The following is a 57283-nucleotide window of genomic DNA, read 5'->3' on the forward strand; positions in this document are numbered from 1 at the left end:
GCCGCAGCCCAGCGGGCAGCGATGGCGGAACAAGCGCGCGTCGCCCAGGAAGAGGCGGCAGCCGAGCAAGCACGCATCGCCGAACAAGAAGCCGCAGCCCAGCAAGCGGCAGCCGCCGAACAAGCGGCTGCCGCCCAGCGAGCGGCCATCGCCGAGCAGGAAGCCGCCGCGCGGGAAGCGGCAGCCGCCGAACAGGCCCGCATCGCCGAGCAGGAAGCGGCAGCCGAGCAGGCGCGCGTGGCTCAGCTCGCCGCCGCGGCCCAGCAAGCAGCCGCCGAACAAGCGCGGATCGCCCAGCAAAAGGCCGCAGCCGAGGCAGCGGCCGCCGAACAAGCGGCTGCCGCCCAGCGAGCGGCCATCGCCGAGCAAGAGGCCGCCGCGCGGGAAGCGGCGGCAGCCGAACAAGCACGCATCGCCGAACAAGAGGCCGCAGCCCGGCAAGCAGCAGCCGCAGCCGAACAAGCACGCATCGCCGAGCAAGCAGCCGCAGCCGAAAAAGCGGAGGCCATCCGGACGGCAGCCGCCGAACAAGCACGCACCGCCCAACAAGAAGCCGCCGCACGAGAAGCCGCAGCCGCCGAACAAGCACGCACCGCCGAGCGAGCCGCCCTCGCTCAGCGAGAGGCCGCCGCTGTCGAGCAGGAGGCCGCGGCCCAGCAAGCGGCTACTGGCCAGCAGCAGTCCCCTGCCGAGCAAGTGCCCGTGTCCGAGCGTCCTGTCCCGGCACAGCAGGCGGCGGTCAGCCAGTCGGATGACGTCGGGGCGCCTGAGCAGGCGGTCGAGCGGCCCGCCGAGCAGGCGGAGGGGCCGCGGCAGGACTCCGAAGGTGTCACCGCGGAGATCGCGACCGGGTTGGACTTCACGCCGCGGCAGTTCCAGATCGATGTGCAGGAGTGGGAGAAGGCGCTCGCGCCGTACACGCCGTTCCGGACGCCGGACCTGATCGCCCCGGTCCTCGGGGTGCGGGAGCCCGACGTGGGCGAGCAGACGCTGCGGATGTCGCCGATCTCGTTGGGGGCGACGGAGGCTGGGCGGCAGGAGGCGGCGGCGCTGGCCGACGCTGAGGAGGCCCGGGTCGCGGCGGAGGAGCAGCGGGTCGCCGAGGAGCAGGCGGCGGCGGAGCAGCCCGCGGCGCAGGCGTCCGAGGCGCCGCCGTTCATCCAGGCGGCGCCGCAGCAGCCTGCTGTCGCCGGACCGGTGACACCGGAGCTGCCGCAGATCATCGAGGGGGTCGTCACCGGGCAGGGGGCCCCACAGCACCCGTACGGGACGCGGCAGCCGGACCAGGGGCAGCCGTTCCCCGACGCCGCGTCGTTCGGCCAGCCCGCCGAGGAGCAGGACAAGGCCAAGCCGGCCGGGCGCCAGGGGGCCTCGCACCGCAAGAAGGAACGCGGCTTCCGGCAGTGGCTTGCCGTGGCGATGGGCAAGCAGCGCGGCACCTTCTCCTTGTCCGGCAAGGCCGGGCAGCCGGACGCGGCCGAGGACGAGTCGGTGACCAACTCGACCAGCAACGCCATGCGGGCGACGCAGGTGAGCAGCTTCTTCACCTCGGCCAAGCAGGCCAGGCCGCAGGACGGCGCCGCGCCTGCCCGGCCCAGTTGGGCCCAGGAGCCCGCCGAGCCCGCCTTCGACCCGAGCGAGGCGCAGCCGTTCACCAGCCAGCCGGGCCAGGACGCCGTCCACCCCCTGCCCGGCCCCTCCCCGTTCGAGCCGGGGCAGCGGGCGGCGTGGCAGAACGTCGGCCAGGCGGTGGCCGCCCAGGGGTCGGCCTGGCCCCCGGCAGGCAACGGCGTGGCGGGTCGGCCGGTCCCCGACCGGAGCACGCCCACCCCGGACCCCGGGCACGCGCCCAGCCCGAACGGGACGCGGGACGCAGCGAGCCAGCCGACCACCGCGGAGGACTCAGCCGGCACGGTCCAGCAGGACGCTGGCTGGACCACCGCGCACCAGGGCACACTCCCCCAGACAGCCGAGCAGGTCGCCCCGACGCACGCGGGCGACGACGCCGCCCCGCAGGCGGTGGAGCAGCCCGTGGCGAGCCGGCAGAGCCCCGCGCCCGGCTTGGGGGAGAACGGGCAGCCGTGGCTCGGGGGGCGGGTGGCGGCGGTCCGGCCGTGGCTGACCGAGCCCGCACCGCTGCCGCTGCCGCCGTTGTCCGAGCGACGTGGCGGTGGGGCGGGACGGCTGCCGATCCGACAGCCCTCAGCCCAGCGGCAGGCCAGCAGGCAGGCGGCCAAGGTCCAGGCAGAGCAGGGCGACGTCTCGCTGTTCAACGAGCCGGTCGAACAGCCGCAGCCCACCCAAGAACCCCAGCAGCCCACGCCACCCGCCCAGCCCATGCCCATCCGGCAGCCATCAGCGCAGCGGCAAGCAGCCAGGCTCCAGGCAACGCGAGGCAACGGCCCGCTGCCCAACGAGCCGACCGAACAAGCAGACCCCCACCAGCCCACGCCACCCGCCCAACCCGTACCCATCCGGCAGCCATCAGCACAGCGGCAAGCGAGCAGGCAGGCGGCCAAGGCCCGAGCGGAGCAAGCCCCGCAGGAGCCCCAGCAGGCGCGGCAGGTCGCGCCGCCCGCCCAGTTGCCGCCCACGGTGCGGCACGTGCAGCCGGTGCCGGTCATCCAGCTCGGCGAGTCGGCGCTGTTCGACATGGACGCCAAGCCGCCGCTGGTGCTCAAGGCGGACGACAACGCGGCGCCGTTGCCGGTGCGGCAGCGGATGACGGTCCCGCTGACGCTGCCGCCCGCCGCCAAGAAGAAGAAAGAGGAGCCGGAGCTCAAGTCCGAGCTGCCGCCGCTCGAGGAGGGGCCCGCGCGCCCGTGGCACCCGTGGCGGGCGGGCGGGGTGCGCATCCCGTTCAAGCAGTCCCTTGCCGACAGTCCGACCGCGCTCGGTGGGGGCGGCGAGCAGGCCCCCGAGGAGAAGCGGCAGCTCGAGAAGCCCAAGGGCAAGGCCACCCCGCCCGGGCGCCTGGTCCGCCCGCCCCGCGCGGGCGACGGCCGCAGCCGCCCCTGGCACCCGCGCCAGGGCGAGCTGGACATCACGCGCCAGCCGGACAAGCCCACCGACTCCACTGCGGACGTCCCTGGACCACCGCGGCCCGAGCCGGAGCAGGCAGCCGTCTCGCTGTTCAGCGAGCCGGTCGAGCAGGTCACGCCCGAGCAGGAACCCGACGTCCCCCTCTTCGGCGAGCCAGTCGAGCAGGCGCCTGCCGAGCAGAGCGCCGACCCCGCCGACACCCCCGCCGATGACGTGCTCACCGAGCCGGACGACCCGTTGGCCGACGAGCTCGACGAGCTGGCGGAGGAGTCCGGCGCCCGCGCGGAGAACGTCGTGTCGGGGCCGGGCAAGGCCCAGGGCGTGCAGTCCGGCACGATGCTCGAGGTCGTCGCGCTCGGGTTGCCGGTGGCCGGGTTCCTGCCGCTGTGGCACGACGACGGCCGGGCCACCTACTGGCGGGTCGAGTCGCCCCGGCAGCTCCTCGACCGGTTGGGCCAGGGCATCGTGTCCCGCACCGAGATCGACACCCAGCGCTTCCGCGAGGTCGCCGCGGTCGACATGGTCAGCGGCACGATGCTGCTGATGGACCGCTTCCGCAACGCCGAGGGCGGGGTCGCGGGCGAGTCGGTAAAGCTGCACCAGGCCACCGAGGAGCAGGCGCGCGCGGCGGCGACGGCGGAGGCGCGGGCCGAGCTGTACGCGTGGCTGGGTGAGACGGTGCGCGCCGCGTCCGACCGCGGGGAGTTCATCGCGGTGGAGACCGGCGGCTGGGAGGTGCCGCTGCGCCCGTGCGTGCTGATCATGGTGCGCCCCGGCCCGGACGGCCAGTCGTTCTCGGTGGTGGAGGCCTCCCCGGTGCCCGAGGGCGCGCCGATCTGGGTCGACCGGCAGCCGGTGGCGACCAAGGGCCAGGTGCTCGCCTCGCCGGTGACCGACGTGGCGCTGCGCGCGGCGGGCCCGCTGACCGGGTTCGCCGTCGACGCCTGGGGGATGCACCCGTTCCAACTCGGCCTGTCATTCGGTCCGAACCCGACGCTGGCGGCCGACCGGACCGGGTAGGGTCTCCCGCGCACGATGGGGGACGGACCGGGGGGTCGGCATGACTACAGCGGACGGCACAGGCACGCCCGGGGGCGAGGGCGTGTCGGTGAAGCGGATGACCAAGCAGGTCGGTCGCGCGCTGGTGCGCGCGGCCGGACCGGACTGGACGCACATCCGCGCCGAGTACCGCTCGGCGGGCAGGCACATCGAGGTCGACCTGATCATCGCCGGGGCGGACGGCGCGCCCCGGCTGGTGCGCCCGCCCGCGGAGGTCGTCGAGGGCCTGGGGCGGATCCGGCGGGCCATGTACCGACCGGGCGAGGGCACCTGGCTCAGCGCGATCTACGAGATCTCCCCGGACGGCTCCTACACCTGGGAGTGCGAGCCGAACCTGGAGCCGGTGTGGCGGCGCGTGCCGCCGCCCATCGGCTTCCAGGACGAGCTGCGCGAGCACCCGCGCGACGAGGCGAACACCCCCGACTGGCTGCGCGCCCGCGCGGGCCTGCCGCCCCGCCCGGTCGAGCCCGTGCCGGACACGCCCACACCGCCGCGCCCGATGAGCGCCCAGACGCCCGGACCGGGTCCCGCGCCCCACCAGGCAGGCGCGCGGCGCCCGACGGCCCCGCCACCCCCCGGCACCCCACCACCAGGCTTCCCGCCGCCCGCGCCCGGCACCCCGCCGTCGGGCTTCCCGCCGCGCCCGGCCGGGCCCCGGCACCGGGGGCGCACCCCGATCCCGCCCCGGCGCGGACCAGAACCGTGGGGGCCGCCCGCCCAGGGCCGTCAGGCCTGAGCGGGTTCCAGCAGCGCCACGCACTCCACGTGGTGGGTCATCGGGAAGGTGTCGAAGGCCCGCAGCCCGGTCAGGGCGTACCCGTGCCCGGCGAACAGCGCCACGTCGCGGGCCAGCGCGGCCGGGTCGCAGGCGACGTAGACGACCCGGCGCGGGGCGCGGGCGGCGATGGCGTCGACCACCGGGCGGCCCGCGCCCTTGCGCGGCGGGTCGAGGACGACCACGTCCGGGTCTGGCAGTGACGCCGACTCGACGACGTGCTCGACCCGGCCCGCGAACGTGCGCACCCAGGGCATGTCGACCAGGTTGTCGGCGCTGTCCTCGGCGGCCCGCCGCGACGACTCGACGGCGATCACCTCGCCCCCGGGCCCGACCGCGCGCCCGAGCACCGAGGCGAACAGGCCGACGCCGGAGTACAGGTCCCAGGCCACCGCGCCCTCGGCCGGGGCGGCCCACTGCCCCGCGACCTCCGCGAGCAGGTCCGCGGCGTCCGGGTGCACCTGCCAGAACCCGCGCGCGTCCAGCGTCCACTCCCGACGGGCGGCGCGCTCCACCGCGACCGGGCCGCCCAGCACCCGGGTGCCGCGCTTGCCGACGACCTCGCTGGCGTGCGTGCGGCCGGTGGCGTCGATGGCGACCTCGACCGACGAGCCCGGCGTCCAGGAGCGCTCCACCAGCACGTCGACCGTGCCGGGGGCGGCGATGACGCACTCGCGCACCGGGATGACCGAGTGGCTGCGGTGCCGGTGGAAGCCGACCCGGCCCGCGCGGTCGACGGCCAGCCGGACCCGGGTGCGCCAGTGCTCCAGGCCGCCCGCCAGCTCCTCGACCTCGACGTCCCAGTCGAGCCCGGCCAGGCGCTGGAGCTGCTCGGCGACCACGACCGCCTTGAGCCTGCGCTGCTCGGCGGCCGAGGCGTGCTGCCAGTCGCAGCCGCCGCAGCCGCCGGGGGCGGCCAGCTCGCACGGGGCGTCGACCCGCTCGGGCGAGGCGGTGAGCACCCGCACGGCGTCGCCGCGGCAGAACGAGCCGCCCTTGTCCTCGGTGATCTCCACGACGACGCGCTCGCCGGGCAGCGCGTGCCGGACGAAGACCACCCGCCCGTCGGCGCGGGCGACGCAGTGCCCGCCGTGGGCGACGGCGCCGACCTCGACCTCGATGCGTCGTCCGACCCAGTTCTCGCTCACTTGCCCTGCTCCTTGCCCTCTGCGGTGAGGCCCCGGCGCACCGCGCCGGGGGCCACGACGTCGCGCTCGGCGACCTTCTGCGACGACGCGAGCTGCCACGGGACGCTGGTGACCATCACGCCCGGCTGGAACAGCAGCCTGCCCTTGAGCCGCAGCGCGCTCTGGTTGTGCAGGACCTGCTCCCACCACCGGCCGACGACGTACTCCGGGATGAACACGGTGACCACGTCGCGCGGGTTGTCGGTGCGGATGCGACGGACGTAGTCCAGCACCGGCTTGGTGATCTCGCGGTAGGGCGACTCGATGACCTTGAGCGGCACCCGGAAGCCCTCCTTGTCCCAGGCCGAGACCAGCCGCTTGGTGTCGACGTTGTCGACGTTGACGGTGATCGCCTCCAGCACGTCCGGGCGGGTGGCCTTGGCGTAGGCCAGCGCGCGCCGGGTCGGCAGGTGCAGCTTGGAGACCAGGACGATGGAGTGCACGCGCGAGGGCAGCACGAACTTGCGGTCGCGCTCCCCCTCGGCGCGGGCGAGCTCGGCGGCGACCCGGTCGTAGTGGCGGCGGATGCCGGTCATCAGCAGGTAGATCACCGCCATCGCGGCAATGGCGATCCACGCGCCGAGCAGGAACTTCGTGATCAGCACGACCACGAGGACCGAGCCGGTCATCGCCAGGCCGAGCACGTTGATGGCCTGGGAGCGGCGCATGCGGCGGCGCTCGGCCTCGTCGGTCTCGTCGGCCAGCAACCGGTTCCAGTGCCGGATCATGCCGGTCTGGCTCAGGGTGAAGGAGACGAACACGCCCACGATGTAGAGCTGGATGAGCTTGGTGACCTCGGCGTCGAACGCGACGACCAGCACGATCGCGAACCCGGCCAGGCCGATGATGCCGTTGGAGAAGGCCAGCCGGTCGCCGCGGGTGTGCAGCTGGCGGGGCAGGTAGCGGTCCTGGGCGAGGATGGAGCCCAGGACCGGGAAGCCGTTGAACGCGGTGTTGGCGGCCAGCACCAGGATCAGCGCGGTGACGACGGTGATGAAGAAGAACCCGATCGGGAAGCCTGCGAACACCGCCTCGGCGATCTGGGCGACCATCGTCTTCTGCTCGTAGTCCGCCGGGGCGCCGACGAGCTGGTGTTCGGGGTCCTCGGCGATGCGCACGCCGGTCAACTGGGCCAGCACGATCAGGCCCATCAACATGACGACGGCGAACCCGCCCATGAGCAGCAGCGTGCTGGCGGCGTTCTTGGACTTGGGCTTGCGGAACGCGGGCACCCCGTTGGAGATCGCCTCGACGCCGGTCAGCGCGGCGCAGCCGGAGGAGAACGCGCGCAGCACCAGGAACACCAGGGCCAGGCCCGCCAGCTCGCCGTGCTCGGTGCGCACGTCGAACCCGGCGGACTCGGCGGGCATGTCCTCGCCCAGGACGACGCCGCGGAACAGGCCGAACGCGATCATGAGCACGATCCCGGCCATGAACGCGTAGGTCGGGATGGCGAAGGCGGCCCCGGACTCGCGGACGCCGCGCAGGTTGACCGCGGTGAGCAGCACGATCGCGCCGACGGCGAACACGGCCTTGTGCTCGCCCACGAACGGGATGGCCGAGCCGATGTTGGCCATCGCCGCGGCGATCGACACCGCCACCGTGAGCACGTAGTCGACCAGCAGGGCGCTGGCCACGGTCAGCCCGGCCTGCTTGCCCAGGTTGACCGTGGCGACCTCGTAGTCGCCGCCGCCGGAGGGGTAGGCGCGCACGTTCTGCCGGTAGCTGGCGACGACGGTGAGCATGACGACCACGACCACGACGCCCACCCACGGGGCCATCGTGTAGGCGGACAGCCCGGCCACCGACAGGACCAGGAAGATCTCCTCCGGCGCGTAGGCCACCGACGACATCGCGTCCGAGGCGAACACCGGGAGCGCGATGCGCTTGGGCAGCAGCGTGTGCGCCAGCCGGTCGCTGCGGAACGGCCTGCCGACCACGAGGCGCTTGGCCGCGGTGGAGAACTTGGACACGGGGGCACAGCGTAGGCGGTCCCGTCACCGTTTCGGCCCAGCGGCCGGTAGGTTCGTCGCGAGTCCCGCAGGCGGGGGTCATCGACAAGGGAGGGTGCGCGTGCACGTGGTGATCATGGGCTGCGGTCGGGTCGGGGCCTCGATGGCCACCGCCCTCGAACGGCTGGACCACACCGTGGCCGTCATCGACAAGGACGCCCAGGCGTTCCGCAGGCTGGGGCCGGAGTTCCACGGGCAGCAGGTGGTCGGTCCCGGGTTCGACCGCCAGGTCATGGTGGAGGCCGGGATCGAGCGGGCGGCGGCGTTCGCCGCGGTGTCCAACGGCGACAACTCCAACATCATCTCCGCCAGGGTGGCGCGGGAGACCTTCGGCGTTGAGCACGTCGTGGCCCGCATCTACGACCCCAAGCGCGCCGAGGTCTACGAGCGGCTCGGCATCCCCACCGTGGCCACCGTGCCGTGGACGACCGACCGGCTGCTGCGCACCCTGCTGCCCGACGGCGTCGCCTCGGCGTGGCGCGACCCGACGGGCAAGGTGGCGCTGCTGCAGGTGCCCCTCGACGAAGGCTGGGTCGGGCGCACGGTCAAGGACTTCCAGCAGGCCACGGGCTCGCGGGTGGCGTTCATCATCCGGTTCGGCACCGGGGTGCTGCCGGAGACCAAGACGGTCATCCAGGCCGACGACCAGGTGTACGTGGCCGCGCTGTCCGGCACGGTCAGCGACGTGACCGCGGCCGCGGCGCAGGCGCCGGAGGAGGGGTAGGCATGCGGGTCGCGATCGCCGGGGCCGGGGCCGTCGGCCGGTCCATCGCCGCGGAGCTGCTGGCCGGTGAGCACCACGTCATGCTCATCGAGCGGGAGGCGCGGCAGTTCGAGCCGCACACCGTCGAGCAGGCCGAGTGGGTGCTGGCCGACGCCTGCGAGCTGGCCTCGCTGGAGGACGCCGGGCTGCAGTTGTGCGACTGCGTCATCGCCGCGACCGGCGACGACAAGGTCAACCTGGTGGTGTCGCTGCTGGCCAAGACGGTGTTCGCGGTGAAGCGGGTGGTGGCGCGGGTCAACCACCCGGACAACGAGTGGCTGTTCAACTCCGCGTGGGGTGTGGACGTGGCGGTGTCGACCCCGCGCGTGCTGGCCGCGATGGTGGAGGAGGCGGTGAGCGTCGGCGGGCTGGTGCAACTGCTGACCCTGCGCCAGGGCCAGGCCAACCTGGTGGAGATGACGCTGCCGGAGGACACCCGGTGGGCGGGCCGCCCGGTGGCCGACATCCACCTGCCGCGCGACGCCGCGCTGGTCACCATCCTGCGCGGCGGGCGGGTCATCGTGCCGCAGCCCGACGACCCGCTCGAGGGCGGCGACGAGCTGCTGTTCGTGGCCTCGGCGAACGTCGAGGGCGAGATCCGCAAAGCCTTCGACGCGCCTTAGCCGCACGGGCTCTCCCGGGTCTTCCGGGGGAGACCCCACCCCTGCGGGGCGGGCTCAGGCGGCGCGCAGCGTGGCCTGCCCGGCTGGGGTCGGCCAGCGCACGCCCCAGGCCCAGCCCGCCTTCTCGAACAGCCGGATCACCCGGGCGGAGATGTCGACCTGGCCACGACTCACCGGGACCTGCGGTCACGCCGGGTCGGCGTACTTCTCCCGCAGTCGGTCCTCGACCTCGGCGTCGGTCTCGCGCTGCTCGACCTCCTGTGCGGTGTGCCGGATCTGCGCCCGGCGCACCGCCCACACCGTCACCGCCAGCGCGATGGCGAACAGGGGGTATCCCATGGCCAGGCGGGCGAACGCCAGCCAGCCGGTGAGGTCCTCGTCGTAGAGCCACTTCTGCACGACGTAGCGGGCCGCGAACACCGCGACGAAGGTCAGCGTGGCGATGTCGTAGCCCAGCCGGGCCTTGCGGTCGCGCCGCCAGCCCCGGCCGTGCCCGTTGAGGGTGGACCAGATGACGCCGACCAGCGGCCACCGGACCAGCACCGAGGCCAGGAACACCCCGCCGTAGAGCAGGCTGGTCCAGATGCCGAAGAGGAAGAACCCCTTGGCCGAGCCGGTGCGGTAGGCGATGAACGCCGCGATGGCCACGCCGAAGAAGCCGGAGAAGGCGGGCTGCAACGGCTCCTTGCGCACGAGCCGCAGCACGGTGATGCCCACCGCGACACCGATCGCGGCCCAGATGCCGACGGTCAGCCCGAAGAAGGTGTTGGCCAGCACGAACACCACGACCGGCACCGAGGAGTAGATCAGGCCGCCGATGCCGCCCATCTGCTCGAGCAGCGTCGGGGCGCGCTCCTCGTCGACGGGGTCCTGCCCCGGGGGTGTCTGGCTGGACTCGTCCGGGGGTGTCTGGCTGGACTTGTCCGGGTCCGCCTCGGGGGCCGGTCGGGTCATGTCACCGATTTCGTCAGGGAGCCGTCTGCAGCTCGTAGTACGGGTTGTAGAGCACCTTGCGGCCGTTGCGGACCGCGAGCCTGCCCTGCGCCTTGACCGTGCGACCGGGCTCGATGCCCGCGATCCGGCGGCGCCCCAACCAGACTAATGTCACGCCCTCGGTCCCGTCGAACAGCTCCGCCTCCAGCGTGGCGGCCGCGTCCAGCGGGCACAGCTCCACGCTGCGCAGGCGGCCGTAGACCGTCACCACCTCACCGGAGCTGCAATCGCACGCTCGGCGGGCCCCCTGGGCCGCGGCGTGCTCGGACAGGTCGTCCGCGTCGAGCTCGGCCACGTCCGTGGTGAGCTTCTTGACCAGACGGTGCCAGTACCCGTCCCCTTTGGCCGTCGACAGGCCCATGTCGCACCGCTCCTGGTAGTGGGGACCGGCCCCGACACCGATCCATGCACAATCAGCGTAACCGTGCCCAGAGCCGCGCAATAGGGGGTCGCAACGTGGATGTGACACAGCCGCGCACCGGCGGTCACACGGCCGTGCTGCTGCCCGGCACCGGCTCCGACGACCGGTTCGTCCGGGCCGTGTTCGAACGCCCGCTGGCGATCGTCGGCGTGCGGCTCGTGGCGCCCCGCCCCCAGCCCGGTCCCGACCTGCTCACGGCCCATCTGGCGGCCCTGGACGAGGCCGCGGCGCACGGCCCGGTCCTGGTCGGCGGGATCTCGCTGGGCGCGCACCTGGCGGCCGAGTGGGCGGGCCGCAACCCCGACCGGTGCGCCGGTCTGCTGCTGGCACTGCCGGGCTGGACGGGTGAGCCCGACGAGGCCCCGGCGGCGGTCGCCGCCACCCACGGCGCGGCGGACGTGCGGGCGCGGGGTGTCGAGGCCGCGCTGGAGACCGCCGTGGCGGGGGTGGCGCCGTGGCTGGCCGAGGAGCTGACCCGCGCGTGGACCGGCTACGGCCCCGCGCTGGCCGACTCGATGCTGGCCGCCGCGGGCCACGCCGCGCCGACGGCCGAGGAGCTGGCCCGGCTGGACGTGCCCGCCGGGGTCGCCACCTGCCTCGACGACCCGGTGCACCCGACCGAGGTGGCCAGGCGGTGGGCGCGGGCGCTGCCGAGGGCGGCGCTGACGACCACGCGCCTGGACATCATGGGGGCCGACCGCGAGGCGCTCGGGCGCGCCGCGGTGCTCGGACTGCTGCGCGCCCGCTCCGGGCAGACCTTCCAGCCCGGCTAGCCGGGCTGGCCCGGCTGCTGCTCGCCCTGCTGGGCGGCGGCGATGTGCTCGACGATGGCCTGCGGCAGGTCGATCTGCAGCGGGGTGCGCACCGGCATCGGCTGCCCGCCGCGGACCACGACGGTGTTGCGGATCAGCTCGCGCAGGCCCATCGCGGAGTTGTCCGCGAGCTGCGGCGGGCCAGCGACCACGCCGCGCAGCATCCAGCGCGGGCCGTCGACGCCGATGAACCGCAACTGCACCTCACCGAGCGAGGCCGAGAGCTCCTGGCCCCAGTCGCCGACGACGCTGCGGACCGTGGCCCCGTCGGCGCGCAGCTGCTCGGCGAGTTCGCCGCACACCTCCTTCCACAGCCCGCCCGACTTCGGCGCGGCGTAGCCGTTGAGGGTGAGCTGGCCGAGCTGGGTCAGGATGTGCACCGCGCGCACCGGCCCGGCCGGGTCCATCTCGACCTGCAACTGGGCGCCGTCGGGCACCGGGATTCGCAGTGAGCCCAGGTCGAGCCGGGCGAACTGGTCGTCGGGGGCGTCAGCCTCGTCGTAGGGACCCGTCTCGCCGTCGTCGTCGGCGTCCACGGTGTCCACGTCGTCGAGGACCTCGTCCCGACGCGCCGCGCCCGAACCGTGCCCCACGGCGCCCTTGCGGCGACCGAACAGTGCCACTGCTCCTCCGTCCCGACTTCCCTCGTGCGCGGCGGACCGGCCGATCTGCCGGTCCCCCAGTCATGCAAGCTAGTCCTGCTGTCCAGTGAGCACAGCGTGCCCGCCGGTCGACCCGTGCCCGCCGGCTCCGCGCTCGGTGTCGTCGAGCGCCTCGACCACGCGGAACACCGCCTGCTCGACCCGCTGCACCACCAACTGCGCTATCCGGTCCCCGCGCCGCAGTGCGATCGGCTCCACCGGGTCGTGGTTGACCAGGCAGACCAGCACCTCGCCGCGGAAGCCGGAGTCGATCGTGCCCGGCGCGTTGACGATGCCCAGCCCGGTGCGGGCGGCCAGGCCGGAGCGCGGGTGCACGAACCCGGCGTACCCCGCGGGCAGCGCGAGCGCCACCCCGGTGCCCACGACCGCCCTGGCACCCGGTTGGAGCACCACGTCGGTCGTCGTCGCCAGGTCCGCCCCCGCATCACCCGGACGGGCGTACGCGGGCAGCGGGACCCCGGGATCGAGGTGGACGAGCGGGACCTCCACGACGGACACGAGCGGCGAGACTACCCTGGTGCCGTGACCGACTCCTCGGGCGGCACGCGCCCAGAAGCGACCTCCCCGCCCGCCTACGCCGAGCGGCTGCACGTCACCTGGTACTGGTGGCCGCTGCCCCTGCTGGCAGGCGCCCTCCTCGCCGCGGAGATCCACATGGGCTACCCCGGCGTGCGGGCGTGGCTGCCCTACGTGATCGTGCTGCCGCTGGTGCTGGTGATGCTGTGGCGCGCCGGGCGGACGCCGGTGCGGGTGCGCGACGGCAAGCTGCTCGTCGCCGAGGCGAACCTGCCGCTGGAGCACGTCGGCGAGGTCGAGGTGTTCGGCAAGGACGACAAGCGCCAGGTCCTCGGCAGGCGGCTGGACCCGGCGGCGTTCGTCGCGCACCGCGGTTGGGTGGGCCCGGTGGTGCGGGTGCGCGTGGAGGACCCCGCGGACCCGACCCCGTACTGGCTGTTCTCCACCCGGCACCCCGAGCGGCTGGCCGCGGCGCTGCGGGCCCGCAGCACGGCGTGAACGGCCAGGGAGCCGGGCGCCTCGGGTGAGGCGCCCGGCTCCCTGGCCGTGCTGGTCCTGATCGTCCGCGGCGGGGTCTCGGCGGTTCGCCGAGCCTGGCTCAGGCGCAGTCGCGGCAGATGTAGGTGCCGCCGCTGTCCTCCGCCAGTCTGCTGCGGTGGTGCACCAGGAAGCACTTCGAGCAGGTGAACTCGTCAGCCTGCTTGGGGACGACGCGGACAGTCAGGTCCTCGCCGGAGAGCGCGGACAGGTCCGCGCCCGGCAGCTCGAAGCTCTCCGCTGTGTCGGTCTCGTCGACGTCCACGACGCCGGACTGGTTCTCGTTGCGGCGCGCCTTAAGCTCCTCGAGGGAGTCCTCGGCGAGGTCGTCGGCCTCGCTGCGCCGTGGTGCGTCGTAGTCGGTCGCCATCTAGTTCACCCCTGCGGTCCTTCAGGATGTGGGTCGTGCCGCTGGTCAACGATCCACAGCCCCAGTTTGTGCCCGCCCATTCGCGTGACGGAGGTCTCGCCGGCGACGGTGGGGTCCGGTGCCCGGAACAGACGTCCGGGAACAGCGAAGATGATCCCGGCCGAGCCCCGCCGCCACCGGAGCGGCCAGAGGGTAGCCCATGGGGTCCGTGGGTGCGCACACCCCGCCCAGTGGCGTGTCCGAGCCGTGTCCGTGCTGTGTCCCGGCGCCCACGATCGGGGAGGGCCCCTTGTCGGACCTGCCTCGACGTGGTGCGATCGAGCGGGCAACAGGTCACCATGCGCGCTCGGGCGGTCGCGTTCGGCGATCAGGGCTGGTGAGCAACACCCCTTCGCCCGGGTGCCACGCATCCGCCTGGAGCGAATAGGCTGACCACAACGACAGCCGAACCGGGTCGAGGCCCGGTTCCGATGCCCTCGGGGGTGGGCCGTGGGGCCGATGGGAGGGTCGTCAGTGGCTGTCGGTGAGCGCAGCGCGGGGAACTCGGCGGACCAGCCGTACCGCAGGCGCAGGCCGTTGCCCGCCTTGATCTTCCTGGCCGTGCTCAGCGTGCTGGCCGCGGTGGTGTGGGTCATCGTCCTGCGGGGCCAGGACGACCCCAACGCGGCCAAGCGCTGCCAGCCCCCGCCCACCTCGCCCGCCCCGCCCGCCGACGGGCAGGCCGTCCCGACGCTCGGGCAGACGCTCACCCCGGAGTCCCTGGACAAGGTCTCCCCGGCCGCGCCCTCGGGGGTGCTGGCCAGGGTGGTCAACGCCAGCGGCCAGCGCCGCCAGGCGGGCGCGGTCACCGAGGCGCTGCGCGAGCTGGGCTTCACCCAGGTCACCGACCCGGCCAACGACCTCATCTACTCCGGCGGGACGCTCACCTGCCGCGCGCAGATCCGGTTCGGGCAGCAGGGCGCGGCCGCGGCCCGAACGCTCAGCATCATCGAGCCGTGCGCCGAACTGGTCCGCGACGAGCGCCAGGACGCCACCGTCGACCTGGCCATCGGGCAGCGCTACACCTACCTGCGGCCCAACGCCGACGCGCGCCGCATCCTCGAGCAGCTCATCGACTGGGCGCAGAACGGCCCGGTCCAGGGCGGTCTGCAGAACGCCGACGGCACCGGTCCCGCGCTCGACCCGGCCCTCGTCGCGGCGGCCAGGTCCACCCGCTGCTGACCGGTCAGTCGTACTCGCCGACACCGCACTCGACCAGCGCCGCGCGCAACCCGTCCGCGATCGAGGGCGCGGCGGCGAAGACGATGTCCGCGCCCATCTCGTCGGCCTCGCCGGGCAGCACGACCCTGGCCCCGGCCTCGCGGGCGATCAGCGCCCCGGCCGCCCAGTCCCACCGGTTGAGGCCGCGCTCGGCGTAGCCGTCGACCCACCCGGCCGCGACCGCGCACAGGTCCAGCGCCGCCGACCCGCCCCGGCGCACGTCCCGGACGCGGCCCAGCAGCCGGGCCACGACCTGGGCGTGCTCGGTGCGGCGGCGCCGGTCGTAGGCGAACCCGGTGGCGAACAGCGTGGTCTCCAGCGACACCGGCGAGTTCACCGACAGCCGCTCGCCGTCGAGGAAGGCCCCCTGCCCGAGCGCCGCCCGCCACCGCCGCCCGCTCAGCGGCTCCACGACCGCGCCCGCCAGCGAGACGCCGTCGCGCTGCACGGCGACGGACACGGCGTAGAAGGGGTGGCCGTAGAGGTAGTTGACCGTGCCGTCGATCGGGTCGACGACCCAGGTCAGGCCCGCGCCCTCGACACCGCCCGCTTCCTCCCCCAGCACCGGCTCGCCGGGCCGCAGCTCGGCCAGCCGGTCGCGGATGAGCTGCTCGGCGGCCCGGTCCCCGGCGGTGACGACGTCGGTGACCGTCGACTTGGTGTCGACGTCGCGGATGGCCGTCTCCCGGGTGTCCTGGGCGAGCCGGGCGGCGAGCACGGCGACCTGCTCCGCGGTGGCGGCGAGGTCGGCCGGGGTGCTCAGGTCGGGATCTGTTTCCGTCGTGCCCACCCGTCCATCCGACCACAGCGCGGCGGCGGCGGCTAATGTCACGGGCCAACGCCTCACTGAATCGAATTGGAAAGGACCGGGGATGGGTGCAGCCCGCGGCTTCGGAGTGGACATCGGCGGTTCCGGCATCAAGGGGTGCCCGGTGGACCTCGATGCGGGAAAGCTCGTCGGCGAGCGCATCCGCGTCCCCACCCCGCAGCCGTCGACGCCGGAGGCGGTGGCCGACGTGGTCGCCGAGATCGTCCGCGGCTTCGACTGGACCGGCCCGGTCGGGGTCACCCTGCCCGCGGTGATCAAGCGCGGGGTGGCGCACTCGGCGGCCAACATCGACAAGAGCTGGATCGGGACCGACGCGGCCGCGCTGTTCGCCACCCGGCTCGGCCTGCCGCTGGACCAGGTCACCGTGCTCAACGACGCCGACGCGGCCGGGGTCGCCGAGATCCGCTACGGGCGCCCCGACGACCAGACCGGCGTGGTGGTGCTGCTGACCTTCGGCACCGGCATCGGCAGCGCGCTGTTCCTCGACGGCAGGCTCGTGCCCAACACCGAATTCGGCCACCTGGAGATCGACGGCCACGACGCCGAGACCCGGGCCGCGGCCTCCGCCAAGGAGGACGAGGACCTGAGCTGGGACCAGTGGGCCAAGCGGGTGACCCGCTACATCTCCGGCCTGGAGGACCTGATCTGGCCGGACCTGGTCATCGCGGGCGGCGGGGTCAGCAAGAAGGCCGACAAGTGGCTGCCGCTGCTGGAGGTGCGGACCAAGGTCGTCGCGGCGGAACTGCGCAACGACGCCGGGATCGTGGGCGCCGCCCTCGCCGCCTCGCGCGGCGAGGGGCCGTGACGCGCCCGCCCCGGATGACCCCGTCTCGGACACCTGAGCAGGTGCACGAGCACATTTCGGGCTTGGCGCGTCCTCGCGACACGCCGCCCGTCGCTACAATGGAACAGGCCCGCGGCTTTCCAGCCCTCCGGGCACTCCCCGAACTCCGGCAGCGACCAGGCGTTTTCCGCTTCCGGCCGCAGCCGTGATGGACAGTTGTGAAAGGGCGTACGTGGCAGCCGCACGAACCGCAACCCGACGCTCCACCGCGTCGGCGAGCGCCGCCAAGACGACCAAGGACGCGCAGGCAGACTCCGACGAGCTGACCGGCACGGCCAAGCCGACGGCGCGCAAGGCCGCCGGGGCCAAGCCCCGCGCGCCGAAGAAGACCGCCGCCAAGGCGGGCACGAAGAAGTCGGACGGCCCCGACGGCGAGGAGCCGTCCGACGACGACACCCCGGACAACCCGGACCTGTCCGACCTCGAGGAGGTCGAGGTCGACCCGATCGACGAGACCGTCGACGAGCCCGAGGAGAAGGCCTCCGAGAAGGAGGCGACGACCCCGGCGGGCAAGGACGGCGACTTCGTCTGGGACGAGGAGGAGTCGGAGGCGCTGCGGCAGGCCCGCAAGGACGCCGAGCTCACCGCCTCCGCCGACTCGGTCCGCGCCTACCTCAAGCAGATCGGCAAGGTCGCCCTCCTCAACGCCGAGGAGGAGGTGGAGCTGGCCAAGCGCATCGAGGCCGGGCTCTACGCCGCCGAGCGCGTGCGCAAGTCCGAGGAGGAGAGCGAGAAGCTCCAGCCGCAGATGCGCCGCGACCTCCGGTGGATCGTGCGCGACGGCGAGCGGGCCAAGAACCACCTGCTCGAGGCCAACCTGCGCCTGGTGGTGTCGCTGGCCAAGCGCTACACCGGCCGCGGCATGGCGTTCCTGGACCTGATCCAGGAGGGCAACCTGGGCCTGATCCGCGCGGTGGAGAAGTTCGACTACACCAAGGGCTACAAGTTCTCCACCTACGCGACGTGGTGGATCCGCCAGGCGATCACCCGCGCGATGGCCGACCAGGCCCGCACCATCCGCATCCCGGTGCACATGGTCGAGGTCATCAACAAGCTCGGCCGCATCCAGCGCGAGCTGCTCCAGGACCTGGGCCGCGAGCCCACGCCGGAGGAGCTGGCCAAGGAGATGGACATCACCCCGGAGAAGGTGCTGGAGATCCAGCAGTACGCCCGGGAGCCCATCTCGCTGGACCAGACCATCGGCGACGAGGGCGACAGCCAGCTCGGTGACTTCATCGAGGACTCCGAGGCCGTGGTGGCCGTGGACGCGGTGTCGTTCACGCTGCTGCAGGACCAGCTCCAGTCGGTCCTGGCCACCCTGTCCGAGCGCGAGGCGGGCGTCGTGCGCCTGCGCTTCGGCCTCACCGACGGCCAGCCCCGCACCCTCGACGAGATCGGCCAGGTCTACGGCGTCACGCGCGAGCGCATCCGCCAGATCGAGTCGAAGACCATGTCGAAGCTGCGCCACCCGTCGCGCTCCCAGGTCCTGCGCGACTACCTGGAATAGACCGCGAGCACCCGCCGAGGGGCCGTTCCCGACACTCGTCCGGGGCGGCCCCTCGCGGCTGTCCGGGGCGGTCGGTGACAGAGCCCGCCCCACCCCGGCACCCTGCGTGGCCGCAAAACCATGTGAATCTTATTCAGGTTCACTCCCGACCCCCCGCCCCGAAGCACCCGTTCGGCCGATCAAGTCCAGATCGTGGTCGCCGGGCCCGTTCGCCCATGGTGAACGAGGTCTCAGGACACCTGCGGTTCAGCCGCCGTTTGGCGGACATATCCCCAGCTCCAGGCCTATTTCCGCTCGTCAGTGGGGGTATGGGTCGAGTGACCGGTGATAAATCCTCGCTCGGGAACACTGCCGGGCCGCCGAACGTCTGTAAGAGTAGGAAGTGCGACCACGGCGGAGTTTCCGCCTCCGTGACCGCAGCCGAAGAGGGTGCCGGAATCAACCGGCGCCGGGACGGAGGGAGAACTCCCATGACGACGACTACGACGCTCACCCGCCCCGAGCTGACCGCTGCCGACCGCTGCGACCGCTGCGGGGCCGCCGCACAGGTTCGCGCCGTACTTTCCTCCGGAGGAGAGCTCCTGTTCTGCGGCCACCACGCCCGCGCCCACGAGACCCGCCTGCGCGAGCTGGAGGCCGAGCTCCAGAAGGGCTGACGGTCGAGCGCTGACCGAGACCTGCCGAGGGCCGGCACCCACCAGGGTGCCGGCCCTCGGCCCGTCGCTACCGCCCTCGACTGGGCCGTTCCCGACCTCAACCGCCATGTCGCGGCGTACTCGGCGCAGGCGTCGGCCCCGACCGAGCGGACCGCGAGCGCAGATCCCGTGCGCGACGCTTCACACGCCCCTGGGCTGGACGTTGCTGCGGGGCATGGCAGAGCTGGCCCAGGAGGTAGACGGGGGCTGGTTCGAGTGGCAGGGGCTGTCCGCGCGGACGGGGGAACGTCGGGGACTCCTCGCTGCTCTACGAGCGAAGCGGACCTGACGAGCGGCCCGTCTTCCGAATGACGCCCGAGGTGGCCGCCAGAGTGGTCGCCGAAGCCGACCGGCGCTGAGACCGCGGCTCAGACGGAGTCGAGGACGGGTTCGAAGGCCAGTTCGGCGGCCCCGATCAGTTTGACGTCGGAGCCCATGGTGGAGGCCATGACGCGGGTGCCGCCCACGGCGCGGCTGACGAGGGAGCGGCGGGAGACCTCGGCGCCCAGGTCGGCGATCAGGGGCGGGGGCAGGGCGGTGAACAGGTCGCCCAAGACCACCAGTTCGGGACCGAACACGTTGACGATGTTGACCAGGCCGACCGTCAGGAACTCGCGGAACTCGCCCAGCACGTCGGCGATCTGGCGGGGGGTGGTCAGGGCGCGCAGCTCGGCGACCACGGCGCCGCGCGGGGTGCCCTCGGGCAGGCGCAGGGCGCGGCACAGGGCCAGTTCGCCCACCTCGGTCTCCCAGCAGCCCCGGCTGCCGCAGTAGCAGGGGCGGCCGCGGTGGTCGACCACCATGTGGCCGAGTTCGCCCAGGTAGCCCGCCGTGCCGCGCAGGGTGACGCCGTCGGAGATGACGCCGCCGCCGACGCCGATGTCGGCGGAGATGTAGACGGCGTCGAGGGAGCCGCGGGCGGCGCCGCGCAGGTGTTCGGCGAGGGCGGCGATCTCGGCGTCGTTGGCGACGCGGACCGGGACGCCGAGGGCGGCGCTGAGCCGCTCCCCCAGCGGCAGGCGCGACCACCGCAGGTTGGGCGCCTCGTGCACGAAGCCGTCGGAGCGGCGGACGACGCCGGGGACCGACACGCCGACGCCGATCGTGGGCACGCCCAGGTCGGCGGCGAGGACCTGGGTGGACTCGATGACGTGGGTGATGACCTCGTCCGGCTCGCTGGCCCGGCCGTGCAGGTTCCAGCTGTTGCGGCCCAGCATCTCCCCGCCCAGGCCGACAACGGCGATGGCGACCTGGTCGACGCGGATGTCGACGGCCACGACCACCGCGGCGTGGGCCTGGGGCAGCACCAGCAACGACGGGCGCCCCGCGCCCGAGCGGGCGCGGGGCAGCCGTTCCTCGACCACACCGGACTCGGCGAGGCCGTCGACGAGGGCCTTGATGGTGCTGCGGTTGAGCCCCAGCTCCGTAGCCAGCGCGGCCCGGGTGGTCGGGCCCGCGACGTGCAGGCGCCGCAGCAGGGCGGTGCGGTTGTGCCTGCGCACCTCGTCGGGTCGGGCGCCCGCCGTGGGTGTGCTGGTCACCTGTCCGCCTTCCTGGGCTCGGGCCGCAGGGCCTAGCGGGAGGAAACCGCCGCGCGCCTGCGGGAGAGCGCGTCGACGGTGGCCGCGAGCAGCAGCACCAGGCCAGTGACGATGTTGACCACCGCGGCGGGTTGCTTGAGCAGGCCGAGACCATTCTCCACCACCGCCAGCACCAATCCGCCGACGACGGCGTGGAACACCTTGCCACGTCCGCCGAACAGGGACGTGCCGCCGATGACGGCCGCGCCGACGGCGAACAGCAGCGTGTTGAGCCCACCGGCCTGCGGGTCGACGGAGCCGACCTTCGAGGAGTACACGATCGCGCCCAGGGCCGCCAGCGATGAGGCGACGACGAACACGCTGGCCCGGATCTTGGACACGTTGATGCCCGCCCGGCGCGCGGCCTCGGCGTTGCCGCCCACGGCGTAGACGTGGCGGCCGTAGCGGGTGCGGTTGAGCGCGTAGGTGCCGATGACCAGCACGACGAGCACGATCGGGACCACGTAGGGCACGCCCCGGATGGTCACGAAGTCGTTGGAGGAGCGGTTGAGCGTCAGCGCCCAGGTCGCCAGCGCGGAGATCACCGTGACCCCCGCGACCTTGCCCAGCACCAGCGGCGTGGGCATGGTCACCAGCCCGCGCTTGAGCCGGGAGAAGTGCTCGCCCAGCACCACGAGGGCGTACCCGCCCGCGGCGACCAGGAACAGCAGCCAGCTCCCCAGCACCGACAGGTTGCCGTTGGCCACGGCGAACAGCGTGGGCTCGGTGCCGATGCCCAGCACGCCGCCCTCGCCGATGAACTGCAGGATGACGCCCTGCCAGGTGATGAACAGCGCCAGGGTCACCACGAACGACGGCATGCCGATCTTGGAGACCAGGAAGCCGGTGACCACGCCGATGGCGGTGCCGACCGACACGGCCAGCAGCATCTCGATCCAGGCGTTGGGCGCCACGCCCAGCATGGCGATCGCGATGGCGATGGCGGCCATCACCGCGCCGACCCAGATGCGCATGTACAGCGCCAGGCCCGCGGCGACCACCAGGCCGAGCACGAAGACGTAGAACACGGTGGAGCCCATGCCGCCGAGCAGGTTGCCCGAGCGCACGTAGTGCATGGCCATCACCGCGGCGCAGACGCCGGACGCGGTGCCCGCGGACAGGTCGATCTCGCCCAGCAGCAGGACGAACACCAGGCCCATCGCAATGATCATCTTGCCCGCGCCCTGGGCCAGCAGGTTGGCGGTGTTGTCCAGAGTCAGGAAGCTGTCCGACAGCAGCCAGAACACGATGACCAGCGCGCCGAGGCCGAACAGGGCGGGCAGCGAGCCGAGCTCGCCGCCGCGCAGCCGGGCGAGGTAGTCGCGCACGGCCTCGCCGCTGGACTGGCTGGTGGTGTCGATGCCGAAGTCGGAGATGGCGCCGCCGGGGTCCTTGGCGGTCGGTGTGTCAGTCATGGGGATGCCTCAAGGTTCGCGGCGGCGGTCAGACGGTGGCGGACTCGGGGCGGGCCAGGCCCAGGTCCCCGGAGCGGCCCGCGGTGATCAGCTCGACGACCTGGGCGTGGGTGACGTCCCTGGTCGGGACCTGGGCGACCATGCGGCCCAGGTACAGCGTGGCGATGCGGTCGGCCACCTCGAACACGTCGGCCATGTTGTGGCTGATGAGCACCACGCCCAGGCCCTGCTCGGCCAGCCTGCGCACCAGGTCGAGCACCTGGCGGGTCTGTGCGACGCCGAGGGCGGCGGTCGGCTCGTCGAGGAGCACGACCTTGCTCTCCCACAGCACCGACTTGGCGATGGCCACGGTCTGGCGCTGACCGCCGGACAGCGACGCGACGGGGGTGCGCACCGACTTGACCGTGCGCACCGACAGCGACGCGAGGGTGTCGCGGGCGGCCTTCTCCATGCTGGCCTCGTCGAGCAGCCACCCGCTGCCGCGCTCGCGGCCGAGGAACATGTTCTGCACGATGTCGAGGTTGTCGGCCAGCGCGAGGTCCTGGTAGACGACCTCGATGCCCAGGTCCGCGGCGTCGCGCGGGCCGTTGATGCTGACCGGCCCGCCGTTGAACGCCACCCGGCCGGAGTCCGTCGGGTGGATGCCCGCGATGCACTTGACCAGGGTCGACTTGCCCGCGCCGTTGTCGCCGACGAGCGCGGTGACCTCGCCCGCGCGGACGGTCAGGTCCACGTCGTGCAGGACGTGGACCGGGCCGAAGCTCTTGTTGAGCCCGGTGATCTCGAGAATGGGGTCGCTCATCGCACGCTCCTGCGGCTGCGGCCGCACCCGGCGCGGCGCGAGGGGGAGCGCGCCGCGCCAGGTGCGGGGGTCTGTGCTGGTTAGCTGATGCCGAGCTCGGCGCAGGTCGCGGCCAGGTCGCCACCGCAGATGTCGGCGGCCTTGACGTAACCCGCGGTCACGACGTCCTTGACGGTGTCCTTGGTGGTCAGCTTCGGCTCGAGCAGCACGGACTTGACCTGGCGGTCGCCCTCGGGGTCCTCGCTGGTCTGCTTGGCCAGCGCGTCGGCGGCCGCGGTGTCGCCCTTGGCCAGCAGCGCGGCCAGCTCGGCGGTGTTCTCGGCCTCTTCCTTGATCGGCTTGAACACGGTCATGTACTGGTCGCCGCGCAGCACGGCCATCAGGCCGTCGACGGTCGCGTCCTGGCCGGTGACCGGCACGGTGCCCGCGAGGCCGTTCTTGCGCAGCACGGTGATGACCGCGCCCGCGAGCCCGTCGTTGGCGGCGACGACGCCGTCGACCTTGCCGCCGTTGCCGGTCAGGATCTGCTCGAAGGTGGTGCCGCCCTTCTGGTTGTCCCAGTTGTCGATCTTCTGGGACTGCACCAGCTTGAGCGCGCCGCTGTCGTAGAGCGGCTTGAGGACCTTCTGCTGGCCCTCGTAGAACAGGGTGGCGTTGTTGTCGGTCGGGGCGCCCTCGATCTCGATGACCTGCGCGCCCGGCTTGTCCTTGAGCGCGTCCGCGAGCCCCTGGCCCTGCAGCTCGCCGACCTTCACGTTGTCGAACGACACGTAGTAGTCGGAGCTGCCGCCGAGGTTGAGGCGGTCGTAGTCGATGGTGGGGATGCCGCGGGCCTTGGCCTTGGCGGCCACCGTGGTGCCGACCTCGGAGTTGATCGAGGCGATCACCAGGACCTTGACGCCCTGGCTGATCATGCCGTCGGCCAGGGTGGAGAACTTCTGCACGTCGCCCTGGGCGTTCTGGATGTCGGGGTCGAGGCCCTTGGCCCGCATGGCCGCGTCGAGCATGGGCTTGTCGAAGCCCTCCCAGCGCGCGGAGGTCGCGGTCTCCGGCAGGATCACGCCCACCGGGATGCCCCCGCCGCCGCTCGCGGTGTCGGAGCCCCCCTCGTTGGACGGGGCGGCCTGGTTCGCGCCGCACGCCGACAGGGCCAGGGCAGTGCCCAGTCCTGCGGCGACAAGTGCCAGAGTCTTGCTGCGCATCTCGTGTCCCTTTCGATGCCGCTGACCGTTCCGCCGGGCCCAGGCGGTGAACCGTCGTGAAGTTAAATGTTGTGCGGCACAACATATGCCCCCGACCGCCGTGGCGGAAGCCGGGCTTACTCGATTCAGACGCCATGTGCCGGACACGGTTTGCTAACGGTGGCGAAATCTAACGGCAATGAACCCGTCCGGTCGCACGCACCGCGTCCGACCGGACGCTCTCCGACACCCCCGGTCGCGGACCGCACGAAGGAGGAACGAGGCCATGCTCGACGAGATCGAGTCCCCCAGCGCCTACGGCGTCGTCACGTGGCGCACCGCCGCCGAGGGCGGGCGTGTGAGCGGACCCCCGACCGCACCGGTCTACGCGGCGACCTGCGCCTTCGTCGTCGACGGCGAAGTCGAGGAAGTCCAGTTGAGCATCTTGCTGCAACCGGTGGCCGACAACGGCCGGGTAGCGGTGGGCTTCATGGCCACCGAGCTCGCCCGGCCCAAGCTGCGGGTCGGCGGCCGGGTCCAGGTGCTGGAAGGGCCCAAGGTGGTCGGCGACGTGATCCTGACCGAGATCACGGCGACCGACCAGCCCGGCTAGTCGGGGACCACCGAGACCGGCGAACACCTGGGCCGGCGCTGTGCCCTCGCGGGTGGAACCGCCTCAGCGGTGAGGTCGGGTCACCAGGAGCGCAGGGTCGCGATCCGCTCTTCCAACTGCTCGACGGTGGCCATCGCCGTGGGCGGGCCGCCGCAGGTGCGGCGGAGGTCGCCGTGGATCATGCCGTGGGGTTTGCCGGTGCGGTGGTGGGCCATGCCGACCAGGGCGTTGAGTTCCTTGCGCAGGGTGGCCAGGCGTTCCTGGACGGACTGGGGGCGGGCCTGCGGGGGCTCCTTGGGCTTCGCGGCCGCCTCCGCGGCGCGGCGGGAGCGCTCGGCGAGCTGGCCGTCCTGGCGCTGCTTGAGCAGGGTGCGGACCTGGTCGGGCTCGAGCAGGCCGGGCAGTCCGAGGTACTCCTGCTCCTCGTCGGACCCGGCGAAGGCCGCCGTGCCGAAGGACGAGCCGTCGTAGATGACCTGGTCGAGTTCGGCGGAGGCGCCCAGGGAGGTGAAGGACTTCTCGTCCTCGCCGAGTTCGTCCTTGGTGCGGTTGGCCTCGGCCAGCAGGCCGTCCTCCCAGCCGTCGTTCTCGCGGTGGGGCTTGCCGAGGACGTGGTCGCGCTCGGCCTCGAGCTGGCTGGCCAGCTCCAGCAGGACCGGCACCGAGGGCAGGAAGACGCTGGCGGTCTCCCCCGGGCGGCGGGCGCGCACGTAGCGGCCGATGGCCTGGGCGAAGAACAGCGGGGTGGAGGCGCTGGTGGCGTAGACGCCGACAGCCAACCTGGGGACGTCGACGCCCTCGGAGACCATGCGGACCGCGACGAGCCAGCGGGTGTCGCCGTCGGCGAACTCCTGGATGCGCGCCGAGGCCTTGGGGTCGTCGGAGAGCACCAGGGCCGGTTCCTCGCCGGTCATGGTGTGCAGGATCTTGGCGTAGGCCTTGGCCGTGACGTGGTCGGAGGCGATGACCAGGCCGCCCGCGTCGGGCACCCCGCCCTGGCGCTTCTGGGTGAGCCGGGTGTTGGCCGCGCCGAGCACCGAGGGGATCCACTCCCCCGCCGGGTCCAGCGCGGTGCGCCACGCCCGGGAGGTCTGCTCGGCGGTCAGCGGCTCGCCGAGGCGGGCGGTGAACTCCTCGCCCGCGCTGGTGCGCCAGCTCGCCTCGCCGGAGTAGGCCAGGAAGATGACCGGCCGGACGACGCCGTCCTTGAGCGCGTCGGAGTAGCCGTAGACGTGGTCGGCTCGCGACTTGAGGAAACCGGTGCCGTCCGGCTCGTACTCGACGAACGGGATGGGCGAGTCGTCGCTGCGGAAGGGGGTCCCGGTCAGCGCCAGCCTGCGCACCGCGGGGGTGAAGGCCTCGCGGATGCCCTCGCCCCAGCTCTTGGCGTCGCCGCCGTGGTGGATCTCGTCGAGGATGACCAGCGTCTTGCGCTGCTCGGTGCGCACCCGGTGCAGCGACGGGTGCGCGGCGACCTGGGCGTAGGTGACCGCGACGCCGAGGTAGTCCGACGAGGTCTGGCCCATCGAGTTGGTGAAGTTCGGGTCGATCGGGATGCCCGCGGCGGCCGCGGCGCCCGCCCACTGGTGCTTGAGGTGCTCGGTCGGGGCGACGATGGTGACCCGCTCGACCGTGCGGTCGGCGAGCAGCTCGGCGGCCACCCGCAGGCCGAACACGGTCTTGCCCGCGCCCGGGGTCGCGACGGCGAGGAAGTCCTTCGGTTGGCGCGTCAGGTACATCGTCAGCGCCCGCCGCTGCCAGGCCCGCAGCGGGCGGGAAGGTGGCTGGGCACGCGCTGCGTCGATCTCAGATTCCGGTTCCACTTCGGCCCGGGTCACGGGGTGCCCCAGCTCCTTCCAAGTCTCCGGCACGCGAACGCCCTCGGCTGCGCCGGTCGCGGGCGGCGGCGCCCGCCCCGGGTCGAGGGCGTTCGCGACAATACCCGCCGCCGCGCGGTGGTCGCCGCGTGACGCGACACGCACGTAACAATCGGGCGGGTGTCCAGCCGATCGGTCGCGCATGGACCATGCTGTGGACGCGATGAACCCGCTGCCTGGACCCCGGCCCGGCCGCGACGGCTCGCCCGGGGAGCGCGCGGCGCGCCGGGGGCCGTGGCGGCTGTTCAAGTGCACGCTGTCCAAGGCGTGGGGCGGGAACCTGTTCTCGGAGGCCGCCGAGTCGGCGTTCTGGCAGGTGCTCTCGCTGCCGCCGCTGCTGCTGGGTCTGCTGGGCAGCCTGGGCTACGTCGCGGAGTGGGTGGGCCGCGACGTCGTCGGCACGGTGCAGGCCAACATCATCAACATCTCCCGCACCGCGTTCAGCTCGAACGTGGTGACCCAGATCATCGAGCCCACGGTCAAGGACATCCTCACCGTCGGCCGCGGCGAGATCGTCTCCATCGGCTTCCTGATCTCGCTGTGGGCGGGCTCGTCGGCGATGTCGTCGTTCGTCGACGCCATCACCGTGGCCCACGACCAGTACGGGGTGCGCAACGAGGTGTGGCAGCGGATCTTCTCGCTGCTGATCTACATGGCCAGCCTGGTGCTGCTCGTGGTGGGCCTGCCGGTGCTGACGCTGGGCCCGGACCTGCTGCCGAACCTGTTCCCCGAGGACTGGCGGCCCACCGTCGTCGACTGGCTCAGCACCACCTACTACCCGGCGATCGCGGTGCTCATCGTGCTGGCGCTGGCGACGCTGTACAAGCTGGCGCTGCCGCGCAAGCTGCCGTGGCACCGCGGCCTGCCCGGGGCGCTGCTGGCGATGATCGTGTTCGTCTTCTCCAGCATCGGCCTGCGCCTCTACATCACCGGGATCACCTCGACCGGCTACACCTACGGCGCGCTGGCGACCCCGATCGCGTTCCTGCTGTTCGCCTACTTCATCGGGCTGGCCGTGGTGGTCGGGGCGTACTTCAACGCCGCCATCCAGGAGCTCTACCCGGCGAAGCTGACCCGCAGGGAGCGGCGTCGGTGGCGGCGGCTGGAGCTGGAGCGCGCCGCGGAGCGCATCCGCGCGGACGAGCAGGCGCAGGCCTGGACCGACGACGAGCAGGCCGAGGCCCCTGCGGACGGGCGGGCGGCCGCCGACACCCCCGAGGTGACCGCCGAGCTGCCCGCGGTGCGCGAGCGGGCCTCAGACCGCGACCAGGATCACCCGGACATCCGCTCGTAGACCTTCTTGCAGTCCGGGCAGACCGGGGAGCCGGGCTTGGGCGACTTGGTCACCGGGAAGACCTCGCCGCACAGGGCGACCACCATGTTCCCCATGACCGCGCTCTCGGCGATCTTGTCCTTGCGGACGTAGTGGAACACCTCCGGCGTGTCGTCGCTGGTGGTCTCGGTGCCTTCGGGCCGAGTGTCGGGCCGTACCTGGGTGGGAGCGCTCATGACCCAATGATGCACCAGGCAGTCCGGCCAAACGTGCCCGATCCCCCGACTGGCCGCCCGGGGGTCCTCGACCGGTCCGATGCAGGATGGGGCGGTGAACCACGAGCACATCGCCCTGTCCGACGAGGTCGCCGACGCGCTGAGCGCTGGTCTCGGCGTGGTCGCGCTGGAGAGCACCCTCCTGGCGCACGGCCTGCCCGCCTCGGTGAGCCTGGACGTCGCCCACCGCCTGGAATCGGTCGTGCGCGCCCAGGGCGCGGTCCCGGCCACGATCGCCGTGCTGGGCGGACGGGCCAGGGTCGGCCTCGACGCCGACCAGCTCGCCCGGGTGTGCGCCGACGACGCGGGCCTGGTCAAGCTGTCGCGGCGGGACCTGGCGCCCGCGCTGGCCCTGGGCCGCGACGGGGCCACCACCGTGGCCGGGACCGCGACGCTGGCCGCGCAGGCGGGCGTCGGCGTGTTCGCCACCGGCGGCCTGGGCGGGGTGCACCTGGCCGAGCCGGGCGCCCAGGCCTGGGACGTGTCCGCCGACCTGGACGTGCTCGCCTCGACGCCGGTCGCGGTGGTCTGCTCCGGGGTGAAGTCGGTGCTCGACATCGCCGCGACCGTGGAGGTGCTGGAGACCCGCTCGATCCCGGTCCTGGGCTTCGGCACCGACTCGTTCCCCAGCTTCTACCTGCGCGAGTCCGCGTTCGGGGTGCCCTGGCGGGTCGACTCGGCCGCAGCGGCCGCCGCGGTGGTCGCCGCGCACCGCGACCACGTGCCCGGCGGCTCGGGGGTGCTGGTGGTCAACCCGGTGCCTGCCGAGCACGAGCTGGACCGGGACCTGCACGACCGGCTGCTCGCCGACGGCATGGCGCTGCTGCGCGAGCGCGGGGTGCGCGGCAAGGACGTCACCCCGGTGCTGCTCGACCACTTCCACACCAGCAGCGGCGGTGCGAGCCTGACGACCAACATCGAACTGGTCGTCAGCAACGCCCTGGTCGCGGCCCAGATCGCGGTCGAGCTGGCGCGGCCCCGGTAGAGCCTGGCCGCGAAGTCGTCGACGCCGGGCTCGCGCACCGACAGGTCGCGCGGCGGTGATGGTGCGCCGCGAGCCGCGGCGGGCGTGCCGCACGCCGCGTTCGACGGGAAGTCCACATCGGACACAACAGCGCGTTCCCGCGGAACCGGCCCAGCCACCGCCACTCCCCGCGACTCCGTTTCCTACCCTGGCGCCATGCGCGAGCGCCAGCACACCAGCCACCCGCGGACCGTCGTGGTGGTGGGCGACGCGGCGCTCGACGTCGTCGCCCGGCACGAGGGGGCGCTGGCGCACGGGGACGACACCCCCGCCAGCGTGCTGACCGCGGTGGGCGGGGCGGGGGCGAACACCGCCACGTGGCTGGTCCACCTCGGCGTTCCGACCACGCTCGTCACCCGCGTCGGCGCGGACCCGGCGGCCGGTCTGCTGCGCGGCGGGCTCGCGAACCGGGGCGTGGCCTGCGCGCTCACCACCGACCCCGGCGCCGCGACCGGCTGCGTGGTCGTCCTGGTCGACTCGACCGGCCAGCGCACGATGCTGCCCGACCGCGGCGCCAACGCGCGGTTGCGCGCCGAGGACCTCCCCGATCTCGGCCCGGCCACCCACCTGCACCTGTCCGGCTACGTCCTGCTCGACGACCGCTCCCGCCAGGCGGGCCTGGCCGCGTTGCGCCGGGCCGCGGCGGCGGGCCTCACCACGTCGGTCGACCCGCAGTCCGCCGCCCTGCTGGACGGGCGGACCGACGACTTCCTCACCTGGGTGGAGGGCGTGGACCTGTTGCTGCCCAACGCCACCGAGTTGGAGGCCCTGGGCGTCGACCGCGCCCTGCGCTCAGTCGAGGCCATCGCCTCGACCGACGGTCGCGACGGTGCGACCTGGCGCGACGGGACCACCGAGGTCAGCGTCCCGGCGGGCGCGGGCGGGCCGGACACGACCGGGGCGGGAGACGCGTTCAACGCGGGCCTGCTGGCCGCCTGGCTGGGCGGGGCCGGGCCGGTGGACGCGCTGCGCGCGGGCGTCGCGGCGGGGACCTCCGCGACGCTGGCGGTGGGTGCTAGCCCTCGATGACCTGGCGGTTCTTGGCCTCGATCTCCAGGACCTCGCGCTCGTAGCGGCTCATCTTGTTCGCCCTGCGCGGCGGCCGGTCGTTGGCGATGAGCACGGCGATCCACGGCAGCGGGACCGACAGCGCGACGAAGCCCAGCGCCAGCCACCAGGTGTCGTGGAAGATCCCGGCGAGGACGAGGCAGGGGATGCGCATGCTCATCATGACCATGTACTTGCGCTTGCGAGCGGCGAACTGCTCCTCGTACGACAGCTCGGCCTCAGTGATCAGGACCGGGGTGTCGTCCCTGGAAGTGCCCTTCACGACACCACCTCCTCGCTCATCGTCCCACCGGCCATGGTCGCACCGAACACCCCATCTTGCGCCATCCGGGTGGACCTGCGCCGGGGACCTGAAGGCGATTCGGGTCACGCCGGTATGAACGGGGTATGACGGGGACGCGGCGGCACGCGGTGCTCGACGGGTTGCGCTACCGGGCGGCGGGGGCGAACCTCGCCCGCCACCTCGGCCCGGACCCGGTCCGGGTGCTCGACCTGGCGGGCGGGTCGGGCGGCGACGCGCTGCCGCTGGCCGCGGGCGGGCACTGGGTGACCGTCGTCGACCCGGCGGGCGCGCTGCTGGACCGGTTGCTGCGCCGGGCCTACGGGCTGGCCGGGCGGGTCGACGTGGTGCAGGCGCGGGCCGAGGACGTGCCCGCGCTGTTCCCCGCCGCGGAGTTCGACGTCGTGCTCTGCCACGGGCTGCTCCAGCACGTCGAGGGCGCCCCGGCCAGGGTGGACCTGCTGCGCGCGGCGACCGCGCCGCTGGCCCCTGGCGGGTTGCTGTCGGTGATCGCGCCCGCGCCGCACGACTCGGCGCTGGCCGCGCACCCCGGGTGCACCGCGGAGCGGGTGCTCGACCACCTCCGCGTGGCGGGCCTCACCGCGCCGTCGCGGTACCGCATCCCGGCCGAGGAGGGCGCGCCCGGGTTCTTCCAGGTGATCGGCGCGCTGGCCTGAGATCATGCGCGGGTGTCCACCGAGCCCCCAGTCCTGACCGACGACTTCTGCCACCGCCTCGCCGAGTCCCTGCTCGAGGCCGACTACGACGGCGACGGGGTGGTGGCGGCGCTCGGCGAGCAGGCGCACGCCGCCCTGGGCCGCAACGAGCCGGAGCCCGCCCGCCGCGCCACCCGCGGCGGCTCCCCGGTCGAGACGCTCGTCCGGCTGTTCCTCGTCGGCGACGCCGAGCCCGCCGCCGCCGTCCAGCGGGCGCTGGGCCGCCTCGACCTGGCCGAGGTCGCCGCCACCGGCCTGCTGCGCCTCGACGGCGACCGGGTGCGCGCCGGGCTGGACCTGCGTCCGCACGCCGACGAGGCGGGGTCCTGGTGGGTGCTGGCCGACCTGGACTCAGACCAGCTCGGCGGGCCGGTCGGGGCGGACCACGTGCTCGGCATCGGGCACGCGTCGCTGAGCCTGGCCCGCGCCACCACCCGCCGCCCGGTGGGCACCGTGCTCGACCTGGGCACCGGCTGCGGGGTGCAGGCGCTGCACGCGAGCAGGCACGCGGGGGCGATCACCGCCACCGACCTGTCCTCGCGGGCTCTGGCGCTGGCCTCGGCGACCTTCCGGCTCAACGGGCTGAAGGTGCAGACGCTGCGCGGCTCCTGGTTCGAGCCGGTCGAGGGCCGCGCGTTCGACCAGGTCGTGTGCAACCCGCCGTTCGTGGTCGGGCCGCCGCGGGTGGACTACGTCTACCGCGACTCCGGGCTCGCGGGCGACGACGCCAGCGCGCTGGTCGTGCGCGGGGTGCCGAAGGTGCTCAACCCCGGCGGCGTGGGGCAGTTCCTGGCCTCCTGGCTGCACAAGCGCGGCGAGGACTGGGGCGACCGGGTCACCTCCTGGCTGCCCGACGAGGGCGTCGACGCCTGGTTCGTCCAGCGCGACGTCGCCGAGCCCGCGCTCTACGTCGGCACCTGGCTGCGCGACGCCGGGATCGACCCGCGCTCGGCGGAAGGGGCGGCGAAGGCCTCGGCGTGGCTGGACTGGTTCGACGACAACGACGTCACCGGGATCGGTTTCGGCTTCGTCACCCTGCGCGCCACCGGCAGCGACACCGAGGTGGCCTGCGAGGACCTGCGCCACGCCTACGACGACCCGCTGGGCGAGGAGGCGGGCCGCTGGCTGGACCGGGTCGCCTGGCTGCGTGCGCACGCGGCGCCGGAGGCGCTGCTGTCGGCGGTGTTCACCACCGCGCCGACGGTCGTGCTCGAGCGCGTCGCCGAGCCGGGTCCCGAGGGCTGGCGGGAGCTGGTGCGCAGGCTGCACCGCACCGACGGGCCGGGCTGGCAGCAGGAGACCGACGAGCTGGTGACCTCGCTGCTGGCGGGCTGCCAGGGGGTGCTGCCGCTGGGCGAGCTGCTGGCGCTGCTGGCGGCGGGTCAGGGCCTGCCCGCGGACGCGGTGGTGCGCGCGGCGGTCCCCGTGGTGGCCGACCTGGTCGCGCACGGGATGCTGCTGCCCGCGGAGCTGGTGTGAGGGCGGTGGTCGCCCGGGTCGCCAGCGCGTCGGTGACCGTCGGCGACGAGGTCGTCGGGGCCATCGACGAGCCGGGGCTGCTGGTGCTGCTGGGGGTGCACGTCGAGGACAGTGCGGGCAAAACCGCTGTGATGGCGCGAAAACTTCACGAACTGCGCCTGCTCCGCGACGAGGAGTCCTGCGCGACGACGGGCGCCCCACTGTTGATGGTGAGCCAATTCACATTGTACGGGGACGTCAGGAAGGGCCGCAGGCCGTCGTGGACGGCGGCGGCCCGACCCGAGGTCGCCGAGCCGCTCGTCGACGCCGTGGTGGCCGATCTGCGGGCCAGGGGCGCCCGGGTGGAGACCGGTCGCTTCGGCGCGGAGATGGCCGTGGCGAGCGTCAACGACGGCCCATTCACCGTGGTGCTGGACATCTGAGGTCCGCGCGTCCCCCTCGACCGTCTCGCGTGGACGGTCGAGGGGGACGCGGATCGCGGGCGGCACGTGTAGCGGGCACCGAACCGGGTACTCCGGGGTTCTCAGCCAAAGCTCAGGTAAACCTGAGCAACCGCCCAGGTCCCAGTGGCGTCATCCATGTGGGGAAGCGGGAACGAATCCAGCTCTCGCCACGTTTTGACTCACAGAACCACCGCGACAGGGGGAGGGAGCACCATGACGGTCCCGCAGCAGCGAGAGCCCGAGCAGCTCGCCTACGAAGCCGACCTCGACGCCCAAGGACCCGCCGCCGACCTCGTCCGGGTGTACCTCAACGGAATCGGCCGCACGGCGCTGCTCACCGCGGCGCAGGAGGTCGAGCTCGCCAGGCGGATCGAGGCCGGGGTGTTCGCCCAGCACATGCTCGACACCGCCGCGGGCACCTCGCCCGCGCGCCGGGCCGAGCTGCGGGCGCTGGTCGCCGACGGCCACACGGCCAAGAACCACCTGCTCGAGGCCAACCTGCGCCTGGTGGTGTCGCTGGCCAAGCGCTACACCGGCCGGGGCATGCCGCTGCTGGACCTGATCCAGGAGGGCAACCTGGGCCTGATCCGCGCGGTGGAGAAGTTCGACTACGCCAAGGGCTTCAAGTTCTCCACCTACGCGACGTGGTGGATCCGCCAGGCCATCACCCGCGGCATGGCCGACCAGGGCCGCACCATCCGGCTGCCCGTCCACCTCGTCGAGCAGGTGAACAAGCTGGCCAGGATCAAGCGCGACCTGCACCAGTCGCTGGGCCGCGAGGCCACGATGGAGGAACTGGCCGCCGAGGCCGGGCTGACCACCGGGAAGGTCTCCGACCTGCTCGACCACGCCCGCGACCCGGTGAGCCTGGACATGCCGGTCGGCAGTGACGAGGACGCCCCGCTGGGCGACTTCATCGAGGACGGCGAGGCCACCGACGCCGAGTCGGCGGTCATCGCGGGCCTGCTGCAGGACGACATGCGCCGCGTGCTGGCCACCCTCGACGACCGCGAGCAGCACGTCATCCGCCTGCGCTACGGCCTCGACGACGGCCAGCCCCGCACCCTCGACCAGATCGGCAAGCGCTTCGGCCTCAGCCGCGAGCGCGTCCGCCAGATCGAGCGCGAGGTCATGTCCAAGCTCCGCCAGGGCGAGCGCGCCGAGAAGCTCCGCGCCTACGCCAGCTAAGACGTTCGACGAACAACGCAGGTCAAGCCGGTCCCCCGGGACCGGCTTGACCCATGAGCGGAACTTTCTGCCCCCGGGGGGCAACCTTCCACCCCACACCCCCGTCTTGGAATATGAGTCGCTTGAACCTGCCCGTTGACATGTGACGCCTGTCACGGCAGCGTAGGCGCACAGACTTGGTGGCCCCGGGCAATCCCCGGACGCCACCCGCGACGGGAGGTCGGGACAGCCGGGGGCTGCCCCGGCCTTCCGGCATTCGGCACCCTGTTCGCGCTTCGCGCTCCCTTGGGGGTGCCGGGTCGGTCCTTCTTCTGGGGGGCGACCCCCCAGACCCCCACGGTGCTTGCTCCTCGCCTGGGCGGACGCTGGGCGCGATGGATGATGACCAGCAGACCAGGGTCCATCGTTGGGTGAGGTAAGGCTGGGGGTGTGGTGCGGGTTACCGGGGGGGCGGGATCACACGTAGGGCGCCGCAGGTGGGGGGTAGGTTCCTTGCACCGAATTGACGCGTGTGCAAGGGAGCCCGCTTCGTGACCGCCACCACGAGCTTTGAGTACAGCGATGTCCTGCCCCTGGCGCCCGACAACACGACCGAGTACCGGCTGGTCTCGCCGGACGGGGTCAGCGTTGTCGAGGCGGCCGGGCGGAGGTTCCTGCAGGTCGAGCCGGAAGCGCTGACCCTGCTCGCCAAGGAGGCGATCAAGGACATCCAGCACCTGCTGCGCACCAGCCACCTGACCCAGCTGCGGGCGATCGTCGACGACCCCGAGGCCAGCGGCAACGACCGGTTCGTCGCCATGGACCTGCTGCGCAACGCGTGCATCGCCGCGGGCGGCGTGCTGCCGATGTGCCAGGACACCGGCACCGCCATCGTCATGGGCAAACGCACCGAGAGCGTGCTGACCGGCGGGACCGACGAACAGGCCCTGTCCAGGGGCATCTTCGAGGCCTACCAGGAGCTGAACCTGCGCTACTCGCAGATGGCCCCGGTGACCTTCTGGGACGAGAAGAACACCGGCACCAACCTGCCCGCGCAGATCGACATCCACACCAAGCCGGGCACCGCGCCCAGCTACGAGTTCCTGTTCATGGCCAAGGGCGGCGGGTCGGCCAACAAGACCTTCCTCTACCAGGAGACCAAGGCCGTCCTGAACCCCGCGCGGCTGGCCAAGTTCCTCGACGAGAAGCTGCGCGGCCTCGGCACCGCCGCCTGCCCGCCCTACCACCTCGCCATCGTCGTCGGCGGGCTCTCCGCCGAGCAGAACCTCAAGGTCGCCAAGCTGGCCAGCGCCCGCTACCTGGACACCCTGCCCACCGAGGGCTCCGCGCTCGGCCACGCCTTCCGCGACGTGGACCTGGAGCAGCAGGTGCTGGAGATGACCCGCCAGTTCGGGATCGGCGCCCAGTTCGGCGGCAAGTACTTCTGCCACGACGTCCGGGTCATCCGCCTGCCCCGGCACGGCGCGAGCTGCCCGGTGGGCGTGGCGGTGTCCTGCTCGGCCGACCGCCAGGCCAAGGCGAAGATCACCCCGGACGGCGTCTTCCTGGAGCAGTTGGAGCGCGACCCGGCCCGGTTCCTGCCCGAGGTCACCGGCGAGGACCTGTCCGACGAGGTGGTCCAGGTCGACCTGACCCGGCCGATGTCGGAGATCCGCGAGCTGCTGACCACCCTGCCGGTGAAGACCCGGCTGTCGCTGACCGGCCCGCTGGTGGTGGCCCGCGACATCGCGCACGCCAAGATCAAGGAGCGGCTCGACGCGGGCGAGGGCATGCCGCAGTACCTCAAGGACCACCCGGTGTACTACGCCGGACCGGCCAAGACCCCCGAGGGCTACGCGTCCGGGTCGTTCGGGCCGACCACCGCGGGCCGGATGGACTCCTACGTCGAGCAGTTCCAGGCCGAGGGCGGGTCGATGGTCATGCTCGCCAAGGGCAACCGCTCCAAGCAGGTGACCGACGCGTGCAACACCCACGGCGGGTTCTACCTCGGCTCCATCGGCGGCCCGGCCGCGCGGCTGGCGCAGGACTGCATCCGCAAGGTCGACGTGCTGGAGTACGCGGAACTGGGCATGGAGGCGGTGTGGAAGATCGAGGTGGAGGACTTCCCCGCGTTCATCGTCGTCGACGACAAGGGCAACGACTTCTTCGCCGGGACCTCCGCGCCGACGCTGCAGATCTCCTTCCGCAAGTGAGGTCCGCCGCCTTGTCCTAACTGGACTGACGAGAGCACCGAACGGGGGCCGCGCCTTGACGGGCACGGCCCCCGTGGTGTCTGATCTTCGTCGTCGCGTGTCCCAGGGGCGCTCCGCTCGGGGCATGGAGGCACATATCGCTGAGGATCTCTCTCATGCCAATCCAGTTCAACCACACCGTGGTCGCGTGCGTCGACCGCGAGAAGTCAGCGGCGTTCTTCGTCGACTTGTTCAACCTGCCGGAGCCGGTCGAGTTCGGGCCGTTCCTGGCCGTGCACCTGGCCAACAACTGCTCGCTGGACTTCGCCCAGCAGCCAGCCGACCAGGGCGAGGTCGCGCCGCAGCACTACGCGTTCCTGGTCTCCGAGGACGAGTTCGACCACGTGCACCAGCGCATCCAGGAACTCGGCCTGGACCACTGGGCCGACCCGCGCCAGCACGGGGTCAACCAGATCAACCACAACGACGGCGGCAGGGGCGTGTACTTCCTCGACCCGTCCGGCCACTACCTCGAGGCCATCACCGTCCCCTACGGCGGCTGGTAAGCCCTAGAGAACGGCCGACAGCACCAGGGTTCGGGCGCCGAGGTCGGACGAGAGCGGCACGACCACCACCCGCTGGGTGAGGACCTGCGCGCAGATCGGCCCGTCCACGGCCCCGCCCTGGGGCGCCGCCATCGGCGCCAGCCGCACCCGCACGCTCGTCTCGTCGGTGGACTCCACGATGCCCTCAACGCCGGAGCACGCGTCGCGGGCCAGCCCGAGCACCCGCACGCTGAGGCCGTCCGGGGCGACGTGGGCGCGCCGCGGGTAGTCGGCGGGCAGGGCGCTCGTGTCGAGGCGGTCGGCGGGGAGTTCCCGGTAGCCCTCGGGCACCGTGCCGACCGTCGGCCCCGGCGGCCACGAGGGCGGCACGATCACGGGCATACCGGGCTGCGGCTTGTCGGGCGGCACGAGGGTGGCCCCCGGCGGCGGGCCGACGGGTTCCATGGTCGCGTACAGGCGCTGCTGCGGGGCCGGGGCGCTCTCGGCGGTCTCACCCGCCGCGCACCCGCCCAGCAGGACCAGGACCGCACCGACCAGCATCGCTCTCATAACCCCAGGACGGACCGCGGGTGCGGGTGGTTGCACGCGAAGGCGCCCCCGATCGGCGGGGCATGCCGACCAGGGGCGCCGGACTGGGTCAGGCCTGGCGCTTCTCGCTGGTCAGGGCGACCTCGCGGGCACCGAGCGGCTGATCCAGCTCCAGGGTCAGCTTCGGGTAGCGCAGGTCCATGGTGCACATCTGCTTGTCCGCGGGCGTGGTCTCCACCAGCTTCACCGCGACCTGGCTGTCGGACTGCTCGGTCACCTCCGCGCTCGCCTTGCCGCAGCCGCCCTCCTGGGCGACGACGCCGAGCGTGGTGCCGTCGTCGACCGTCCAGACCATGACGGGGTACCCCTCCGCCAGGCCCGCCGGGTCGATCTGGGCCTCGGGGACCTCGGCGCCGCCCTCCGGGGGCGTCCTGGCGGGCTGGCGGTCGGGTTGGTCACCGGGCTCCTGCGTCGCGGTGGCGGGCGGGGGCGCCGCGGCGTAGCCGTCCTGTGTGTCCTGCGCGCCGCCGCAAGCGGACAGGGCCGCGAACAGAACGCCCGCGCCGACAAGGGTGTTGAGGGAGTTGAGGCGATTCATGACCAGTGGACGGGCCGGGCCCCGCGCCGGGTTGCACGCGATCGCTAGACGACCGCTATCTCCTTGCCCTTCAACGGCCGCGAACAGGCAGAACACAGCAGCAGGACGGAGAAGGCGTGGTCGCCGCCGCGGTGGTGGAAGACCACGGCCGGGCCCTCCGGGGCGATGAACCAGCGCTGCCCCCACTCGATCGCGGCCATCACCACGGGGAAGAACGCCCGCCCCTTGTCGGTGAGCCGGTACTGGTGTCGGTCGGCGCGGTCGGCGTCACCGAAGGCCTCCAGCACGCCGAGCCGGTTGAAGGTGCGCAGCCGGTCGGCGATGACCGTCGCGGGGGCGCCCAGGCGCCGCTGGAACTCCGAGAACCGGTGCGCGCCCAGGTAGGCCGCGCCGAGCATGGCCGCCGACCAGCGGTTGCCGATCAGCGCCCGGCTCTCCGGGTAGAAGCCGGGCCCGAGGTTGGACGACCCGCTCGACCGCCTGCGCATGGTGGTGTTGGGCGCCGAGCGCGGCCACGAGCCGCTGGGCCCGAACGACCCGGTGACCTCGCGCGGGGAGACCGCCTCGCCGCAGGTGCGGCAGGCCATCAGCGGGGAGAACAGGTTCCCGCAGGTCAGGTGGCGCATGGCGGGCAGGTTCTCCGGGTGCCCCTCGGCCCAGCGCACCTCCCAGGCCCAGATCGCGACCATCATCGGCCACATCGCCGCGCCGCGCGGGGTCAGGTGGTACTCGTGCCGCACGGGGTTGCGGTCGTACTCGACCGGGGTGAGGATGCCCAGCTCCGCCAGCCTGCGCAGCCGCGAGGTCAGCACGGCGGTGGAGATGGGCAGGATCTCCTGCCAGTGCTGGAAGCGGCGGACGCCGTCCTGCAGGGCGTGGCGCAGGATCACCAGGGTCCACTCGTCGGCGGCGACCCCGATCGCGAAGGCGATGGCGTTGTCGCCGCCCGCGCCGAGTCTGCTGGGCCGGTCGGGCGGGTGGATCACCGGCGGCGCGCGCCCGGTCCGGCGAGGCCGACCGCGGCGGCCGGGTCCTGCGCGGTGCGCCAGCCGGGCAGGTCGGCCCCGGGGGCCCACGTGCTGTGCGTGCCGCTGGAGACGCGCTCCGGCAGCCGGACCCGGGCAACCGGGCCGTCGGTGACGCGGGTGGCGTCGAAGACCAGGCACTCGGACCGGTCCTCGGTCATGTCGGTGGTCATGGTGATCAGGTAGCCGTCGTCCTCGCTCCGCGCCCCCACCCTGGGGGCGACCGCGGTCTCGCTGCCGTACACGCCGTCGCCGTAGCGGTAGCGCTCCTCGGCCCCGGTGAGCAGGTCGTGCTTGACCAACCCGTCGAACAGGAACCAGCCGGGCCTGCCCGTGGAGGCGTAGGTGTAGCGGTAGGGACGGCCCGCGTGACCACCGTTGATCATACCGAACTCGGTGATCGAGTCGGTGAGCCGCTCCTCCTTGGTCTCCCCGGTGGCCAGGTTCAGCCGCCAGCGGTGCAGGCGGGTCTGCACACCGTCCAGCGAGAGCATGCGGAACATCTTCGCGTGGGCGGGGTCGTCCGGGAAGGCCGCGCTGCCCCGGCCCTCCGGGTCGGACTGGAAGAAGCCGTCGAGGACGATCTCGTCGCCGTCCTCGTAGGCGTTGACGAAGTGCAGCACGAACGTCGACTCGGCCTCGAACCAGCGGATCTCCCGGCCGTCGCCGCGCTTGGGCAGCACCCCGATGCGCAGCGGCAGGTCGGGGTGGAAGCGGGCCGAGTGCGCGCCCTTGGCCAGCATCTCCGGCCGCCAGAACAGCGGCGGGTCGTTGAGGATGGCGTAGTTCTCGGTGAACGCCATGTCGTGCGGCAGCCGGGGGCCGGGCAGCTCGACGCCGGTGTAGTGCGCGAGCTTGTCGTCCGGGCCGATGACGCCGTAGTGCAGGTACGGGGCGTCTTTTCCGTAGTTGAAGAACAGCAGGTCGCCGTTGGGGTCGACCTTGGGGTGCGCGGACACGCCCGCGCTGGGGAACGCCCCGCCCCAGGTCGACTTGCCCAGGGTCTCGAGGGTGAGCGGGTCGAGCCGGTAGAGCTCGCCGCACTGGTAGAAGCTGGTGAGCGCGACCCCGGCGTGCACGACGACGTCGGTGCTGGACGCGTCCTTCATCCGCCCGCGCGCGCCCCAGCCGTCGCGGCGGCGGGCGACCTCGGGGCGCTCGGCGATGCCCGCCCACAGCGAGCCGCCCGCCTCCTGCTCGGCGAGGAAGCCGTCGGTGCGCACGAACCGGTTGCGGTAGAAGGCCTTGCCGTCGCGGAAGCCGACGACGTGCACCATCCCGTCGCCGTCGAAGGGGTGGTAGTTGGCGAGCGCGGGGTGCACCGGGTTCTCGGTGTTGCGCAGGTAGACACCGTCCAGGTCGGCGGGGATGTCACCGACGACCTCGCACTCGGGCACGGCCCGCTCCACCGTCTGCGGCCGCCACGGGCCGCTGCGGTAGGGGTGCTCGTCGTCGTCGGGCAGCGTGCTGAGCGCCCGTCCCAGGATCTCCACGTCCATGCCGCGCAACTCCCCCTCGTCAGCGGATCTGTCCGAAAGTCGAGGCTACAACTAGCAGAGTCACCAGGCCAGACCCCATTTTTGCCGTCCCGCACCCGTAAAGCACCGCTCGGGGCACAGCCCTGACGACCGGGCCGCCCCCGTGCCCCAGGTCTCATCAAATGGGATGCCGACGGTGTCCGCGCTCACATCCGCTCAGCGTCACAGCCGCGTTACCTGGCTCCCGTGACAAGTTCTCAAAGGATCACAGAAATGCCTTGCCAACGGGTTGCCAGGTTAGGGAATTACCGACTAGCTTCATTTTCAGTAGCCCGGACTTCCGGTAACTACCTGATTTCACCTGACTGTTCATCTCAACGACGAGGAGGAACTGCCAGTGACGACCACTATGGCGGGAAAGAAGAAGCGCGCCCTCGCAGGTGGCGGAGTCATCGCCGCCCTGACTGCCATCGCCCTGTTCCTGTTCGGTTCAGGCAGCGCGCTCGCCGCGGAGAAGACACTGACCTTCTCCGGTGAGTTCCCGCTGATCGGCGTGCAGCAGGTCTCCACCGCGATCAACGTGGAGATCCCCGCGAGCGCCACCCCCGGCGAGTCCGTGCAGGTGCCGTTCAGCATCAACGTCGACGCGGGCGCCTCCGCCACCGACGGCCTCCGCCTGGTCGGGGCCACCACGGTGTCGGGCTCCATCGCCGCCGCCGCGACGGTGACCCTGTCCGACGGCCAGACCGTCGACATCCCGATCGAGCTGCCGATCACCGAGACCCCGGTCCCGGCCGAGGGCTCGCTGACCTTCCCGGCCGAGGGCACGGTCGACTTCACGGTGCCGACCGGTGTCGCCGCCGGTGACGCCACCGTCGCGGTGGCCGCCACCGCGACCTCGCACATCGTGACCGACTCCAGCCTGGGCGAGTTCGACGTGAACCTGACCCAGGACGAGGGCCAGGACGCGGTTCTGGGCACCACCACCATCGGCTGACCTCCCGGGTTGTCGAGGGACACGGGAACAGCTTGGTTGAGAGTGTGAAGTAATTCCGCGTCAGCGGGGGACATGGGAAACCATGTCCCCCGCTTTCGTCGTCTTGGAGCTGGACAACAAGATGCCGCCAGGATTTCGGCGGCGCCCATTCACCCCCGCCCACCCCATTGCCCCGGTCGCACGACCGGGGCTTTACCGCTCTGTTATCAGCCTGGGGGCGATTGTGCCGGGCGGTTGTCGCGAATGGCGAGCAGCCTGCGCGGCCCGGTGTCGTGCCGGGACGGCGACTCCCCCACGGTGGCCCGCCCGCCGGTCACGAACGCCCCGGCCGCCGAGACCAGGATCGGCTCCAGCGTCGCCGCGCGCAGCTCGGGGACGTCGTCGGCCAGCGCCGCCACCCGCAGCACCAGCCGCTCCAGCGCGCCGAGGTCGGCGGGCTCGCGACCGCCGTACCCGGCCAGCAGCGGGGCCGAGCGCGGCGCGCGCACCAGCGACGCGGCGTCGACGTCGGTCAGCGGCACCGCCCGGTGCGCCCGGTCGCCGAGCAGGTCGGAGACCACACCCGCCAGGCCGAAGGACACCAGCGTGCCGAACGACGGGTCGTCCTGCAGGCCGATGGAGCAGGAGAACCCCTTGGGGGCCATGCCCTGCACGAACACCCCGTCCTCGCCGGAGACCGACAGCAGGTCGGCGTAGGCGCGGCGCACCGCGTCGTCTGTGCTCAGGTCCAGCCGCACCCCGACCAGGTCGGCCCGGTGCCGGAACGCCCGGTTGCTCGTCTTGAGCACCACCGGCCCGCCCAGCTCCCGCGCCGCGGCGACGGCGGCCTCGGCGTCGTGCACCACCCGGAACGGCAGCACCTCGACGCCGTAGCACCCCAGCAGCTCCACCACCTGGTCGTCGGTGAGGTCCACCGGCCCCGCGGCCCCGTCCAGCGCCCGCTCGACCACCGCCCGGGCCCCGGCCCGGTCGATCCCCTCCGGGCGGACGAACTGCCCCGCGGGCGACAAGCGCCAGCGCGCGTACCCGGTGGCCCGCGCCAGCGCCAGCACCGCCCGCTCCGGGCTCGGGTAGGACGGCACCGACCCGCGGCCCGGCGTGCCCGTCGGCCCCGGCACGGCCAGCTCGGCCGGGATCCCCTCGGCGGCGAGGAAGGTGCTGACTATCGGCTTGCTGCCCGCCTCCGCCAGACCGGCGACGGCCTCGCGCAGCGCCCGCGCGTAGGCGGTCCCGGGGATCGCGACCGGCGGCACGAACACCACCACCAGCGCGTCCACGTCCGAGCGGCGCAGCGCCTCGGCCACCGCCCCGGCGAACACATCGGGCCCGGCCTGGGCCCCCACGTCCACCGGGTCGCCCGCCAGCGTCAGCCCCTGCCCGAGCGCGGCGTCGGCGGCCAGCAGGCCGATCGCCGAGGAGTTGCCCACGACCGCGACCCGGTCGCCCGGCGGGAGGGGCTGGTGGGCCAGCAGCAGCGCGGTGTCGAAGAGCTGCGCGATCGAGTCGACCCGGATCACCCCGGCCTGCTCGAACAGCGCCTGCACACTCGCCTCGTCGACAGCGACGCCGGTGGCGGCCAGCGCGGGCAGCACCCCGCGCGCCCTGGACTTCACCGCGACGACCGGCTTGGTCCGGCTCAGCCGCCTGGCCAGCCGGGCGAACTTGCGCGGGTTGCCGAAGGTCTCCAGGTAGAGCAGCACGACGTCGGTGTTGGGGTCGGTCTGCCAGAACTGCAGCAGGTCGTTGCCGGACACGTCGGCCCGGTTTCCCGCGGAGACGAAGGTCGACAGGCCCAGGCCGCGCGCGGCGGCGTCGGCGAGGATGGCCGTGCCCAGCGCGCCGGACTGGCAGAAGAACCCGGTGCGCCCGGCGCCGGGCAGCGTCGGGGCCAGCGTGGCGTTGAGCCGCACGGCCGGGTCCAGGTTGACCACGCCCAGCGCGTTGGGCCCGACCAGCCGCATCCCGTGCGCCCGCGCCTCCTCGGCCAGCCGCCGCTCCGCTCCGCGCCCGTCCGGCCCGGTCTCGCCGAACCCGGAGGTGACGACCATCAGCGTCTTGACACCCTTGGCCAGGCAGCCGTCCATGACCTCGTCCAGGCTGGCCGCGGGCACGGTCACCACAGCCAGGTCGACCGGGTCGGGGATGTCGAGCACCGACGGGTAGGCCCGCACCCCGCGCACCGACCGGTGCTCGGCGTTGACCGGGTACACCGGCCCGGCGAAGTCGGCGGCCAGCAGGTTGCCCAGCACCGTCCACCCGATCTTGGTGCGGTCGGTCGACGCCCCGATCACCGCCACCGAGGTCGGGTGCAGCAGGTTGTGCACGCTGCGCGCCTCGGCCGCCTGCTCGCGCGCGTGCGCGACCTCGACGGAGGCCTCGGTGGGGTCGATGTCGAACTCCAGGTGCAGCACGCCCTCGTCGAAGGCGCGGCTGACCTGGTAACCGGCGTCGCGGAACACCCGCACCATCTGCGCGTTGTCCGAGAGCACCTCGGCCTCGAACCGCCCCACCCCGCACTCGCGGGCCGCCGCGGCCAGGTGCTCGAGCAGGATGGACCCCAGCCCGCGGCCCTGGTGGTCGTCCTCGACCACGAACGCCACCTCGGCCGAGCGCCCGTCCGGCATCCCCTCGTACCGGCCGACGGCGATGATCTCGTCGCCGAGCAGCGCGATGAACGCCACCCGCCGCTCGTGGTCGACGGTGCTGAACCGGCGCAGGTCGCGGTCCGGGATGCGCGGGTAGGGGCCGAAGTAGCGCAGGTACCGGGTCCGCTGCGACAACCTGCCGTGGAAGGCGCGCAGGACATCAGCGTCACTGGGCAGGATGGGTCGCAGGTGGACGGTCCCGCCGTCGGACAGGACGACGTCGGCCTCCCAGTGCCGGGGGTAGTCGAAGGGGTCCGGCCCATCCCCCGGCGCGGCTGTCCCGGTCGTGCCGTCCGTGTCGGACATGTGCGCTCCCGCGGTCTCTCGCTGGTCGGTGGGCTCGTCGTCGATCCCGGTCCTGCCCGCCCCTCAGTCCCTCGGGTCGTCGGGGTCCAAGCCGTGCAACGGGAACAGCGCCCGCCGCGCGTCCCGGATGGCCGCGTCGACCGGGGTCTCCAGGACCCCGTCCCACGCGGCGAACGCCGTCTCGGCCCCCTCCCCCATCAGCAGCGGCAGGTCGGCGTTCGGCGCCACCTCGCGCACCGCGGCGAGCCACTCGCCCGGCACCGGGGCGCCGAGGTCGACGTCGCGGTCGAGCACCGTGGCCAGCAGGTGCGTCCACGAGCGGGGCACCACCCGCAACAACTGGTACCCGCCCCCGCCGGTGGCCAACCACCGCCCGTCGGCGTGCTCCTCGGCCAGCGCCCGCAGCGTCCGGTAGACCGCGCGGTGCCCGTCGACCGAGAGCGACAGGTCGGCCAGCGGGTCCTCGCGGTGGCTGTCCACACCGCACTGGGTCACCAGCACCTGCGGCTTGAACGCCCCCAGCAGGGAGGGCACCACGGCGTGGAAGGCCCGCTGCCACTGCGCGTCCCGCGTCCCCGGCGGCAGCGGCACGTTGACCGCGCTGCCCTGCGCGCCCCGCGCCCCGAGCTCCGAGACGAACCCGGTGCCCGGCCACAGCGTCGCCGGGTGCTGGTGCACCGAGACCGTCAGCACCCGCGGGTCGTCGTAGAACGCCGCCTGCACCCCGTCGCCGTGGTGCACGTCCACGTCGATGTAGGCGACGCGGTCGAACCCGTTGTCCAGCAGCCACGAGATCGCCACGGCGCAGTCGTTGTAGACGCAGAACCCGGCCGCCCGGTCCGGCATGGCGTGGTGCAGCCCGCCCGCGATGCTGACCGCGCGCTTGCTGTGCCCCGCCGCGATCCGCTTCGCCGCCAGCAGCGTCCCGCCGACCACCAGCGCCGACGCGGCGTGCATCTTGTCGAAGACCGGGTTGTCCGCGGTCCCCAACCCGTGCCCGACGTCCCAGGACGCCATCGGCGCCTCCCGCACCGCGGACACGTAGGAGACGTCGTGCACGCGCTGCAACTCGGCGTCGGTGGCCGCCTCCGGCGAGTGCAGCTCCACCCCGTCGAGCACCCCGAGCGCCCGAGCCAACCGCATGGTCAGCTCCAGCCGGATCGGGTTGAACGGGTGGTCGCCGCCCATGTCGTAGTCAAGCAACGCGGCGTCCCACACAACGGTGGCGGCTCCATCACCCATGGCTGCACCTTAACGCCGCCACGCCCCCGCCCCAGCCCCCCGCGCCCACCCGACCCGCCCGGCAGGGGCTCGCTCACCCGTGCGCGGCGCCACCCGGCGCGTCCCCGGTGGCCACCGGCCGCCCCGGGTCAGCCGACCACGCCGACCACGACCCGGCGAACAGCGGCGCGGGCGCCGCCGCGGAACTGATCCCGGCCACCTCCAACGCCAACACCACCGACGCCGCGGTCACCCCGGACCCGCAGTAGGCGCCGACCGGCACCCCCGCGACCGCGCCCAGCCCAGCGAACCGCGCGGCCAGCACCGACGGGTCCAGCCACCGCCCGTCAGCCCCGACGTGCCCGGCGAACGGCGCGTTGACCGCCCCCGGCACGTGTCCGGCCCTCGGGTCCACCGGCTCCACCTCGCCCCGGTACCGCTCCGGCGCACGGGCGTCGAGCAGCAGCCCCACCGCCGCCAGCTCGGCGGCCCCGTCGGCGTCGAGCACCGGCATGCCCCCCGGCCGCACCTCGATGTCGCCCGCCCCCGGCCGCACCGCCTCGGCGCTGACCGCGCCCCCGTCGGCCACCCAGGCGGCGAACCCGCCGTCGAGCACCGCGACGTCGGTGTGCCCGGCCCACCGCAGCAGCCACCACGCCCGCGCCGCCACCGACCCGTTGTCCGCGTCGTAGACGACCACCGGCGCCCCCGCCCGGACCCCGGCCGCGCGCAGCACGCGTTGCAGGTCGGCGGGCTCCGGCAGCGGGTGCCTGCCGCCCACCCCGGTCCCGGCGGGCGCTGCCAGCTCGGTGTCCAGGTCGACGAACACCGCGCCCGGCACGTGCCCGGCGGCGTGGGCCTCGCGCCCCGGTGGACCACCGAGGCTCCACCGGGTGTCGAGCACCGCGGGCGGGTTCGGACCGCCCAGCGCGGTGGACAGGTCGGAGGTGGACACGAGCGGACGCGAAAGGGCTGCCACCCCGCCCATCCTGCCCGACTGGCGCTCCCCGGACACCCCTGGTCACGGTCAGCGATGGGGCCAGTGCCCCGCCGTGGGGAACGGCTAACATTGACGGCGACGAAGGGGAAGCGCCGTGAACGAGCTCATCGACACCACCGAGATGTACCTGCGGACCATCTACGAGCTCGAGGAAGAGGGTGTCGTCCCCCTGCGCGCCCGCATCGCCGAGCGGCTCAACCAGAGCGGTCCGACGGTCAGCCAGACGGTGGGCCGGATGGAGCGCGACGGCCTGGTGGTGGTCGCGGGCGACCGGCACCTGGAGCTGACCGAGCACGGCCGGTCACTGGCCATCGCGGTCATGCGCAAGCACCGCCTCGCCGAGCGCCTGCTGGTCGACGTGATCGGCCTGGAGTGGGAGCACGTGCACAGCGAGGCGTGCCGCTGGGAGCACGTCATGAGCGAGGCCGTCGAGCGCAAGCTGGTGCGCCTGCTGGGCAACCCGACCACCTCCCCGTACGGCAACCCCATCCCCGGCCTGGACAAGCTCGGCGACGGCGAGCCCGCCCCGCCGCTGGAGGCGGGCCTGGTGCGCATCGACGAGGTCGCCCGCCGCGGCGGCGGCAAGGTCGAGGTGCGCCGCATCGCCGAGCACGTGCAGATGGACCCCGACCTCATGGCCGACCTGCGCGTGGTGGGCATGATCCCCGGCCAGATCGTCACCGTCGGCCCGTCCAAGGGCGACGGCAACTCGATCGAGATCAGCGGCAACGGCTCCACCGCCGAACTCGACCCCGCGGTGCTGCACGCCGTTCTGGTCCGCGCGCTGTGAATCCCGCGCAGACCGCCGACAAGCAGTACCGGCGGCTGCTCGGCCATCCCCCGACCGGGGTGTGGTCCGCCCCCGGTCGGGTGAACCTCATCGGGGAGCACACCGACTACAACGACGGCTTGGTGCTGCCGTTCGCCCTCCCGCACCGCATCGCGGTCGCCGCGTCGCGCCGCGAGGACGGGCTGCTGGCCGTCACCACCGTCGGCTCCGACCACAACGCCCAGCGCGCCGCCCCGGTCGCGGTCGCCGACCTGGAACCGGGCTTGGTCACCGGGTGGGCGGCCTTCCCCGCGGGCGTGGCGTGGGCGCTGCGCACGGCCGGGGTGGCCGAGGGCGGCGCCGACCTGGTCATCTCCGGCGACGTCCCGGCGGGCGCCGGGCTCTCGTCGTCGCACGCGCTGCAGTGCGCGGTCGCGCTGGCCCTGCTCGGACTGGCCGGGATCACCCCGGACGAGTCCGCGTCGCCGACGCTGGCCGAGATCGCCCGGTGGGTGCAGCGCTCGGAGAACGACTTCGTCGGCGCCCCGACCGGCCTGCTCGACCAGACCGCGTCGCTGTGCTGCGAGCGGTCGCACGCCCTGTTCCTCGACGTGCGCAGCGGCGAGCGCGAGCAGGTGCCGTTCGACGCGGGCGCGGACGGCCTCGAGGTGCTGGTGGTCGACACCCGGGCCAAGCACTCGCTCGCCGACTCCGCCTATGGCGAGCGCAGGCGCGGCTGCGAGCGCGCCGCGGGCCTGCTCGGGGTGCCCGCCCTGCGCGACGTGCCCGCCGAGGGCCTGGCCGAGGCGCTGGCCGCGCTGCCCGGGGACCTGCGCCCGCTGGTGCGGCACGTCGTCACCGAGAACGCGCGGGTGCTGGCCGTGGTGGACCGGCTGCGGGCCGGGGACCTGGTCGCGACCGGCGAGCACCTGACCGCCTCGCACGTGAGCCTGCGCGACGACTACCGGGTCTCCTGCGTGGAGCTGGACGTCGCCGTGGAGGCGGCGCTGGGCTCCGGGGCGCTGGGTGCCAGGATGACCGGCGGCGGCTTCGGCGGCTCGGCGATCGCGCTGGTCCCCACCGACCGGTCCGCCGCGGTGCGCGAGGCCGTGCGGACCGCGTTCGCCGGGGCCGGGCTGACCGCGCCGCGGCTGTTCACGGCGGCGCCTTCCGCGGGCGCGCACCGCGACCGCTGAGCGGGCCAAGGCGAGAACCCGGGGCACCAGGGCCGGGCACATCCACGAGACGAAGGCGAGGAACACGGTGAAGCTGCTCGTGACGGGCGGGGCGGGATACGTCGGGAGCGTGTGCGCTGCCCGGTTGGTCGAGTCCGGCCACGAGGTCGTGGTCGTCGACGACCTGAGCACCGGCCACGAGGACGCGGTCCCCGAGGGCGCCCGCTTCGTGCGCGCCGACATCGGCGAGGCCGCGCGCGACCTGCTCGCCGAAGGCTTCGACGGCGTGCTGCACTTCGCGGCCAAGTCGCTGGTCGGCGAGTCGATGGTGGACCCGGCCAAGTACTGGGACGGCAATGTCCTGACCTCCTTGAAGCTGTTGGCCGCCATGCGCGAGCACGGCACGCCCCGACTGGTCTTCTCCTCCACGGCGGCCACCTACGGCGAGCCGGAGCAGGTCCCGATCCTCGAGACCGCGCCCACCCGCCCCACCAACACCTACGGGGCCACCAAGCTGGCGATCGACCACGCGATCACCTCCTACGCCGCCGCGCACGGCCTGGCCGCGGTGAGCCTGCGCTACTTCAACGTCGCGGGCGCCTACGGCCGCTTCGGCGAGCGGCACACCACCGAGACCCACCTGATCCCGATCGTGCTGCAGGTCGCGATGGGCACCAGGGACAAGATCTCGATCTACGGCGAGGACTACCCCACCGAGGACGGGACCTGCGTCCGCGACTACATCCACGTCCTGGACCTGGCCACCGCCCACCTGCTGGCGCTGGACCACGCGGTCAAGGGCGAGCACCAGGTCTTCAACCTCGGCACCGGCACGGGCTTCTCCAACCGGCAGGTCGTGCAGACCTGCCGCGAGGTCACCGGCCACCCGATCCCGGCCGAGTTCGCCCCGCGCCGCTCCGGCGACCCGGCGACGCTGGTGGCCTCCGCCGACGCCGCCGCGTCGGTGCTGGGCTGGCGCCCGGAGCGGGCCGACCTGCACACGATCATCAGCGACGCCTGGGAGTTCACCCGCGCCCGCGGCTGATCCACCCCCGGTGCGGGCGCCTCGGCCGCCCGCACCGGGTCAGCCCGACCACCCGGCGCTCCGGTCCACCGCCTCGGTCATGATCCGGCGCAGCTCCTCCGGCGGCATCGCCTGGCCCAGCGCGGTGCTGAGCAGCCGGGCCAGCGGGTGGTCCCCGTCGGCCTCCAGCGCCGCGGTGACCGCGATGCGCGCGAGGGTCCCGTCGCCGCGCAGGTAGGCGTGCACGGCCACCAGGGCCGCGGGCCCGGCCCGGTAGGGGGCGGGCAACGCCCGCGTCAGCCTCGTCCAGAGCCGTTCGGCGACCTCGGCCTGCGGGGTCAGGGCGATCTCGAGCGCCCGCCCGCGTCCTTCCGTCGTGGCCAGGACCGCACCGAGTTCCGCCACGCGCGACTCGGGTATCTCCGGTTCGGGAACCGGTGGGTCCGCGATGTCGAGGTAGGCCGAGGACACCACCGCCTGGTCGATGACCGCGATGTCCGGGGCGCTGCCCGCCGCCCGGCTGATCCGCGCGCGCCGTGCCTCCGGGGCGTCCCCGGGTTCCGGGTCGAGGGTGGCGGCCAGGGACGCGCGATCGGGGTGGCGCACCAGGCCCATGACGGTCATCGCCGCGCCCAGGGCGGACGAGTCCGGGTCGGCCACCGTCCCGGAGCAGTCGCAATCGGCGTAGCACCGCCAGAGCGCGCCGTGCACGACACCGGGGGCCCACAACGAGTGCGGGACGGTGATCCCGCGGCGGCCATCTCCGACTCGACCGAGGCCACGAGATCGCGGTGCGGGTGGTGGTGCGCCGCGACGACGACCGGCAGCACGGCCGTGCTCGCGTGGTCGGCGGCGATGCCCGCGAGGTGGCGGGCCATGTCCGGTGGGTCGGCGCAGGGCAGGTCGGCGCGCATGACCGTGCCGACGGCCGCCTCGTCCCCGGTCTCGGTGATGGACACGACGACCAGGGAGTCGGCCGGGGTGAAGCCGACCAGGTGGGGCAGGGCCGCGATCAGGTCTCCGCCGTCTCGAAGGGACAGTGTGGCGTTCGATTTCGTCGTCATGCCAACACTGTGGCGGCGCTGCGGACCGGTTCCAAGAGGTGCTCGTCCGCTGTGGATGGTTTCGGACCCTGTGGACAGGACAGGCCCGACAGGGTCAACCTGTCGGGCCTGTCCGGTATACGCGCGTGCGGTCAGCCGCAGTGCTGGAACGGGCTGGCGAAGCTCGACGACCCCGCCGAACCGCCCCACTTGACGCACTTGCCCGGGGCCGACTTCTTCACCGGGCCCGCGTAGTAGGCGAACGACCCGGAGTCGGTCGACCTGGTGCCGCCCTGCACCTCGAGGAACGCCGACACCGACGACGCGGTGCCCACCGAGGTGCTCTTGATCGTGGTCACGCAGTTGTAGCCGGTGGAGGCGTTGTACATCAGGTACACGCGGCCCGCGCTGCCCAGCGCCGCCGAGTTGATCTGGGTGAAGCCCGAGCCGCAGACCTCGGACGGGGTGTAGGGGTTGGTGCTGCCCCCGCCGCACCTGTTCCTGCTGGTGTAGTTCTTCGTGCCCCAGTAGAGCGCCTGGGCGCCGTTGAACACGATCCGCTGCGCGGAACCGTTCAGCAGTTGCTCGAAGTGCAGGTGCGCGCCGGTGGAGCCGCCGGTGTTGCCGACGTTTCCGATGGTCTGGCCCTGCGACACCGACTGGCCGACGGACACCCGCTGCGCGGACAGGTGCGCGTAACGCGAGCGCCAGCCGCTGCCGTGGTCGATCTCGATCCAGCGGCCGTAGCTGGTGCTGCCCGTGTTCGCGACGCGGGTGACGGTGCCGCCCGCGGACGCGACCACCGCGTCGCCCTCGTCGTTGGCGCGGTTGAAGTCGATCGCGTTCGCCGGGCTGTGGTTGGTACGGGTCTGCCCCGACCACACCTGGTTGCACGGGAACGGGAGCTGGAAGGAGGGGGCCGCCGAGGCGACCCCGGCGCCGCCCACGACGAGCGCGCCCGCGGTGGCGGCGACGATGCCCGCCATGCTGAGCAGCTTCCTCAGTTTGACCATGTCTACCTCCGCAAGCAGCAGTTTGCGACGATACGACCACGCAGTGTGTGATCGAAGAACCTGTTTCGGGGGTGATTAGGGGGTCGGAGCCTTGCGAACAAGGGTGGGTCCGGGTGAGCGGGTGACCGAGCGGAACCCGGTACGGGGGTCGGGACGGGGTACTAACCTGCCCGCGTGCTGACACGAGTCGAGGCCCCCATCATCGCGGTCACCGTCTACCCCGGACAGGCCAGGATCACCAGGCGCGGCGTCGTCGCGGTCAAGACCGGTGAGCACAAGGCCGTCGTGGGTGGTCTGCCCCTGGCCCTGCACGCGGACTCCGTGCGGGTCAGCGGGCGTGGTGCGGCGACCGTGCTCGGCGTGGACGTGGTCCCCGAGCACCACGCGCAGACCCAGGACGAGGCGCTGGCCGGGTTGGAGGAGCGGCGCGACGCGCTGCGCGGGCGGCTGGACCGGTTCGACGACCAGGACACCGTGCTCGCCGCGCGGGCGGAGCTGCTGGGCGCGCTGAGCGCGCGCACGGGCGGGGCGTTCGCCCAGGCGCTGGCCAAGGGCGAGGCCGAGCCCGCACGGGTGGCCGAGGTGGGCGACGCGCTGGCCGGGCAGTACGCGGACGTGCTGGCCCAGCGGCGCGAGCTGGCCGAGGCGCGGCAGCGGGTCCAGTCCGAGCACGACGAGGCGCAGCGGCGCGTCCTCGACCGCGGCCGCGCGCGCACCCCCGACCAGACCGCGGTCGAGGTCGAGCTGGACGCGGTCCAGGACGGCGAGGTGGAGCTGGAGGTCTCCTACCTGGTCGACTCGGCGGGCTGGACGTCGCGCTACGACGTGCGGCTCACCGCGGGTCGGCTGCGGCTGACCTGGTACGGGCTGGTCAGCCAGCACAGCGGCGAGGACTGGCCGGAGTGCGACCTGCGGCTGTCGACCGCGCGGCCGACCAGGTCGGTGGTCGTCCCGGAGCTCTCGCCCTGGTACCTCCGCGCGCACCACCCGCTGCCCCAGCCCATGGCCGCGATGGCCGCGAGCGCCGGGCCGCCGCCGACCAGTCCCGCGGGGCCGGCGCGCGGTGGGCCCGTCCCGGCGCCGATGGCCGAGGCGGTGGCCGCGGTCGAGCACGGCGCCGCCGCCGCGACCTACCAGCCCACCCGGCCGGTCGCGGTCCCGACCGGGGGCAGCTCGCACCGGACGACGGTGGCGGTGGTGGACCTGCCCGCGGCGGTCGACCACGTGACGGTGCCGCTGCGCGGTCCGGAGGCCTACCTGCGCGCGACAGTCGCGAACACCTCCGAGCACACCCTGCGCCCGGGACGCGCGTCGGTGTTCCACGACAGCGAGTTCGTCGGCGTCACCGACCTGGAGCTGTGGGCGCCGGGCGAGGAGGTGGAGCTGGCCCTGGGCGTGGACGACCGGGTCCGCGTGGAGCGGGAGCTGACCAAGCGCTCGGTGGGCAAGGCGGTGATGGGCGGCGCCCGCAAGCAGGAGGTCGCGTACCGGATCAAGGTGGGCAACTTCGGCCCGGACACCGCGCGCGTGACCGTGCTCGACCAGTTGCCCGTCTCCCAGGCGGAGGCGGCGGTCGTGCGCGAGGTGGTGACGCGGCCGCAGCCCGCGCGGACGACCGAGCTGGGCGAGGTGACCTGGCGGCTGGACCTGCCGCCCGGCCGGACCGAGGAGATCATCTTCGGCTTCCGGGTCGACGTCGCCAAGGGCGTGGCGATCACGGGTTGGCGCGACTGACCAGGTCGGGGACGGGCCTGTGGACAACTTCGACGGGCACCCGGCAACCGGTGGCAAACTGGCGGCATGACCGAGCAGGACACGACCCCCGACCCCTACCTCTGGCTGGAGGACGTCACCGGCGACAAGGCCCTGGACTGGGTCAAGCAGCGCAACGCCGAGGCGGTGTCCGCCCTGACCGGCGGGGAGCGCTTCGAGCAGATCCGGACCGGGCTGCGCGAGGTGCTCGACGCCGACGACCGCATCCCGTACCCGAGACGGCGGGGTGAGTTCCTCTACAACTTCTGGCAGGACGCCACCCACCCCAAGGGCGTGTGGCGGCGCACCACGCTGGAGGAGTACCGCGGCGGCGACCCGGCCTGGGACGTGCTGCTCGACGTCGACGCGCTCGCCGAGGCCGAGGGCGAGAACTGGGTGTGGGCCGGGGCCGCGGTGCTGCGCCCGGAGTACCGGCGCGCGCTGGTGGAGCTCTCGCGCGGCGGGGCGGACGCCGCGGTCGTGCGCGAGTTCGACCTGGTGGAGCGGGCTTTCATCGACGACGGGTTCACCCTGCCCGAGGCGAAGTCGCGGGTCGGCTGGATAGATGACGACACCGTGTACGTGGGCACCGACTTCGGCGAGGGGTCGATGACCACCTCGGGGTACCCGCGGGTGATGAAGGTGTGGCGGCGCGGCACGCCGCTGGCCGAGGCGGAGACGGTGTTCGAGGCCGGGCCCGAGGACATGTCCGTCTACGCCTACCGCGACCACACCCCCGGGTTCGAGCGGGATTTCGTCGGCAAGCGCCCGGCGTTCTTCTCCAGCGAGGAGTACCTGCGCGGGGCCGACGGGTCGCTGACCAAGATCGAGGTGCCCGACGACGCGACGTCCGACGTGCACCGCGAGTGGCTGCTGATCTCGTTGCGCACCGACTGGGAGGTGGCCGGGACGACGTACTCGGCCGGCTCGCTGCTCGTGGCGGACTTCGAGGCGTACCTGGCCGGGGCGCGGGAGTTGACCGCGCTGTTCGAGCCGGACGAGCACACCTCGCTCAGCGGCTACGCCTGGACCCGCAACCACCTGATCCTCGACAAGCTCGAGGACGTCAAGACCCGGCTCGAGGTGCTCACCCCCGGACCGGACGGGTGGGCGCGCGAGACGCTGCCCGGCGCTCCAGAGCTGGGCTCGGCCGCGGTGATGGGCACCGACCCGGACGCCTCCGACGAGTACCTGCTCAACGTCAGCGGCTACCTGCAGCCCTCGACGCTGCTGCGCGGCGAGATCGGCGGGGAGGTGGAGGTGCTGCGGCGCGCGCCCGCGTTCTTCTCCACCGAGGGCCTGTGGGTGGAGCAGCGGTTCGCGACGTCCGAAGACGGCACCAAGGTCCCGTACTTCATCGTGCGCGGGGAGAGCACCGACGGTCCGACGCTGCTCTACGGCTACGGCGGGTTCGAGATCTCCCTGACCCCGGGCTACTCCGGCGGGATGGGTCGGAGCTGGCTCGAGCGCGGCGGGACCTACGTGGTGGCCAACATCCGCGGCGGCGGCGAGTACGGGCCCGCGTGGCACCGGGCGGCGCTGCGGGAGAACCGGCCGCGCGCCTACGAGGACATGGCCGCGGTGGCCAGGGACCTCGTCGACAAGGGCGTCACGACGCCCGAGCGGCTCGGCGTGCAGGGCGGCAGCAACGGCGGACTGCTGGCCGGGGTGATGCTGACCCGCTACCCGGAGCTGTTCGGGGCGGTGGTCAGCCAGGTGCCGCTGCTGGACATGCGCCGCTACCACCTGCTGCTGGCGGGGGCGTCGTGGATGGCCGAGTGGGGCGACCCGGACGACCCGGCGGATTGGGCGTTCCTCAAGGAATTCTCCCCGTACCACAACCTCCACAGTGGAACGAAATACCCGCCGGTGTTCTTCGTGACCTCCACGCGCGACGACCGGGTGCACCCCGGCCACGCGCGCAAGATGGCCGCGCGCATGCGGGAGCTGGGCTTCGAGCCCGACTACTACGAGAACATCGAGGGCGGGCACGGCGCGGCCTCGGACAACGCGCAGCGCGCGTTCATGTCGGCCGTCGTCTACGAGTTCCTGCTGCGCAAGCTGTCCCCCGACGAGACTGTCGGTGCCGAGAAGTAACCTCGGACCATGCTGGCGCTGCACTGCCTCGCCACCGACGCGGGCGACGTGGCGCTGTGGGCAGAGGACTCGGACAAACCCGCCCGGCGGCCTGGCCGCGCTCCCCGGGGCGCGGCCGGGCACCCGTTCGCGGTGCCCGCGGACGAGTTGGCCGGGCTGCTCGGGCTGAGCCTCGACGCGGACCCGGTCGAGGTCAGGGTGCTGCTGCCGTCGCGGCCGTCGGCTCCGGTGGCCTCGCCGGAGCTCGTGCGCGACCCGCTGGCCGCCGGGCAGACCCCGCGGGGGCAGGTGCGGCTGGTCCCGTGGCTGGTGCCCGCGCTGCGCCTGTCCGCGGCCGACGCGGTGGCGGCCACCTCCGCCGAGGCGCTGGGGGCGGTCGAGGTGCGCCCCGGCGCGGCGGTGCGCTACCTGGCCCGCGTGCTGGCTCTGGCCGAGGACCTGGTCGCGCGCGGCCGGGTGCTGCCCGCGCTCGTCGAGGAGGCGGGCGGCCAGGCCGCGCGGTGGCGGCCGGTGCTGGCGGGGGCGGACTCGGCCCGCTACGTGCGGCTGCGCGACGCGCTGCCGCCGGTGGTGCGTGCCGAGCAGCGCGACCCGGCGGTGGCCGAGGGGCGGCTGGGCGATGAGGTGCTGCGCGGGCTGGTCGAGGCGCTGGTGGACGGGGTGGTCCGGGCCAGGGTCGCCGGGGTCCGGCTGGCGCCGCGCGGCCGGTTCGCCGCGGCGGAGGTGGCGGCGGGCGGGGTGTTGCGCGGGCTCACCTCGGTCGACGGGGAGGTCGAGGCGGGGGCGGAGCAGGCGCGGCGGTTGGCCGGGCAGTTGCGGACCTGGGCTGACGGGGCGGCGCACGACGGGCCGGTGCGGGCGTGCTTCCGGCTGCGCCCACCGGACCCGGACGCTGAGCCGGACGAGGCGGTGTGGCGGCTGGAGTTCCTGCTGCAAGCCGCCGACGACCCGAGCGTCCTGGTGCCCGCTGGCAAGGTGTGGCACGGCGACCGGGGCGCGGTGCTGCGCCGGTGGGTGGCCCGGCCGCAGGAGCTGCTGCTGACCGACCTGGGCAAGGCGGCGCGGACGTTCCCGGCGCTGGACGCGGCGCTGCGCGAGCGGCACCCGACGGGGCTGGACCTGGACACCGCGGGCGCGCACAGCTTCCTGAGCAGCGCGGCGGCGCTGGACCAGGCCGGGTTCGGGGTGCTGCTGCCGCGGTGGTGGAAGGCTTCCAGCGGTGTCGGGCTGCGGCTGACCACGACCAGCGCAGGCACTCCGGGGACGGTGACGCGCACGAGTGTGCTCGGTCGCGAAGAGCTCGTGGACTACCGGTGGGACGTCTCCCTGGGCGACATGAAGCTGACCGAGGAGGAGCTGCGGCAGCTCGCCGAGGCCAAGGTGCCGCTGGTGCGGGTGCGCGGCCGGTGGGCCCACGTCGACCAGCGCAGGCTGGCGGCGGGGCTGGCGTTCCTGGAGAAGGCGGGCTCCGGGCAGATGACCGTCGACGAGGTGCTCGCGGTGGCCGGGCTGCCCGCCGACGACGAGGCCGTCGGCGTGCCGGTGGTGGGGGTGGGCGGCACCGGCTGGGTGGCCGACCTGCTCTCCGGCGAGGTGGCGCAGGCGCTGGAGCCGATGGACCCGCCGCCGGGGTTCGGCGCGGTGCTGCGGCCCTACCAGCGGCGCGGGCTGGCCTGGCTGGCGTTCCTGGACCGGTTGGGGCTCGGCGCGTGCCTGGCCGACGACATGGGCCTGGGCAAGACGGTGCAACTGCT

Annotated in this window: 51 protein-coding genes and 2 pseudogenes (1 of these 53 cut by a window edge); 27 read left to right on the forward strand and 26 right to left on the reverse strand. The window is 73.3% G+C overall.

Translation table 11 applies throughout. From position 1 onward, the window contains the following. Window positions 1-696: hypothetical protein (locus GCL84_RS26120; protein WP_197523516.1), on the reverse strand; the 696-nt coding region annotated here is incomplete at its 3' end. A gap of 6 nt (window positions 697-702) precedes the next feature. Here GCL84_RS26120 and GCL84_RS26125 point away from each other — a divergent pair. Both GCL84_RS26125 and GCL84_RS30750 read left to right on the forward strand, forming a co-directional pair. Beyond that, window positions 703-4062: a hypothetical protein gene (locus GCL84_RS26125; RefSeq protein ID WP_156758219.1), complete on the forward strand. Its 3360-nt coding sequence runs from the start codon at window positions 703-705 to the stop codon at window positions 4060-4062. 40 nt (window positions 4063-4102) lie between these two features. Next, a complete protein-coding gene (locus tag GCL84_RS30750; RefSeq protein ID WP_156758220.1) occupies window positions 4103-4837 on the forward strand; it encodes a hypothetical protein in 735 nt (244 codons plus the stop codon). On the opposite strand, the gene GCL84_RS26135 is transcribed toward GCL84_RS30750, so the two are convergent. Both GCL84_RS26135 and GCL84_RS26140 read right to left on the reverse strand, forming a co-directional pair. After that, window positions 4828-6024, reverse strand: a complete 1197-nt coding sequence (locus GCL84_RS26135) for a class I SAM-dependent RNA methyltransferase (protein WP_156758221.1) — start codon at window positions 6022-6024, stop codon at window positions 4828-4830. The genes GCL84_RS30750 and GCL84_RS26135 overlap by 10 nt on opposite strands. Next, window positions 6021-8036 (reverse strand): APC family permease, encoded by a 2016-nt coding sequence (locus tag GCL84_RS26140; RefSeq protein ID WP_156758222.1) that lies wholly within the window; start codon window positions 8034-8036, stop codon window positions 6021-6023. The genes GCL84_RS26135 and GCL84_RS26140 overlap by 4 nt, the downstream gene beginning before the upstream one ends. A gap of 100 nt (window positions 8037-8136) precedes the next feature. On the opposite strand from GCL84_RS26140, the gene GCL84_RS26145 reads away from it, so the two are divergent. Together GCL84_RS26145 and GCL84_RS26150 are read left to right on the forward strand one after the other, a co-directional pair. Beyond that, on the forward strand, window positions 8137-8799 hold the full coding sequence (locus tag GCL84_RS26145) for a potassium channel family protein (RefSeq protein WP_156758223.1): 663 nt from the start codon (window positions 8137-8139) through the stop codon (window positions 8797-8799). A 2-nt stretch (window positions 8800-8801) separates the two neighbouring features. Then, a complete protein-coding gene (locus GCL84_RS26150; protein ID WP_156758224.1) occupies window positions 8802-9461 on the forward strand; it encodes a potassium channel family protein in 660 nt (219 codons plus the stop codon). 54 nt (window positions 9462-9515) lie between these two features. Here GCL84_RS26150 and GCL84_RS31070 read toward each other — a convergent pair. The 3 genes and pseudogenes from GCL84_RS31070 to GCL84_RS26160 all read right to left on the reverse strand — a co-directional run. After that, window positions 9516-9635: pseudogene (locus GCL84_RS31070) on the reverse strand (acyl-CoA desaturase); the annotation flags it as partial. 12 nt (window positions 9636-9647) lie between these two features. Next, window positions 9648-10415: a DUF3159 domain-containing protein gene (locus GCL84_RS26155; RefSeq protein ID WP_156758225.1), complete on the reverse strand. Its 768-nt coding sequence runs from the start codon at window positions 10413-10415 to the stop codon at window positions 9648-9650. Window positions 10416-10428: 13 nt separating this feature from the next. Then, window positions 10429-10815, reverse strand: coding sequence for an OB-fold nucleic acid binding domain-containing protein (locus GCL84_RS26160; protein WP_156758226.1), 387 nt, complete (start codon window positions 10813-10815; stop codon window positions 10429-10431). A 95-nt stretch (window positions 10816-10910) separates the two neighbouring features. Between GCL84_RS26160 and GCL84_RS26165 the strand changes: the two genes are divergently transcribed. After that, window positions 10911-11648, forward strand: a complete 738-nt coding sequence (locus tag GCL84_RS26165) for an alpha/beta fold hydrolase (RefSeq protein ID WP_235926737.1) — start codon at window positions 10911-10913, stop codon at window positions 11646-11648. Here the strand turns inward: GCL84_RS26165 and GCL84_RS26170 are convergent. Together GCL84_RS26170 and dut are read right to left on the reverse strand one after the other, a co-directional pair. After that, the gene (locus GCL84_RS26170) at window positions 11645-12310 is read right to left on the reverse strand and encodes a DUF3710 domain-containing protein (RefSeq protein WP_156758227.1); all 666 of its coding nucleotides are present in this window, start codon (window positions 12308-12310) and stop codon (window positions 11645-11647) included. The two genes, GCL84_RS26165 and GCL84_RS26170, sit on opposite strands and share 4 nt — an antisense overlap. 69 nt (window positions 12311-12379) lie before the next feature. Next, a complete protein-coding gene (gene dut, locus GCL84_RS26175; protein ID WP_156758228.1) occupies window positions 12380-12847 on the reverse strand; it encodes a dUTP diphosphatase in 468 nt (155 codons plus the stop codon). A gap of 24 nt (window positions 12848-12871) precedes the next feature. On the opposite strand from dut, the gene GCL84_RS26180 reads away from it, so the two are divergent. Then, complete coding sequence (locus GCL84_RS26180; protein ID WP_156758229.1) at window positions 12872-13363, forward strand: DUF3093 domain-containing protein; 492 nt, start codon at window positions 12872-12874, stop codon at window positions 13361-13363. A 100-nt stretch (window positions 13364-13463) separates the two neighbouring features. On the opposite strand, the gene GCL84_RS26185 is transcribed toward GCL84_RS26180, so the two are convergent. After that, complete coding sequence (locus GCL84_RS26185) at window positions 13464-13772, reverse strand: DUF4193 domain-containing protein (RefSeq protein ID WP_156758230.1); 309 nt, start codon at window positions 13770-13772, stop codon at window positions 13464-13466. A 513-nt stretch (window positions 13773-14285) separates the two neighbouring features. On the opposite strand from GCL84_RS26185, the gene cei reads away from it, so the two are divergent. Then, on the forward strand, window positions 14286-14993 hold the full coding sequence (cei, locus tag GCL84_RS26190; protein ID WP_235926738.1) for an envelope integrity protein Cei: 708 nt from the start codon (window positions 14286-14288) through the stop codon (window positions 14991-14993). 4 nt (window positions 14994-14997) lie between these two features. Here the strand turns inward: cei and GCL84_RS26195 are convergent, their stop codons facing one another. Then, window positions 14998-15795: an inositol monophosphatase family protein gene (locus GCL84_RS26195; protein WP_328618794.1), complete on the reverse strand. Its 798-nt coding sequence runs from the start codon at window positions 15793-15795 to the stop codon at window positions 14998-15000. Between the two features lie 109 nt (window positions 15796-15904). Between GCL84_RS26195 and ppgK the strand changes: the two genes are divergently transcribed. The 3 genes from ppgK (at window position 15905) to GCL84_RS26210 (ending at window position 18868) form a co-directional block, all read left to right on the forward strand. Beyond that, a complete protein-coding gene (gene ppgK, locus GCL84_RS26200) occupies window positions 15905-16666 on the forward strand; it encodes a polyphosphate--glucose phosphotransferase (protein ID WP_156758233.1) in 762 nt (253 codons plus the stop codon). A gap of 211 nt (window positions 16667-16877) precedes the next feature. Then, window positions 16878-18212, forward strand: a complete 1335-nt coding sequence (locus tag GCL84_RS26205; protein ID WP_156758234.1) for an RNA polymerase sigma factor — start codon at window positions 16878-16880, stop codon at window positions 18210-18212. 470 nt (window positions 18213-18682) lie between these two features. Beyond that, complete coding sequence (locus tag GCL84_RS26210) at window positions 18683-18868, forward strand: DUF7455 domain-containing protein (protein ID WP_075973163.1); 186 nt, start codon at window positions 18683-18685, stop codon at window positions 18866-18868. 407 nt (window positions 18869-19275) lie between these two features. On the opposite strand, the gene GCL84_RS26215 is transcribed toward GCL84_RS26210, so the two are convergent. The 4 genes from GCL84_RS26215 to GCL84_RS26230 form a co-directional block, all read right to left on the reverse strand. Continuing rightward, a complete protein-coding gene (locus GCL84_RS26215) occupies window positions 19276-20448 on the reverse strand; it encodes an ROK family transcriptional regulator (protein WP_156758235.1) in 1173 nt (390 codons plus the stop codon). A gap of 32 nt (window positions 20449-20480) precedes the next feature. Beyond that, the gene (locus GCL84_RS26220) at window positions 20481-21902 is read right to left on the reverse strand and encodes a sugar ABC transporter permease (RefSeq protein ID WP_156758236.1); all 1422 of its coding nucleotides are present in this window, start codon (window positions 21900-21902) and stop codon (window positions 20481-20483) included. Between the two features lie 28 nt (window positions 21903-21930). After that, window positions 21931-22704: an ATP-binding cassette domain-containing protein gene (locus tag GCL84_RS26225; RefSeq protein ID WP_156758237.1), complete on the reverse strand. Its 774-nt coding sequence runs from the start codon at window positions 22702-22704 to the stop codon at window positions 21931-21933. 80 nt (window positions 22705-22784) lie between these two features. Beyond that, the gene (locus GCL84_RS26230; RefSeq protein WP_156758238.1) at window positions 22785-23906 is read right to left on the reverse strand and encodes a sugar ABC transporter substrate-binding protein; all 1122 of its coding nucleotides are present in this window, start codon (window positions 23904-23906) and stop codon (window positions 22785-22787) included. A 265-nt stretch (window positions 23907-24171) separates the two neighbouring features. Here GCL84_RS26230 and GCL84_RS26235 point away from each other — a divergent pair, with 265 nt between their 5' ends. Beyond that, window positions 24172-24498: a hypothetical protein gene (locus GCL84_RS26235; protein WP_156758239.1), complete on the forward strand. Its 327-nt coding sequence runs from the start codon at window positions 24172-24174 to the stop codon at window positions 24496-24498. An 80-nt stretch (window positions 24499-24578) separates the two neighbouring features. Here the strand turns inward: GCL84_RS26235 and GCL84_RS26240 are convergent, their stop codons facing one another. Then, complete coding sequence (locus GCL84_RS26240) at window positions 24579-26336, reverse strand: DEAD/DEAH box helicase (protein WP_156758240.1); 1758 nt, start codon at window positions 26334-26336, stop codon at window positions 24579-24581. A gap of 202 nt (window positions 26337-26538) precedes the next feature. Between GCL84_RS26240 and GCL84_RS26245 the strand changes: the two genes are divergently transcribed. After that, window positions 26539-27669, forward strand: a complete 1131-nt coding sequence (locus tag GCL84_RS26245) for a YihY/virulence factor BrkB family protein (RefSeq protein ID WP_156758382.1) — start codon at window positions 26539-26541, stop codon at window positions 27667-27669. Here GCL84_RS26245 and GCL84_RS26250 read toward each other — a convergent pair. After that, entirely contained in the window at window positions 27648-27884 is a 237-nt protein-coding gene (locus tag GCL84_RS26250; RefSeq protein WP_156758241.1) for a DUF3039 domain-containing protein, read from the reverse strand. The genes GCL84_RS26245 and GCL84_RS26250 overlap by 22 nt on opposite strands. Before the next feature lie 94 nt (window positions 27885-27978). Between GCL84_RS26250 and GCL84_RS26255 the strand changes: the two genes are divergently transcribed. Further along, window positions 27979-28908: a pseudouridine-5'-phosphate glycosidase gene (locus GCL84_RS26255; protein ID WP_235926739.1), complete on the forward strand. Its 930-nt coding sequence runs from the start codon at window positions 27979-27981 to the stop codon at window positions 28906-28908. 195 nt (window positions 28909-29103) lie between these two features. Further along, entirely contained in the window at window positions 29104-29976 is an 873-nt protein-coding gene (locus GCL84_RS26260) for a carbohydrate kinase family protein (RefSeq protein ID WP_156758243.1), read from the forward strand. Here GCL84_RS26260 and GCL84_RS26265 read toward each other — a convergent pair. After that, window positions 29963-30277 carry a DUF3099 domain-containing protein gene (locus GCL84_RS26265; protein ID WP_156758244.1) on the reverse strand — a complete coding sequence of 105 codons (315 nt, stop codon included), beginning with the start codon at window positions 30275-30277 and terminating at the stop codon, window positions 29963-29965. The two genes, GCL84_RS26260 and GCL84_RS26265, sit on opposite strands and share 14 nt — an antisense overlap. A gap of 125 nt (window positions 30278-30402) precedes the next feature. Here GCL84_RS26265 and GCL84_RS26270 point away from each other — a divergent pair, with 125 nt between their 5' ends. From GCL84_RS26270 to GCL84_RS26295, 6 genes are all read left to right on the forward strand, one after another. Beyond that, a complete protein-coding gene (locus tag GCL84_RS26270; RefSeq protein ID WP_156758245.1) occupies window positions 30403-30972 on the forward strand; it encodes a class I SAM-dependent methyltransferase in 570 nt (189 codons plus the stop codon). 12 nt (window positions 30973-30984) lie between these two features. Then, window positions 30985-32490, forward strand: a complete 1506-nt coding sequence (locus tag GCL84_RS26275) for a DUF7782 domain-containing protein (protein WP_156758246.1) — start codon at window positions 30985-30987, stop codon at window positions 32488-32490. Continuing rightward, window positions 32487-32912, forward strand: a complete 426-nt coding sequence (gene dtd, locus GCL84_RS26280; RefSeq protein WP_156758247.1) for a D-aminoacyl-tRNA deacylase — start codon at window positions 32487-32489, stop codon at window positions 32910-32912. Before GCL84_RS26275 ends, dtd begins: the two co-directional genes overlap by 4 nt. Window positions 32913-33146: 234 nt before the next feature. Further along, window positions 33147-34121 (forward strand): sigma-70 family RNA polymerase sigma factor, encoded by a 975-nt coding sequence (locus GCL84_RS26285; RefSeq protein WP_156758248.1) that lies wholly within the window; start codon window positions 33147-33149, stop codon window positions 34119-34121. Between the two features lie 530 nt (window positions 34122-34651). Continuing rightward, the gene (locus GCL84_RS26290) at window positions 34652-36313 is read left to right on the forward strand and encodes a fumarate hydratase (protein WP_156758249.1); all 1662 of its coding nucleotides are present in this window, start codon (window positions 34652-34654) and stop codon (window positions 36311-36313) included. A 155-nt stretch (window positions 36314-36468) separates the two neighbouring features. Beyond that, entirely contained in the window at window positions 36469-36858 is a 390-nt protein-coding gene (locus tag GCL84_RS26295) for a VOC family protein (RefSeq protein ID WP_156758250.1), read from the forward strand. 3 nt (window positions 36859-36861) lie between these two features. On the opposite strand, the gene GCL84_RS26300 is transcribed toward GCL84_RS26295, so the two are convergent. The 4 genes from GCL84_RS26300 to GCL84_RS26315 all read right to left on the reverse strand — a co-directional run bounded on the left by GCL84_RS26300 (window position 36862) and on the right by GCL84_RS26315 (window position 40508). Further along, window positions 36862-37407, reverse strand: a complete 546-nt coding sequence (locus GCL84_RS26300) for a hypothetical protein (RefSeq protein ID WP_156758251.1) — start codon at window positions 37405-37407, stop codon at window positions 36862-36864. An 88-nt stretch (window positions 37408-37495) separates the two neighbouring features. Beyond that, entirely contained in the window at window positions 37496-37984 is a 489-nt protein-coding gene (locus GCL84_RS26305; RefSeq protein ID WP_156758252.1) for a hypothetical protein, read from the reverse strand. A gap of 44 nt (window positions 37985-38028) precedes the next feature. After that, on the reverse strand, window positions 38029-38970 hold the full coding sequence (locus tag GCL84_RS26310; protein WP_156758253.1) for a winged helix-turn-helix transcriptional regulator: 942 nt from the start codon (window positions 38968-38970) through the stop codon (window positions 38029-38031). Further along, window positions 38967-40508 carry a carotenoid oxygenase family protein gene (locus GCL84_RS26315; protein WP_156758254.1) on the reverse strand — a complete coding sequence of 514 codons (1542 nt, stop codon included), beginning with the start codon at window positions 40506-40508 and terminating at the stop codon, window positions 38967-38969. Before GCL84_RS26315 ends, GCL84_RS26310 begins: the two co-directional genes overlap by 4 nt. A gap of 376 nt (window positions 40509-40884) precedes the next feature. Between GCL84_RS26315 and GCL84_RS26320 the strand changes: the two genes are divergently transcribed. Beyond that, window positions 40885-41484, forward strand: coding sequence for a DUF6801 domain-containing protein (locus GCL84_RS26320; protein ID WP_235926740.1), 600 nt, complete (start codon window positions 40885-40887; stop codon window positions 41482-41484). A 206-nt stretch (window positions 41485-41690) separates the two neighbouring features. Here the strand turns inward: GCL84_RS26320 and GCL84_RS26325 are convergent, their stop codons facing one another. From GCL84_RS26325 to GCL84_RS26335, 3 genes are all read right to left on the reverse strand, one after another. Continuing rightward, window positions 41691-44435 (reverse strand): bifunctional acetate--CoA ligase family protein/GNAT family N-acetyltransferase, encoded by a 2745-nt coding sequence (locus GCL84_RS26325; protein ID WP_156758255.1) that lies wholly within the window; start codon window positions 44433-44435, stop codon window positions 41691-41693. 63 nt (window positions 44436-44498) lie between these two features. Then, window positions 44499-45677, reverse strand: coding sequence for an acetoin utilization protein AcuC (locus GCL84_RS26330; protein ID WP_156758256.1), 1179 nt, complete (start codon window positions 45675-45677; stop codon window positions 44499-44501). A gap of 73 nt (window positions 45678-45750) precedes the next feature. Continuing rightward, window positions 45751-46644 carry a sulfurtransferase gene (locus GCL84_RS26335; protein ID WP_156758384.1) on the reverse strand — a complete coding sequence of 298 codons (894 nt, stop codon included), beginning with the start codon at window positions 46642-46644 and terminating at the stop codon, window positions 45751-45753. 106 nt (window positions 46645-46750) lie between these two features. On the opposite strand from GCL84_RS26335, the gene GCL84_RS26340 reads away from it, so the two are divergent. The 3 genes from GCL84_RS26340 to galE all read left to right on the forward strand — a co-directional run bounded on the left by GCL84_RS26340 (window position 46751) and on the right by galE (window position 49645). Beyond that, entirely contained in the window at window positions 46751-47446 is a 696-nt protein-coding gene (locus GCL84_RS26340) for a metal-dependent transcriptional regulator (protein WP_156758257.1), read from the forward strand. Next, window positions 47443-48621: a galactokinase gene (gene galK, locus GCL84_RS26345; protein WP_156758258.1), complete on the forward strand. Its 1179-nt coding sequence runs from the start codon at window positions 47443-47445 to the stop codon at window positions 48619-48621. Before GCL84_RS26340 ends, galK begins: the two co-directional genes overlap by 4 nt. A gap of 67 nt (window positions 48622-48688) precedes the next feature. After that, a complete protein-coding gene (gene galE, locus GCL84_RS26350; RefSeq protein ID WP_156758259.1) occupies window positions 48689-49645 on the forward strand; it encodes a UDP-glucose 4-epimerase GalE in 957 nt (318 codons plus the stop codon). A 39-nt stretch (window positions 49646-49684) separates the two neighbouring features. Here the strand turns inward: galE and GCL84_RS31075 are convergent. Then, window positions 49685-50688 (reverse strand): annotated as a pseudogene (locus tag GCL84_RS31075) (DUF4192 domain-containing protein). Between the two features lie 131 nt (window positions 50689-50819). Further along, window positions 50820-51680 carry a M23 family metallopeptidase gene (locus GCL84_RS26360; RefSeq protein ID WP_156758261.1) on the reverse strand — a complete coding sequence of 287 codons (861 nt, stop codon included), beginning with the start codon at window positions 51678-51680 and terminating at the stop codon, window positions 50820-50822. Between the two features lie 174 nt (window positions 51681-51854). Here GCL84_RS26360 and GCL84_RS26365 point away from each other — a divergent pair, with 174 nt between their 5' ends. From GCL84_RS26365 to GCL84_RS26375, 3 genes are all read left to right on the forward strand, one after another. Next, on the forward strand, window positions 51855-53414 hold the full coding sequence (locus GCL84_RS26365; RefSeq protein ID WP_197523520.1) for a mucoidy inhibitor MuiA family protein: 1560 nt from the start codon (window positions 51855-51857) through the stop codon (window positions 53412-53414). Window positions 53415-53480: 66 nt separating this feature from the next. Next, the gene (locus GCL84_RS26370; RefSeq protein WP_156758262.1) at window positions 53481-55529 is read left to right on the forward strand and encodes a prolyl oligopeptidase family serine peptidase; all 2049 of its coding nucleotides are present in this window, start codon (window positions 53481-53483) and stop codon (window positions 55527-55529) included. Between the two features lie 9 nt (window positions 55530-55538). After that, window positions 55539-57283: the 5' portion of a DEAD/DEAH box helicase gene (locus tag GCL84_RS26375; RefSeq protein ID WP_156758263.1), read on the forward strand. 1315 nt of this gene lie beyond the right edge of the window; 1745 of the gene's 3060 nt are visible here — the first part of the coding sequence; it begins with the start codon at window positions 55539-55541; the stop codon falls past the right edge of the window.

The sequence above is a fragment of the Actinokineospora pegani genome, assembly GCF_009745975.1.
Lineage (GTDB): Bacteria > Actinomycetota > Actinomycetes > Mycobacteriales > Pseudonocardiaceae > Actinokineospora > Actinokineospora pegani.

Bases quoted from the DNA above. Each gene is read 5' to 3' on its own strand.
- GCL84_RS26245 (WP_156758382.1), top strand. From the start codon at position 26,539: ATGAACCCGCTGCCTGGACCCCGGCCCGGCCGCGACGGCTCGCCCGGG.
- GCL84_RS30750 (WP_156758220.1), top strand. From the start codon at position 4,103: ATGACTACAGCGGACGGCACAGGCACGCCCGGGGGCGAGGGCGTGTCG.
- GCL84_RS26220 (WP_156758236.1), bottom strand. From the start codon at position 21,902: ATGACTGACACACCGACCGCCAAGGACCCCGGCGGCGCCATCTCCGAC.
- GCL84_RS26300 (WP_156758251.1), bottom strand. From the start codon at position 37,407: ATGAGAGCGATGCTGGTCGGTGCGGTCCTGGTCCTGCTGGGCGGGTGC.
- GCL84_RS26285 (WP_156758248.1), top strand. From the start codon at position 33,147: ATGACGGTCCCGCAGCAGCGAGAGCCCGAGCAGCTCGCCTACGAAGCC.
- GCL84_RS26270 (WP_156758245.1), top strand. From the start codon at position 30,403: ATGACGGGGACGCGGCGGCACGCGGTGCTCGACGGGTTGCGCTACCGG.
- GCL84_RS26325 (WP_156758255.1), bottom strand. From the start codon at position 44,435: ATGTCCGACACGGACGGCACGACCGGGACAGCCGCGCCGGGGGATGGG.
- GCL84_RS26185 (WP_156758230.1), bottom strand. From the start codon at position 13,772: ATGGCGACCGACTACGACGCACCACGGCGCAGCGAGGCCGACGACCTC.
- GCL84_RS26370 (WP_156758262.1), top strand. From the start codon at position 53,481: ATGACCGAGCAGGACACGACCCCCGACCCCTACCTCTGGCTGGAGGAC.
- GCL84_RS26250 (WP_156758241.1), bottom strand. From the start codon at position 27,884: ATGAGCGCTCCCACCCAGGTACGGCCCGACACTCGGCCCGAAGGCACC.
- GCL84_RS26230 (WP_156758238.1), bottom strand. From the start codon at position 23,906: ATGCGCAGCAAGACTCTGGCACTTGTCGCCGCAGGACTGGGCACTGCC.
- GCL84_RS26210 (WP_075973163.1), top strand. From the start codon at position 18,683: ATGACGACGACTACGACGCTCACCCGCCCCGAGCTGACCGCTGCCGAC.
- GCL84_RS26335 (WP_156758384.1), bottom strand. From the start codon at position 46,644: ATGGGCGGGGTGGCAGCCCTTTCGCGTCCGCTCGTGTCCACCTCCGAC.
- GCL84_RS26260 (WP_156758243.1), top strand. From the start codon at position 29,104: ATGCGCGAGCGCCAGCACACCAGCCACCCGCGGACCGTCGTGGTGGTG.
- GCL84_RS26225 (WP_156758237.1), bottom strand. From the start codon at position 22,704: ATGAGCGACCCCATTCTCGAGATCACCGGGCTCAACAAGAGCTTCGGC.
- GCL84_RS26295 (WP_156758250.1), top strand. From the start codon at position 36,469: ATGCCAATCCAGTTCAACCACACCGTGGTCGCGTGCGTCGACCGCGAG.
- GCL84_RS26150 (WP_156758224.1), top strand. From the start codon at position 8,802: ATGCGGGTCGCGATCGCCGGGGCCGGGGCCGTCGGCCGGTCCATCGCC.
- GCL84_RS26330 (WP_156758256.1), bottom strand. From the start codon at position 45,677: ATGGGTGATGGAGCCGCCACCGTTGTGTGGGACGCCGCGTTGCTTGAC.
- GCL84_RS26235 (WP_156758239.1), top strand. From the start codon at position 24,172: ATGCTCGACGAGATCGAGTCCCCCAGCGCCTACGGCGTCGTCACGTGG.
- ppgK (WP_156758233.1), top strand. From the start codon at position 15,905: ATGGGTGCAGCCCGCGGCTTCGGAGTGGACATCGGCGGTTCCGGCATC.
- GCL84_RS26315 (WP_156758254.1), bottom strand. From the start codon at position 40,508: ATGGACGTGGAGATCCTGGGACGGGCGCTCAGCACGCTGCCCGACGAC.
- GCL84_RS26305 (WP_156758252.1), bottom strand. From the start codon at position 37,984: ATGAATCGCCTCAACTCCCTCAACACCCTTGTCGGCGCGGGCGTTCTG.
- GCL84_RS26360 (WP_156758261.1), bottom strand. From the start codon at position 51,680: ATGGTCAAACTGAGGAAGCTGCTCAGCATGGCGGGCATCGTCGCCGCC.
- GCL84_RS26155 (WP_156758225.1), bottom strand. From the start codon at position 10,415: ATGACCCGACCGGCCCCCGAGGCGGACCCGGACAAGTCCAGCCAGACA.
- GCL84_RS26160 (WP_156758226.1), bottom strand. From the start codon at position 10,815: ATGGGCCTGTCGACGGCCAAAGGGGACGGGTACTGGCACCGTCTGGTC.